The organism is Bifidobacterium sp. VU/mBH4 (B4) (genome assembly GCF_058199535.1).
In genome coordinates, this window is the sequence record NZ_JBVPQJ010000004.1 from 173,015 (window position 1) to 230,685 (window position 57,671).

Genomic DNA, 57,671 nt, shown 5'->3' on the forward strand with positions numbered 1-57,671 from the left:
GGCCCAGCTGCGAGGATGGATCAAGCGGCTGCGCATGGATGGCCACGTGCCCAAGGAAATCACTGATTCCTGGGCCTCCATCGTGGCAACCGACGGGCTCTGGTCCTTTGAAACCTGCACCGTACACGGAGGCTTCTCCGACGGCGATTTGCTTTACGCGGGCTCCGGGCTCAGCGGGGTCTACGGCTGGCAGGACATGCAGGTCAACGATCCTGCCCGTGACCTGGCCTGGATCTTCGCCAAGCTGGACGGGTCCCGCCGCAACGCCGTCATCGCAGCCTACGGCAGGATGATGGGGGCCCGGCTGGACGACCTGATCATGCTCAGGGCCAACCTCTGGCTACAGATGGAGCAGGTGGGCGACTTCATCACCGCCCTGGATCATGCGGACAACGAACGGATCATCCAATTCAAGGCCCAGGTGGAGCGTCTGGCCCAGCAGCTGGGTGATCATCAGCAGGGCCAGCGCGCCCGCCGGCAGCAGCAGACTCCAAGCCCCTCACCCGCTGGCGCACCCTCCACCATCACCGTGGGCACCCTGTTGGGCGACGACAATGCCGAGAATCCGGCCTCAGCGCAGGGCCCCGCCGCGGCAGATGCAACTGCCCCGTCCAAGGAACCTTCCTTTGAACCCTCGGATGAAAGCTCGGCCACCATCGCCATCAGCAGGGCAGAAATGGCTGACCTGGCTCAGACCCAGACCGCCATGGACCATTCCGATGCCAGGAATAAGCCCATCAGACAGGCCCAGAGCACAGACATCGGCACCGACGATCAATCCAAGCCACCAGCTGTTACCCCTACTCCCCGAGAGGAGCAGTCAGGCCTGAGCGATCACTTCCGCGGCATCGGCAACCCAGCCACTAGCGACGAGGATGCGGATGGCGAGGCGAATCCGAAGGACGCAATGGGCGACCCGGCCGCAGACAACCAGTCCTCGAACCCCGCTCAGTCAGGAGAGGCCGCTTCCCAGCCGCATGATGCCTCGTCAGCTCAAGCCCTCGCCAGCGATCAGGCTGAGACCGTCGTCATTCCCAGAAAGCCCCTGCCCGAGCAGACCCCGACGCTCACTGCAGACGGACAGACCTCGGCATCGCCGTCGGAACCCGGGTCTGCGCAAGAGGAGCATCAGGGAGACGCTTAGAGCGTAATCACCCGGGCCAGCGAATAATGAGACTGGAAGATCCGTGAACCGGCCGGTCTAGGCGACGGAGAACAACCTTGGAGGTAGCAATGGATATCGAATTCGGCATCAAAAATGTGGCCCGCACGGTCAACTTCAGCACCAATGCCAAGGCGGATGAGGTGGCTGCCCACATCGCCCAGGCCCTGAACGAGGGCGGACCCATCGATCTGGTGGACGACAAGGGCCGACACATCATCGTTCCCAAGGAGTCCCTGGGCTACGCAGTGGTCGGTTCAGACACCACCCATCCGGTCGGCTTCGGTGTCCTGGGAGGCTCCGCCGACTGAGACTGTGATCGCCTGACGGGGGCGGCTGGATCCTTGTGGTCCGACCGCCCCCGATCCGTATCCGCTAACCCTTCCAGGCCACCGGACGGCTCCCCCGGGCCCTGTCCACGATTTGGGCCACCACCTCGCCACTGGTGCTGTTCTCCCCCATGCGATTGGGCTTACCTTGGCCGTGCCAGTCCGATCCTCCGGTCACCAGCAGCCCCCAACGCTGGGCCAGGGCCAAGAGCCGTCGACGCTGCTCAGGCGGATTGTCCCGATGCCAGACCTCCAGTCCGCCCAGTCCCTCTCTGGCCAGCGTGGCAATCTGTTGGTCGGAGAGCAGGACGGGATTGCGGCTGACCGCACCAGGATGGGCGACGACCAGGACACCGCCTGCGTGGTTGACGGCCGCCAGCACCTGGTGGGTGGTCGGCGAGGGCGTAGGCAGGTAGTAGACGCTCCTGGAGGAGCAGACCCCGGCGAAGGCCTGGCTCCGGTCGGCATAGACACCGGCCTTGACCAGGGCATCGGCGATATGCGGGCGGCCCACCGTGGTCTTCGACCCCTCCTTGACCTGATCCAGCACATCCTGCCAGGTGATCGGATAATCCCGGGAGATCCGCTCGACCATGGTTCTGGTCCTGGTCAGCCTGGCCTCCCTGGTCTTGGCGAAAAGCCCGGCGATGACTGGATCCTTGGGATCGTAGAGGTAGGCCAGCATGTGAACCGAGACGCGGCCGTCCTGCGCAGTGATTTCGGTGCCCGGCAGCAGGGGCATTCCCAGGGACTGGGCCGCCCGACGGGCCTCATCCCAGCCCGCATTGGTGTCATGGTCGGTGATGGCCAGACCCTCCAGTCCCAGCTGCTGCGCCTGCTCGACCATCCCCCGGGGCGTCACGGTGCCGTCGGAGAACACGGTGTGGCAGTGCAGGTCCCAGCCGGAGACCGTGCCAGTATCCTCATGCGTCATGCCTCCATCCTAAACTCGTGAACGCGTTCCCGTCTCAGAGAACCCTCCCGACCATTGAGGTGATGGACCCCATGAGCGAACCGACCTCGTCAGCCCCTTCCAGCTATCTGATCGCCGCCCTGACCTCGTTTGCGGCGCTCTACGCCAGCCTGGTCCTGTCAGCGGAAACCCTTCAGCTGGCGCGTCACCCCCAGGGCCAGCTCAGCTGTGACATCAACTCGGTGGTCTCCTGCTCAGCCGTGGCCCAGTCCCCCCAGGCCGAACTGATCCGCCTTGGGACCCTGCCGATCCCCAATGCCTTCCTGGGGCTGATCGCCGAGGCCGTCTTCCTGACGCTGGCCGTAGTGGGCCTGTGCCGAATCAAGATGCCTGCGCTGCTGGCGGCAGGGACCTGGCTGGCCTCGCTTGCCGCTCTGGCCTACGCGCTCTGGCTGTTCACCCAGTCGCTCTTCGTCATCCACGCCCTCTGCCCCTGGTGCCTGGTCATGACCTTCGCCACCAGTCTGCAATTCATGGCCTTCAGCCACGCCACGGTCATCCAGCAGGGTCTGCCGCGCAAGAGGTCGGGATGGCTGCAGACATACTATCAGCGGCACTTCGATCTGATGATCGACCTGGTCTGGCTGGTCGCCCTGGCCACTATCGTCCTGGCTGTGGAAGGATCCGCCCTCTTCGGCTGATCAGCAGTCTGGCACATGCTCCAGGGTCAGACGGGCGACCATTCCGGCCGGTCCAGTCAGCCACACATCCTGAGAATCCACGTCCACCTGCAGACGGCCCCCGCCCACCTGGATGGTCCAATGGTCGACCCCGGTCAGGGCTCGCAAGAGCACGCCGCTGGCGCACAGACCGGTCCCGCAGGACAGGGTCTCGCCCACGCCACGTTCATAGACCCTCATGGTGGCCCGACCGCTGCCGTTGTCGGCATCCAGGGCATCCAGACGCAGGAATTCCACATTCTGCCCCTCAGCCAGCCCAGGCCTGACCCTCGGCGGGGCCGACAGGTCCAGATCGCCCGGATCGGGCAGATCAGTCCTAGCCAGCAGATCAGTCACGGTCCCGGGCAGCTCGCTAGACTCCAATTCGGCAGCGACTGCAGTCAGAACGACTGCATGAGGATTGCCCATATCCACCATGGTGCCAGGAGCCGAGCCTCCTAGGGCGCCGCCGTCGACCAGCTGCTGCCCCACCGGACCCATCCGCCAGGCCCCGACCTTGACCTTGAACACATGCTCGCCGTCGCACTTCATCGGACTGCGCGAGACGATCCGCTTGACCCCGGCCCGGGTCCCCAGCAGGAAGGAGGCACCTTCCATAGTCGGCGTCAGCCCCTGCTTCTGGGCGAAGAGGGTGACAGCCCGGGTCCCGTTGCCGCACATCTGAGCCAGTGATCCGTCCGCGTTGCGGTAGTCCATGAACCACTGGCAGCCGAAACGGTCGCAGGCATCCACTTGCTCCTGGTTCAGGTCGCTGACATCGGCCGGGTGGGTCAGCCGGATGACCCCGTCGGCCCCGACCCCGAAATGACGGTCGCACAGCCAGCGCACCTGGTCGGCCGTAGGCTCCAGATCCCCCCGGGGATCGGCGTAGACCACGAAATCGTTGCCGGTGGCTTGCATTTTGTAAACAGTCCGGGGAATACTCATGCTTGTAGCGTACGGCCCTTCGGCGACAGGCTAGGGTGGTTCTTCGGCTGCGAAAGGAGCGGATCAGATGACATCAGATGCACCGATCGGGATCTTCGACTCCGGACTCGGCGGTCTGAGCGTCACCGCAGCCATCCGCAACCTCCTTCCTCAAGAAAACCTGCTCTACTTTGGCGACTCCGCCTACGCCCCCTATGGCATCAAGAAGCCGGTCCAGATCACCCAGCGCTGCCAGGTCATTGGCGACCGGTTCATGGACCAGGGCGTCAAGGCCATGGTCATCGCCTGCAACACCGCCACCAGCGTCTGCGTGGATGACATGCGCCGACGCTACCCGGTCCCGGTCATCGGCATGGAGCCGGCCCTGAAGCTGGCTTGCACACGTGGCGGAGGCCGACCCCAACGCGTACTGGTCACGGCCACCCCGCTGACCTTGAAGGAGGCCAAGTTCTCACGCCTGATGGCACGGTTCTCCGGCAGGCACACCATCCTGACCCAGCCCTGCCCAGACCTGGTGACCATTGTGGAGTCTGACAGGCTGAACGACCAGGCCCTGGTCGACGCCACCCTGCACCGCTATTTGGACCCCTATGATCTGCAGACCCTGGATGCCCTGGTCCTGGGCTGCACCCACTTCGTCTTCTTCCGACAATCCATCGCTCGCATCTGCCCGCCGGGCCTGGCACTGGTCGACGGCAACCCTGGAACGGCCCGCCGCCTCAAGGATCTGCTGACCCAAGCCGATGCCCTCAACCCGGGCCCGGGCCCCGGCAGCGTACAGATCGCCAACTCTGATTCCTCACCAGCCATGCTGGATCTGTCCAAGCGGCTGCTGGCCTCCTGCCGCCCCTGAACAGCTTGTCCTACGTTCACGCATAAGCTGTCATCAAGCGCGGATACTTGTCAGGAAACGAGGTGCCCATGGCACGCAAAAGAACAGCCGTCATCGACGTAGGCGGCGGCTACCGGTCCATCTTCGGCGCCGGTGTCTTCGACCGCTGCATGGAGCAGGGCATCACCTTCGATCACTGCTACGGGGTCTCGGCCGGCAGCGCCAATCTGGCCTCATTCCTGTCGGGCCAGCTCAGACGCTGCTACCGCTTCTACACCGTCTACTCCTCCCGCAAGGAGTACGCGAGCGTGAGCAACTTCCTGACCAAGCACACCTTCGTCGACCTGGACTACGTCTATGGCAAACTGTCGGCCCACGACGGGGAATGCCCGCTGGATTACCAGACTCTGAAGGCCAATCCGGCCCTGTTCACCGTAGTCGCCTGCAAGGCCACTGACGGATCCACCGTCTACTTTGACAAGTCCGACCTGGCCCAAGACAACTATGACATCCTCAAGGCCTCATCCACCGTGCCGGTGGCCAACAAGCCCTACATGATCGATGGGGTGCCCTATCTGGACGGCGGCATCGCCGACCCGGTCCCGGTCCGCAAGGCCATGGACGAGGGCTACGAGCGCATCGTCCTGGTCCTGACCCGCCAGAGGGATATTCTGCGCGAACAGAAGAAGGATGTCCTGCCGGCACGGATCCTGGCCAGGTCATATCCGGCGGCCGGCGAGCGCCTGATGGAGCGCTACCGCACCTACAACGACGAGGTGGCCCTGGCCAAGCAGGCCGAGGAGAAGGGCCAAGTGCTTATCCTGGCCCCGGACAGCCTGTGTGGGCTGACCACGCTGAGCAAGTCGCTCAAGGGACTCAACGCCATGTACGACAAGGGCTATCGGGCCGCCGAGGCCATAGCCGACTTCCTGAAAAGCTGAAACCCGACCCCGCAGGATCTGCCATGCGGAAATTGCTTCTTAGGACACGGCCTTACAAAGCCGGCGTCCCGACCCCGCCCTCTGCGCCGGCGCTCCTGCGGCCGTGGCGGGGATCCGCACTCCCCTGGGTGCTCTGAGCGGTCATCAGCGCTGCGGTCATCTGGTTGAAGAGCTCGTTGTAGCCGCCGGGGGTAGCCGACGGCAGAACCAGGGTCTTGGCATTGTCGGACTCGGCCAACGAGCGCATCACATCCAGATATTGGTTGAAGAGCACCACATTGTTGACGGCATCGATATCCATGCCCACGGCCCGCAGGCTGTTGATCTGATCCACAATGCCGTTGGCGATCTCCCGCCGGTAGTTGGCCTGGCCCTCGCCCTGCATTCTGGTCTTCTCGGCATCGGCCCTGGCCTGGGTCTCGATCTCGATCCGACGGGCTTCGGCGCGCTCCCTGGTGGCTTCCTTCTCGCGCTGGGCTGCATTGATGGAGTCCATGGCCTGCTTGACCTGGGCAGAAGGGTCGATAGCCGTGACCAGGGTCTTGATGACCGAGAACCCGAAGCGCTGCATCTCCTGGCCCACGGTCTGCTGCACATCGGAGGCGATATCGTCCTTGCGGGCGAAGGCGTCGTCCAGGCTCAGGGCGGGAATGGCCGACCTGAGGGCGTCCTCCATATAGGAGCGCAGCTGGCCCGCCGGGTCGACCAGCTCGTAGTAGGCCGTCGATACGTTGGCCGCCTCCACCCGGAACTGGGTGGAGACCTCCACAGTGACGAAGACGTTGTCCTTGGTCTTGGTCTCCAGCTTGACGTTCAGCTGGTTGACCCGCAGATTGGTCTTGGCGGCTATCCGGTCCACCAGGGGGATCTTGGCGTGGATGCCCGCCAGCGCCACCCGATGGTACTTGCCGAAGCGCTCGATGACGTCCGCCTGCTGCTGGGGCACCACGAAAATCCCCAGGAGGAAGATAATCAGCGCCAGGACCAGCACGGCGATCACAATGGCGATGCCCAGATGCATGAGTGTTCTCCTTCGAGCTTAAAACCCTTGGGGCCGGACCTGAAAACCCCACCATTCCGGTCTTTCCTCTCATCACCATACATGATGGACTCGTCTGAACAATCGGTTCGGGCGCTCAAGCCGTAATAGACTCGGCTTTACGAGCCTTCAACCCGAAAGGATGAATATGGCAAAACTACGCGGCATTGACGCCGAAATCTTCCCCCTGGTCCTGGGCGGCAACACCTTCGGATGGACCAGCGACGAATCTGTGTCTGACCAGGTCCTGGACGCCTACACGGAAGCCGGGGGCAACCTGATCGATACAGCTGACGTCTACTCGGCCTGGGCCCCAGGCCACTCCGGCGGCGAGTCCGAGATCGTCCTGGGCCGCTGGCTGGCCAAGAACGGCAACCGCAACAAGGTCCTGGTGGCTACCAAGGTCAGCCAGCACCCCCAATACTCCGGTCTTTCAGCCAAGAACATCGAGGCCGCTGCCGACGCCTCCCTGCTCAGGCTAGGCCTGGATGCGATCGACCTCTATTATGCCCACTTCGACGACAGCTCCACCCCCCTGGAGGAGACTGCGGCAGCCTTCGACAAGCTGGTCAAGGAGGGCAAGGTTCGGGCCATCGGCCTGTCCAACTACACCCCGGACCGAATCCGCGAATGGTTCAGCATTGCACGCAAGGAGGGCCTGACCCTGCCGGTGGCCCTGGAGCCCCAGTACAACCTGGTCTACCGCACGGACTATGAGAATGGCCTCATGCAGGTCGCCAAGGACGAGGATCTGGCGGTCTTCCCTTACTTCTCGCTGGCCTCGGGCTTCCTGACGGGCAAGTACCGGACCATGGACGACCTCAAGGGCAAGCAGCGCGAGGGCATGGTCAAGGACTTCTTCACTCAGGAGGGTCTGGATGTGGTCGCTGCCATGGACGGCATCGCCAAGGCCCATGGGGTCGAACTGGCCACCGTGGCCTTGGCCTGGCTCAACCATAGGCCCGGGATTGCAGCCCCTATCGCTTCTGCACGCACCCCCGAGCAGCTGCCGGCCCTTCTGGCCGCTGCCCATCTGAAACTGAGCGACCAGGATATGCAGACCTTGAACCAGGTCAGCGACAAGGTCAAGGGCTGATCAGCAAGCAGCCGGTACTCCATCGCGGTTGCCGGCAGCACGGCCAAGCGTGGCGCAGACGAGCACCGAGCCAGGCAGAGCTTATGGCAAAGGGCTTCCATCCGATACAGGATGGAAGCCCTTTGTATGCAACGATGATCAGGCTTTGACCAGGTCGACCTGTGGCTGGTCCACATCGCCAGCGTTGACGGTCAGGCTGGTGGCCAGGGTCTCGCCTGTGATCAGGTCGCTGAACTGCTGGGCCTTGGGGGCATCCTCCCCGGGCAGGGTCAGGGTCAGCCGGATACGGTCGGCGATGTCCAGACCGGCGGTCTTCCGGGCATCCTGAACCTGGCGGATCAGATCCCTGGCATAGCCCTCGGCCAGGAGGTCGTCGTCCAGCTGGGTGTCGAGTATGACGAAGCCTCCGGTGGGCAGGGCTGCAGAGGCCGAGCAGTCGGCCCGGGAGCCATCCTCCTGCTCGATCCGGTTGTCCAACTCGTATTCACCGGGTTCCAGGGCCACCGGACCATCGGGGGTAGTGACGACCACATGGCCGTCCTGCTCTGACCAGTCGCCCTGCTTGGAGGCCCGGATGACGAACTGGACCTGCTTGCCCAACCGGGGTCCGGCCGCACGGGCATTGACCTTGAGATCGTGGATGATTCGCAGACCATGCTGGCCGGCCTGATCCAGGGTGCAGAACTCCACATCCTTGATGTTCAGCTCGGCCTTGAGCACGGCCACATAGGGGCGGGCCGCATCGGGGTCACGAACCACCACGGTCAGCCGGGACAGGGGCTGACGGACGCGGATCTGCTCGGCCTTGCGCAGGGCCAGGGTGGCCGAAACCACCTCGCGGACCTTCTCCATGGCAACTACCAGGGCAGGATCGTCACGCAGCACCTGTCCCAGTTCGGTTTCCTGACCGGTGGCCTCATCGGCCAGGAAGGGCCAATCGGCCAGATGGACCGACTCACCGCCGGTCAGGCCCCGCCAGATCTGCTCGGCCTCCATGGGCGCCAGGGGGGCCAGAACGCGGGCGAAGGCCTCCAGAACCGTGTAGAGGGTGTCGAAGGCCTGGTGATCCTCGCTCCAGAAGCGGTCGCGATTGTTGCGGATGTACCAGTTGGTCAGCACATCGATGAAGTCGGTCACCGCATCGCAGGCCTCGGAGATGGCGAAGTCGTCCAGGGCCTTCTGCACCGATTGGATCAGCCGACGGGTGCGTGCCAGCAGGAAGCGGTCCATCTCCGGCAGGCTCGCCACCCGGTCCGGCGTCAGCGCCTGGGCCTGGTAGCCGGCGCCCTTATTGGCCGCGTTGGCGTAGAGCGTGTAGAAGTAGTAGGAGCTCCAGACCGGCAGCATGACCTGGCGGACCGTGTCACGGATGCCATCGGCGGTGACGACCAGGTTGCCGCCGCGCAGGATGGAAGAGCTCATCAGGAACCAGCGCATGGCATCGGATCCGTACTTGTCGAAGACCTCGTTCACATCCGGATAGTTGCGCAAGTGCTTGCTCATCTTCTGGCCGTCGGAGCCTAGGACGATGCCGTGGCAGATCACATTCTTGAAGGCCGGGCGGTCGAAGAGGGCCGTGGACATGATGTGCATGGTATAGAACCAGCCACGGGTCTGGCCGATGTACTCCACCACGAAATCGCAGGGATCCCTGTCCTCAAAATACTGCTTGTTCTCGAAGGGGTAGTGGAACTGGGCGAAGGGCATGGAGCCCGACTCGAACCAGCAGTCCAGCACATCGGTGATCCTGTGCATGGTGGACTTGCCGGTGGGGTCGTCGGGGTTGGGCCTGGTCAGCTGGTCGATCCAGGGCCGATGCATGTTGATCTGCCCCTTGTCATCGGTCGGATAGCGACCGAAGTCCCGCTTGAGCTCATCCAGGGATCCATAGACATCCACCCGGGGGTGCTTGGGATCGTCCGAGACCCAGACCGGAATGGGCGAGCCCCAGAACCTGTTGCGGGAGATGGACCAGTCGCGGGCGTTGGCCAGCCACTTGCCGAACTGGCCGTCCTTGACGTTTCCGGGGATCCAGTTGATCTGCTGGTTGAGTTCCAGCAGACGATCCTTGATCTTGGTCACGGAGACGAACCAGCTGGAGACCGGCTTGTAGATCAGCGGGGTGCCGCAACGCCAGCAGTGGGGGTAGGAGTGGACATAGCTCTTCTCCTGGAAGAGGAGGGCCCGATGCTCGGCCGGGATCTGTGCCAGGGGGCCGTCGCCGGCTCGCAGGTTGCGGACGATGGGCATGTTGGCCTCGAAGGCCTGCAGGCCCTGGTAGTCCGGGCACTGCTCGGTGAAGACGGCCCCGGCATCGAGCACGTCCACGCTGCGGATGCCCTTGGCGTTCAGGGTGTTCATATCGTCCTCGCCATAGGGAGCCTGGTGGACCAGGCCGGTGCCCTCCACCGTGTCGACGTAGTCGGCCGTGTAGATGGTATAGGCATTGGGACCAGGAGTGCCACCCTCGGATTCGGCCTGCTCTCCGGCGAAGTAGGGGAAGACCGGCCAGTACCGCCAACCTTCCATCTGGGACCCCTTGAGGGTGCGGACCACCTGGTAGTCCTCCCCCAGCTGCTTGGCGTAATCGCCCAAGCGGGCCGTGGCGATGTAGAAGCGCTTGCCGGCGAAGGGCCCCGACACTGGACTGACCTCCGAGTACTCGATGTCAGCGCCGACCACGATGGCCAGGTTGGTGGGGACGGTCCAGGGGGTGGTGGTCCAGAAGACCGCATAGGCGTCCTCGTCCCTGAGCTTGACGGCCACGGAGACGGTGGTGTCCTGCCGGTCCTGGTAGACATCGGCATCCATGCGCAGCTCATGGTTGGACAGCGGGGTCTGGTCCTTCCAGCAGTAGGGCAGCACCCGGTAGCCCTCGTAGGCCAGGCCCTTCTCGTAGAGGGTCTTGAAGGCCCACATGACCGACTCCATGTAGGAGACGTCCAGGGTCTTGTAGCCGTGGTCGAAGTCCACCCAGCGGGCCTGCCGGTGGACGTAGTCCTTCCACTCGCTGGTGTACTTGAGCACCGAGGCGCGGCAGGCGTCATTGAACTTCTCGATGCCCATCTGTTCGATCTGATCCACGCTGTCGATGCCGAGCTCGCGCTGTGCTTCCAGCTCGGCAGGCAGGCCGTGGGTGTCCCAGCCGAAGACCCTCTTGACCTTGTGGCCCTTCATGGTCTGGTAGCGGGGAATGACATCCTTGACGTAGCCGGTCAGCAGGTGCCCATAGTGGGGCAGGCCGTTGGCGAAGGGCGGGCCGTCGAAGAAGACGAACTCATTGTCGGCATGATCGCCGGACGGACGACGATCCACTGACTTGTTGAAAGTGTCGTCATGGTCCCAGTAGTCCAGAACGGACTCCTCCATATGAGGGAAGGAAGGATTGGGCGTCACCTTGGCCAGAGCCGGGTCCACCACCGCCTTGGGATAGACTTCGCCATCCCGTTTTGTCGCATCTGAGGTATCAGTGGTCTGATTCACCGTTCACGCTCCTCGCTGGTCGTTCATGTCGCCATGTCGAGGACGAGGGACCCATGGGGCCCACCGCGGTACCACCTCGCTTGCCCGGCAATGACCCACGCCGGACCGCTTGAACTGGGCTGTGCGGGCCCACCCGTCGGTTCTACTGAGGATCGCCGCAAGCGAGCCCGTTCTTCCGAGGGCTCCCCGCTGATGACGGATCAAGGCCCATTGCTTGTTAAGAATACACCACCCATCTACCATTTCTTCCCGCTCATTCACCTTGCGGAAACACCTATGAAGATCTGTTGCTCCTCACCTCTTTCACCCAGAAATTTGACAAGTTAAATCCAGTTTGATAATTTATTCACCACAGAGACGATAAAAGGTTTTATCTTCTTTGTTTTAAAGAATGCAAGTGAGGCAAAGATGCTTAGAGGGAGCGCAGATGCTTTGTATTCACTCATTGCTGCTATTGGAAAGGCTAACAATTGAGGAAGTTCATACTCGATCTTGATACCGGAATTGATGACACCCTTGCCATCGCCTACGCTCTTGGAAGCCCAGAGGTAGAACTGATCGGTATTACAGCAACCTACGGCAACGTAACCATGAGCCAAGGAATCCGCAACGACCTGGCTATCACCGATTTATTTGGTCATGCAGAAGTCCCTGTTTACGCTGGTCTACCCCATGCAACCAACAAGAACACCTTCGAGGTCTTGGAGGGATCACGGCTGATCCATGGTAAAAATGGAATCGGCGATGTAACAATACCTGATTCGCCTCGCTGCCAAGAAGCATCATCAGCGATCGACTTTATTATCAATTCAGCTCATAAGTACGGCAAAGATCTGACTTATGTAGCTACGGGACCACTGACCAATATCGCCGCGGCCGTGAAACAGGACCCTTCCATCAAGGAAATCATGGGAGGAATCGTGATCATGGGAGGCGCACTGACGGTTACAGGCAATGTGGCGCCATGGCGTGAAGCCAACATATCTCAAGATCCCGAAGCAGCTAATGCACTGTTCACATCCGGAGCCCAATGCACCATGGTGGGTCTTGACGTTACCTTGCAAACTTTGCTGACGACAAATGAAACCAAGCAATGGCGAGCGCTGGGAACCCCTGCCGCCGCTTTTCTTAGCGACATGACGGATTACTACATCCACGCCTATGAGCTTACGTCTCCGGGCTTGGGAGGTTGCGGTTTACATGATCCCCTGGCCGTGGCAGTAGCCGTTGATCCCACATTGGTCAAGACCTTGGGTGTCAACTTGAAAGTTGAGACTGACGGAGCCACTAGAGGAAGAACTATTGGAGACAAGAATAGACTCAACGATGCCACCAAGACCACCCAAGTGGCCATCAAGGTAGATGTGGAGCGTTTCCTGCATGAATTCATGACCAGAACCTCCCTAGTTGTCTCTGACCAGCAATGAAGCCAGACACCGGTAAACCTATTAATCGATATAGATAATAAAGAGAGAATAAGAGCAATCATGTCAGACAGCACGACTGCAGCCAAAAACGGCTCACCATCACAGAGTTCCTCTCAACAGGCGGAAATAACAAGCGACATGGCTGTCAAAGCCTTAATTCCGCTGCTCATCACTTTCGTCCTGGGTACTTTATGCCTACAAGGATTCAATCTGGTCTTCCAGGAAATTGGAGAAAGCGTTGGAGCACCAGGGCAAGCCTCCTTGATAACAGCGATTCCCAGTATTGTTCTCGGTATCGTATGCTTCATCTACGGCTCTCTGGGAGATTTCGTCTCACTCAAAAAATTGGTAGTTGTAGGCATTACCTTGCTGGTATTCGGTTCAGTTCTTGGATTTGTAGCCAACTACTATTTCACTGCTAATATATGGACGGTCATTGTAGCTCGAGCTATCCAGACGGCTGGCGAGCAGGTGGCCGGCTCCGTTTATTTGGTTGTGGCAACAAAATATCTTAAGGATTCTCTTAAGGTCATATTTTTTGGGATCTTTACCGCTGGATATCAGATCTCGGCAGCCATCGGCGTCTTCGCTGCGGGCTTCTTAACTTCGATTCATTGGCAGTATCTATTCCTGATTCCGGCCGTGACTGTACTCTTCCTACCCCTTCTTCTTAAGAATCTTCCAAATAAAACTGGAAACGGTGAAAAAGTCGATGTGGTCGGCTTCACGATCTTCGGCCTGGCCACAGCTTTCATTACCCTCTTCTTCTCCTACAAGAGCTGGTGGATGCTTGCTGCTTCTGCTACTCTTTTCATCGTTTTCGCAGTATACATCCACAAGGCAAGCAATCCCTTCGTAACTCCGGCTTTCTTCCGCAACAAACGCTGGTTGATGGCAATATCTCTGCTTCTGCTTTTCTATCTGCCCAACTATTCCTTCTCCCCGCTCTTTAACGGAATAAGCACCAAGGTGTTCCACCTGACCACTTCACAGGTATCACTGCACATCGTCTGGGCTTTCGTCGTAGGGGCCACTGTAGGAATCTGCTCAGGGTGGATCGTTGGCAAGATCGGTCGTCGGGCCGCAATCATCACTGCGGGCTGCATGAAAATACTCGGCTTTGTTCTTGCCGTCTTCTGCGTCAACTTAGGACCGATTGCTTTGACCATTGCAGGCTGCATTTATTACGGTGGAGGCGGTTTCCTCTACTCGCCGCTGGTCTCAACAGTTCTTGGCACCCTGTCTAAGGATGAGTCTGGACGCGGCGTAGGCATGAACGACCTGGCTATGAACGTCTCCAGTTCCATTGGTATCGCCATCATAGGCGGTCTGATGAGTTCCCCAACCCTCTCCACAGGTAGCATCAACGGAACTACGGGATTCGCCGCCAATTATTCCAACCTCTTCCTGATTGATGCAGGCATGATTGTCGTTGGTCTTCTTATCTACTTCGCTTTCAACAAGAAGATTTATGGCGAGAGCAAGTAACAAACAATACGTTCTTGACCACAATTTGTTCGACTTGTGAGCCCCATGAACTACCAACCGGTGCCGATAAGCATATCGGCACCGGTTTCATTGAATATTTAGCATCCCTAGAATGGGAAAAAGATATTGTCCAGTTAGTGAGTGGGCCGAAGCAAGACATGAATCACTTTTCAAATTCCATTCAGTCATGTGAGGCCGAGGCTGGAGCCGGCCCTACCGATTCGCGATGAATGAAAATGGTGGGAATACTCACCATAGCGCCCATACCACTTACTCCATTCCTTATCAGTTCGAGTAGCATCTCCACTCCTCTGCGCCCCATTTTCTCGGCCTGCTGGGAGATAATCGAAATTCTGGGCGTCATAAGATTGAAGACATCAATGTCATCAAAAGAAATAAGCGACATGCAGGAACCTATTTTGATCCCACGATCATGGAAAATGCCCAAACAGCTGATAGCATCAGGCGAATACCCGAAAATGAGTGCAGTGGCTCCAAATTCTTCAATCCGGTTCAGTTCCATTTCCAGCGATCCGTTCTTGCCGTCGCTGGACAGAATCAGAGAACCCGACTTTCCGAAGAACTGAGGGCTTAACTTTTTAAATGCTTCCGCACGTTCATTCAAGCTAAAGGACTTCAGGGATGGATGAGCAAGATAAGCGATTTTCCTATGTCCGTCGGCATAAAGGGCATGCATCGCCTCCACCAGACCTGGCCTTGGATCTGAAACCACATATGGAATTGTGTCCATACCGGGCACACGACGATCTACGAAGACCGTGGGAATATTGCGCTTTACCAGAGCCTTCAAACCTGCGGATTCTACTCCTTGTGGAATAATAATTAACCCATCAAATCTCTGTCCTAAAATATTGGTGATGAATGAGTCCTGACGTTCCACGCTTTCGGCAGAAGTACCGATAAGTGTGTTGAAGCCTTCTTCGTAGAGAATATTCTCCATGGAACTGACCAGATCTGCGAAATATCTGTTTCGCAAATCAGGTACCAGCAAACCGACCATCTTAGAATCAGACATACGGATGGCCTGGGCCCTTGAGTCAGGAATATATCCCAAAGCGTCAACCGTGTTCATGACCAATTTTTTGGTTTTCTTGGAAAATCGGCCTTTTCCGTGCAAGATCTGCGAGACGGTCGCGATGGATACGCCTGCCTTTTGTGCCACATCGCGAATAGTCACAAATCCCATAAAGACTCTTTCTGAATTGACCAAGTGTGTAACAGTTTAAGCATAACCCGGAGTCCTTGTTGAATGTCATATGAGCACGACAGCAGCCGAGAATCACTCATCGGTTTTATCAAAAGTACACCGGCACTGTGCATTCTGTATTTAGGGTAAGCGTCCTGATACCTCCAAGGGATCCTAAACACAATCCACGTCTTCTTATGGACACAAATACAGTTACGCCAGTCGTCACTTCTGTAAATCAATATGAATAAAACAGTCTGAATAAGTGGGTTATGCCAAAATCGACTAAAGGCCTCCCAAGATCGACTGCATCGACACAAGGGAGGCCTTGGCTTGGTTTACAACAGTAATCAGTAGGGTAGCAGGAAGACCGACAAGACCAATACACTGATGATGCCCACGATGCTGGGCACGCTGGTCCGCTTGAGCACCTTGGTGGGCTCCACCTTGATGCTGGCCGCCACGATCATAATAACTGCCGCAACCGGGGATATGCCGCGGGCCAGGTTGGCGATCAGCTGCATGGGCATGGCGATAAGGATGCCGTTGACGCCTGCGGCAGCAGCGATTCCGGGCACCAGGGCGATGACCGCGTAGAACATGGCCAGACCGCCACCGGACAGGAAGCCGAACAGGCAGGTGGCCAGGGCGAAGATCAGAGCCACGGTCAGGCCAGCTCCGGTGGAACCCTCCACCGAGTGGGTCAGGGCATCAATCAGCCCCAGCTTCTGAACACCGGTGGTGAAGAGGGAGCCGCCGCAGACCAGGATGACCACCTGGCTGAAGCCACGACCCATACCGGCGAACATCTCGACGACCGATCCCTGGATCTTTTTGAAGGAGCGGTGCCTGACGGCCTCGATGATGACCGCAATGAAGAAGGAGATGAAGGTCAGCACCACGATATCCATGGTCAGACCCTTGATGAACATGGCCGCGATACCGATGACCAGGATCAGAATGAGGGGCAGCAGGGGCAGGAAAGCGTAGTATCCGGGAATCCCTGTTGTGTCACGCACAGCTTTCGCATCGTGCTCGACCGAGTCGGCGACGCCCGTGCTCTCCTCGTGACGATCGCACCACTTCTGCCAGATATAGTGGGCCAAGGCCATAATCAGTAGGGAAGGAATGGCGATCTTGGCGTTGTTGCCAACATATTCAATCAGATCGAACTTAAGTGTCTTGGCGGCGATAACATTATCAGCACCCAGAGGAGTGGGCATGATTGTAGCTGTGCAGGCAATCACACCCGCAGCCGTCAGTGAGGAAAGGCCCATGCCTACCAGCACTGGGTAAAGGATGGACATGAGGATGATAGCCAGACTGGATGCACTGGGAATAACAAGAGACATAACATTACCCAGCAGGAAAACCGCCGGCACGATGAGTGCCTTGTGCTTGATGTGACGCAGAGGCTTGACCATGTAGTTAACGGCGACCTGGTTGGCCCCGATGGTGTTCATGTAGGCCGAGTAGCCGAACAGGACCATGATGACCAGACCTGCAGCCTTGAGCTGGTCCAAAATAGTGTCCTTGAACACCATGAACACATCGAAGAGGCCAAAACCGGTCCCCTTGCCCGGGGCATACAGAGGATGTCCCAGTGCCCAGGCACCCAGGAGGAGGACCAGGCCCCCGATAATCAGGGTCAGGGCCGGATTGTATTTCTTGATGATTAGGTACCCGATCGCCACCAAGACGACCAGAACCAGAATGATTTCCGCAATCACCTTGTAATTCTCTCTTTCTTGATCTTGGTCCTTGTAATCAAATGCACTTGCTCATACCGTCCAGGAACCATGCCCGGAATCCCTCGGAATCTACATCGACAGCCACGGAAGCGTTGGCTGTGCGCTTCCGATAGCCCTTCAGGTCAACGACTGTGCAGCCACGGGTTGGACCTTGCCCTAGCTCCACCTCAACAGAGGTCTCGGCGAACTCGAAGAGCTCGGGGGCCAGGATGCATGCGACCGCGCAGGGATCGTACATCTTCAGACCTGTGGCAAAACTTCCTCCGCGGTACTTCTTGAATAGGTCGTGGGTCATTGTGCCCACCTTCCCCATCGCGGGCAGCTGAGCACTGTCCTCGGGCATGACCAGAGCCTTAAGACCGACATCCAAACCTGCCATAACGATGGGGATTCCCGCCCCGAATACAATGGCTGCAGCCTCCGGATCTGTGGCCACATTGAACTCGGACATAACACCGCGGTTGCCGCGGGCTGTGGAGCCGCCCATCATAGCGATTCGTCCGATTCCCTTGGTGACCTCGGGGTACACTTTGAGCAGGAGGGCGATATTTGTCAACGGTCCGATAGTCACCAGGGTGATTGGTTCGGACGAATCCATGATTTCCCTGTGCATGGCCTCGATTGCGTTTTCCTTCAGCAACAGAGAACGATCAGGCTCTGGGAAGTCAAAGCCCTCCATTCCCGTCTTTCCATGTATATCGCTAGCATCCACGAAAGGTTCCAGCAGAGGCGCAGGTGCCCCCTGGGCTACTGGGACGCGGCGCTCAAAATACGTCAACAGCCGCAGAGCGTTCGGTGTCGTCTTGTCCAAGCCGACATTGCCGGCCACTGTGGTGATCAATCGCACATCCAGCTGAGGCGAAAATAGCGCCAGGGCAATGGCGACGGCATCGTCAATTCCTGGATCAGTATCGATAATGACTGGTGTTGGATTCATGATTCCTGCTCCTTTGATTTGCTTCCAGTTGACAATTGCGACCGATAGGTACCATCCAGAAAGCGGACCATCCCGCTTCCTAGTTCCGGACCAGGCCGCCGAATAAAGCCATATTCCTCGTAGAAGCCTTCCTTGCCGGGAGTGGCCATAAGCCCCACGTAAGCATGCTCGCAAGCGTCTTGGCTGATTCGATCAAGTAAAGCCTGAAGAACAGCACTGCCAACACCCTGATGACGATAATGAGGCAGCACCACAAGATCCTTGATGAAGAAGGCTATACGTCCATCGGCAACGACACGGCCAATACCAGCTGGTTCACCATCCGCCTCGGCCACAACCGAGCAATAACCGCCAGATAGAGCGGCTCTTACGTCAACTGATGAATAAGGGTGAAAACCAGCCGTCGAACGTACACGTTCGTATAATTCCGGTGTCAGCGCATCATACCGAATGACAACCTCCATTGGAATCCCTCCGCTGCGAGTGACCAGTATTGCTATAACGTTTTATCAACCAGCATGAGTTTAACCCGACAGCAAAGTTTTGTCCAATTCAGCGAGCTTGCACGAAATATTAGCTTTGGAGGCGACCGGGATGGCGCGGGTCACCCGGCAGATCATCCAGAGTGTCCTGGGCGCCGAGCGCCTGTCGCCAGAAGTCCAGGGAGCGGCCATAGGGGCTGGCCTGGCCGCCGCGAACCTGCAGGTCGGCCTTGGCCAGGAGCACATCCCCCTCGCTTACGCCATCCAAGAAGCCGAGGAGTCTGGCGAATCTATCAGAGTCATAGAAAATGCCGCCGATAACGTCCATAAGTCGGCTGGCCCGTTCCATGGGAAGGGAATCCCAGTGCCTGAGCTCGATGTAGTTCTTCAGACGGACATCATTGAAGTGCGTGGTCAGGATGTGCGCTATCTCGGCATCGTTGAGCCGGCGGTCAGGATAGATCTCCCCGGCGTTTTCACACCAGGCAATGAAGACCTGCTGCCCCTGTGGCCCGTCTACCTCAGGGGTGTGGGAGACATCGGCCACCATGAGCGGTGTGGAGAGCATGTCCACGGCATAGTCCTCCCAGCCGAAGCCATCCTCGAACAGCCCCGGAATCAGGCCTGTGCGCTGGGTGTCGAGCCAATCCCAGATCCGCTGGCGTCGCAGGGGCATGCGGTTGGGCTTCCCCTCAAAGATTGGAGTGTTGCGGAAGAAGTAGGCCACAATAGGCCCGATGGCCGTGCCCAGACGGATCTTGGCGATGGCATCATCCTCGTCCTGGTAGTCGATGCTGATCTGGGTGGAGGCGGTGCTGCGCATCATCATGGGCCCGCACTGGCCGATGCGACCCAGGTAGGTGTTCATGACCGCATAACGTTCCTTGGGATTGACGCCCACATCCGCATAGGATCCAGCCGGACGGTAACCGTACTCGACCAGACGGAATCCCAGTCGCTCGGCGATGGGGTCGACCTCGGTACGGAAGCGACGGTAGAGTTCCTCGAATTCCTGGCTGTCCCGCACCACACCTAGGGAGCACTCCACCTGGCTCCCGGGCTCCAGGGAGACCACGCAACCCGGCCTACTCAGCCCGACCAGGTGACCATCCTCCCGGTATTCTGCATCGCCGTCATAGCAGGGCTCCAAGGCAGACAGCAGGGCCTCGATGCCCCGCTCCCCCTCATAGGGAACCGGGGCATCGGAACCATCATTGCGCACCGGCAGATGCTCGATCTCAATACCGAACCGCCACTGGGACCGTGGTTTGGATCCGCGTGTGAAGTAGTCAACCAGGCTGGCCACATGCCGAGGATTGGGGACCGTCAACAGGTGCGCATACCCAGCGCCTACGCTTTTCCTCATGCTGTCATGGTAAGAGCGGCCGAGGGCCATGGGCAACCAACACGCGAGGAGTTCCACAACAAGGTATCGGTCAGTCGACCGGCGGCAATCCAGAACAACCGAAACCTAAAGCAACCGCAACCCGGTCGATTTCAGGCTCAGCCCACGGTCACCGTCACGGCCTGCAGGTCTTCCCTGCGCGAGGAGGATCCCACCAGCACCTGGAACTGACCGGGCTCGACCCTGCGGTTGCAGTCGGCATCAACCAGGGTCCACTCAGACACCGGTAGATCAAAAACCACCTTCCGGGTCTGCCCTGGATCCAGCTGAATCCTTTGGAAGGCCTTGAGCTCGCGGTCGGCCCAGCTGACGGAGGTCACCAGGTCGCTGATGTAGGCCTGGACGACCTCGGTGCCTGGGCGCTGGCCGGTGTTGGTGAGGTCCACAGTCACCCTGACCCTGTCTTCAGGGCCGACGGCATCCGATCCGTCGATCTGGGGCTTTCCGTAGGCAAAGGTGGTGTAGCCCTTCCCCTGGCCGAAGGCGAAGGCCGGCTCTTGGGTCAGGTCGGCATAGCGGTCACCATGCTGGCCTCTGATCTGGTTGTAGTAGACCGGGAGCTGGCCGGCATGCCTGGGGAAAGTGATGGGCAGCCTGCCTGTGGGCTCAACCTTGCCGGTGAGAATCCTGGCCAGGGCACGGCCGCCCTGCATGCCCGGGTCGGGCTGCCAGATCAGAGCCCTGGCCGACTGTGCGGACGGGGGCAGGATCAGCGGCTTGGAAGACATGAGCACGATGACCATGGGCTTGCCCGTCTGCGCCAGGGCATCCAGCAGATCGCGCTGAGGACCATAGAGTTCCAGGGTGGCAGTCGAACGGCCCTCGCCCACCAGCTGGACCACGTCGCCGACCACGGCAACCACCAGGTCGCTTTGCCTGGCCAGGTCCACTGCCCTATCGAAGCGGTCCTGATCGATCCTGGCCGGGGCCGCCACCTTGGGTCTGGGCTGGCCATCGGGGAAGAACGGACCCGCCGGGTCGTCGACCAGACGGAGCACATCGACGCCCTGCTCGCAGTCGAGCCGCCAGTTTGCAGGCAGCTCCTGGCGCAGACCGTCGGCCACTGTCGAGATCATCTCCCGAGGCTGGTCCTTGATCCAGTCGCACTGACCCGAACCGCCAGCCCAGTCCCCCAGCTGGTTCTGGGCATCGTCAATCAGCGGACCCACCAGGGCGATGCTATGCGCTGAATCATCGCCAGGGCGGCCATCGGCATCAACCCCGCCGAACAGAGGCAGGATGCCGTCGTTCTTCAAAAGGACCGCCGACTCCTGGGCCACCTGGAGGTTGAGCTCATGGTGCTCCTTAGAGTTGATGATCGCCTTCTGGGCTTGGGGGTCGGGCAGACGCGGATCCTCGAAGAGCCCCATGCGGAATTTCAGGGCCAGGATGTGCTTGACCGCCCGATCAAGGTCCTCCTCGTGCAGAAGCCCGGCATCCAGTGCATCCAAGGCCCCCTGGTAGAAGCCGGGCGTGGTCATGATCAGGTCGTTGCCGGCCTTGACGGCGGCTGCAGCGGCCCTGGCGTAGTCGGGCTGCACCTTCTGCTCCCAGACCATCCGGCCCACATTGTCCCAGTCGGTGATCAGGGTGCCCTGGTAGCCCCACTCCCCTCGAAGCATGTCGTTGAGCAGCCAGTTGTTGATGGTGACCGGGACCCCGTCGATGGACTCGTAGCCCAGCATAAAGGTGGCCACGCCCTCCTTGGCCAGGCGCTCGAAGGGCGGCAGGAACCAGGAGAGCAGCTTACGGTGCGAGAGGTCGGCCTCGGAGGCATCGCGCCCCCCCTGGGTCTCGGAGTAGCCGGCGAAGTGCTTAGCCGTGGCCAGCACAGCATCCTTGGGCAGGGTCCCGGTCATGGCTGATCCGCCCTGGTAGCCGCGCACCATGGCCGACGCCATTTCGCCGATCAGGAAGGGATCCTCGCCGAAGGTCTCATCCACCCGACCCCAGCGGGTGTCCCTGGCGATGCAAAGCACCGGGGAGAAGGTCCAATGGATGCCTGTTGCGGCAACCTCCTGGGCCGTAGCCCGTCCCATCCGCTGAACCAATTCCGGGTCGAAGGAGGCCGCCATGCCCAGCTGCTCGGGAAAGATGGTGGCCCCGCGGAAGAAGGAATGGCCGTGGATGCAGTCGTCGCCGATCAGCAGGGGGATGCCCAGTCGTGTGCGATGAACGGCCTTGTCAGCCTTGATCATGTTCTGCGGAGAGACATGCAGCAGGGATCCAGCATGCTGGTCCATCACCTCCTTGTCCACTCCCGAGCGGGCATCCAGCTGCATCATCTGGCCCACCTTCTCCTCACGGGTCATTCGGCCCAGCAGGTCGGCCACCCGCTCATCCACACTCAGGTCGGGATTGCGGTAGGGTAGGTCCCCTATCAACTTGCTTGATGCCATCTGGGCACCTTCCTTTCTTCATATCCGGTCAGTCCGAAGCCGATCAGACCGGGACCGGTCTATCGAACGATGATCGCCAGATCCCAGGGTCCGATGGTCATGGGCTGGCCCTGGTCGACATGAGCCTGAGGATCAGCCTGCCCGTCGGCCACCAGCAACTGCCCACCATAGGGCGCGTCCAGCCTGACCTCCTTGGATGAATAATTGAGCAGGTAGGCGACCTGCTCCCCCAGGGCGTTGATGCCCTCACGCACGGTGACCAGGCCAGCCAGGTCCCGGGCAGGACCGCTCAAGCCAGCCGCATCCGCCGCATCCGAAAGCAGCAGTCGCATGCCCTGGGCCGAGGGTAGGGTGCCTATCCATTCCGCCCTGCCGTGGCCGTAATCATGGCGGGTCACAGCCGCATACCGCCCCCAGACCGGGTGGTCATAGGAGGCCAGGACCTGGGTGCCGGGTCGCGGGTTCAGCAGTTCGATCAGCCCCTGGCACGCCAGTCCAGCCTGGTCGGCCCCATGCAGATCCAGGGTCAGACCCCTGCCGGGACGGGTGAACTGGTTGTAGTCGATGCCGAACACGTCGGTCAGCAGGTGGGGGGCCTTGTCATGCCAGACCTTGAGATTCTCGTCCGCCACAAAGGAGCGCAGCGTGGCCACCAGATGACCTCCCTGACGGACGTAATCGGCCAGGGCCTTCAGCGTATCCTCATTGCTGCTGTAGAGGGCAGGAACCAGAACCATGGCATATCGGCCCAGTTGGGACTGGTCAGCCTTGTCGCTGATGAAATCGCACTCGATGTTGAGCTCGAAGAGGGCATCGTAGACCCGTCTGACCACATCGTTGTAGGAGATCTGCCCCTGCTGGCGGGGGAAGCCGGTCTCCAGGGAGAACCAGTCCAAGGCGGTCAGGGAGTCGTTGCCCACCATGATGGCGACCCTGTTGCGCTTTCGGAGGTTGATCAGGCGCTCCCCCACACCCTTCTGTGCTACCTGCCTGCCGAACTGGCCGGCCTCCTCATAGGTGGGGTTGGGCTCCATGTCCTGCGAAAGCAGACCCTTCCAGTAGGTCTCGAAGGAGTTGTGGATGGAATGCCAATGCCAGTACATGACCCCGTCAGCCCCCGAGGCCAGATGGCTGTATGTCTGCAGCCGCAGCTGGCCCGGGTAGGGCAGCCATCCGTTCTGCCCCTGGGCCTCAGTTTCCAGGACCAGGTAGTTGGTGCCACCTTTCAGGCTGCGGGTCATGTCCCCGCCGAAGGCGATCTCCTTGCCGGTCAGGTCATCCTCGGTGGGATGGTAGATGTCCACACCGGCCACATCCAGGCACTCGGCCGCCTCGAAGTGATCGACAGCCGGCTGGACGCCGTATGACCAGCCCGGACCCCAATCGAAATCGAAGTTGTGGGTGACGAACTGGTCCTTTCGGGCATATTCGCGCACGATGCCAGCCTGCCAGGCCAGGTAGCGGCTGACCTGGCTTCGGCGGAAGCGGTCGAAAGCCGACCCCAGGGATGCATTGATGGTCCCGGTCAGATCGGGAAAGTCCTCCCAGGAGTCGATCCTGTTGGACCAGTAGTCCAGGCCGAAGGCCGCATTGAGACGGTCCAGATCATCGTCAAAACGCCGTCGGAGATCCTTGACGAAGAGCCGCTGCATGTCGGGCGACACACAGTCGTAGTACTTGGTCTCGTTGTCGACCTGGTAGCCGATCACCTGGGGGTTGTCGGCCACATGGCTTATCAGCCTGCGGATGACGCGCTCGCCATAGTACCGGTAGGAGGGGTTGACAATGTCCATGATCTGGCGGGCGCCATACCGGTTGTGGCCCTTGGGGGTGTCCGCCAGAACATCCGGGTGCATGGCGACCAGCCAGGAGGGGACCGCGTAGGTGGGCGTGCCCACGATGACCTGGATGCCGAAACGTCCAGCCGCTTCCAGCACCCGATCCACATGGCTGAAGTCGAATACGCCAGGCTGGGGCTCCAGGGTGCTCCAGGTGGATTCGGCGATACGAATGGTGGTGATGCCGGCGGATTTCATCATGGACATGTCCTTGTCCACCCGCTCATAGGGCATGTATTCGTCGTAGTAGGCGCATCCGAAGATGAGCCTGTCCGGCAGACGCGTGCGGCCTGACGAAGCTGAGTGGTCCTTGGTTCGGACTGCCTTGTCTGACATGATGAACTCCAATCTTAATCTACAAGACTCATTTCATAGGACGAAGGTGTTGAAGGATCGCGGCTCCAGAGTCGCCTTGAAGCCTTGGCTCCCTTCGTTATCTTCTCCTGGCCCGGAGAAGGAGAAGGGCATGGCGCGATCCAGGGCGTTCTGGACCACCACAACGACCGATCCATCCGGGTTTTCGAAGGCTGTGGCCATGGAGCTGAAATGGCCGCGGGTATCCAGCAGGCGAGCGCCCGGGCGCACATAGTGCGAGTAGTGGCGCATGACGTAGTACTCGGGGTTCCGCCTGACCTGGCCGGTGCTGGTGTCGACGGTGAAGAGGGAGTTCTGCCGCCAGCCCCAGGTGGATATGCCTTGGCCCAGGACCATGTTCCAGTAGGTGTAGCAGGTGGCTCCGGCCCGAAGATACCGGTTGACCAGCGAGAAGACGTATTCGGCGTACTCCCAGGTGTTGCCGCCCATGCCGCATTCGGACTCGGTCTGCTCCAACTCGATCTCTGGCCAGGACTGGTGGGTGCGCTCGATATCATGCTGGCCGGCCCACTGGTAGCCGATGCCGGCGATGTACCTGCGGCAGTCCTCGTCGAAGAGGATGTTGTCCACGTACCGGTTGTAGTTCTCCAGGGTCATGCCTTCGGGACCGAATTTCATATCCTCGGGACCGTTCAGGGTTCCTAGGAAGATGGCCGTGTCCGGCGCCTCCTTGGCGAAGAGGGGGCCCAGATAGTCGCGAATGAAGATGCGCATGTCCTCGCTGGACCAAAGACAGGAGGGGAACTTCTGATCCGCAAAGACCTCGTTCTGCACATGCAGCTGGTCGATGTGGATGCCGCGGCGGTCGTACTCGCGCACATACCGCAGAAGATAACGGGCATAAGCAGACAGGTTGCGCTCGCTCATGTCGATTCGCCCGAAATTGTAGACCTTGGGTCGTTTCATCCAGGTTGGCGGACTCCAGGGGCTGGCGAACAGTCCCATGTCCGGTTGATACTTCTGGGCCTGGCGGATATACGGAATCAGGGTCTGCTCGTCGTGGTCGACGCTGAAATGCTTCAGATCATAGTCACCGTCGGTTTCGTCGTAGCTGTACCAACTTGCAGCGAAGTCATTGGCACCCACCGGAGTCCTGTTGAAGGTCAGATTCAGCTCGTCCGGGCTGAAGAGCTCACGGATGATCCCCTCACGTTTCTCCTCCCCCAGCTCTTGCAAGGGCAGCCACCCCAGCTCATTGAAGCAGCCGCCAAACCCTCGCAGCGTCTGCTTTTTGGCACCGGTACATTCCAGATCAGCTGACGTCTCCATGGCGGAGGCAGCCAAGTGCTGCTCCTGCATGGCCTGCTGCCGAGTGGTTGCAACCCAAATTGGTCCTGCATTCCTATTCATGGATCTTCTGCTCCTTTGCATATTTTCCCTGTATGACCGTAGAGGCCAGGATCACTTGACGTTTCTGATCATCAGGATAAAGACGCATCCCAACAGGGCAAAAACGATGGCCGTGGGGAAAGCCGCCGCATAACCCCAGTTCAGAGTGATGAAAGACATGACCAGAGGACCGGCCATTTGCCCCAGTGTGGTGGCCAGGTTGAGGATGCCAAGATCCTTGCCGGCCTCCTCCTTGCTGGGCAGGACATCGACGTTGAGCGCCTGGTCGACGGACGAATAGACCCCGTAACCGAACCCGGCGATGCCGGCGTACAGATACATGCCCATGACCGTGGGGCTGATCCAGGGCATGGCGATGCCGATGGCAAACATAACTGAGGCGACGACCACTGGCACCTTACGCCGCCCGATCAGGTCGGAGACAGGTCCGGAGACCAGCGAACCCAGCAGGGAAACCACCATGGTGATGACTGACATGACCGAGATGGTGGCGGCAGCCTGGGTTACGGTTTGGCCCACATACTTTTCAATGATGTAGAGCTGATAGGCAGAGATCATCTGATAACTCAACAACATGCAGAGCCTTCCGGCGAAAGCCTTATAGAAGTCGTGTGCCCCATGGAAGCGCGGAGGCTGGAAAGACTTGAGCACATCCATAAGGGTGCCCTCATCCTTGGGCAGGTATGCAGCCGAACCTTCCCTAGGCATGATAAGAATGGCTACGACACCACCCAGGAACATGAGTACGCCGGCTAGAACGAAGCCAGTGAACATATGGGTCACTAAGGCCGCGCCGATCAAAGAGCCGATGGGCGAACCGATAGTAGAGCCTGCTCCATAGAAGGCGGACAGGGTCCCGCGCACACCGGATGGCACACGATCGGACAGAATGGCCACCATAGGGGCGATCATGCAGTTCAGTCCGAACATGCAGAGGCAATACACAATAGTCAGCAGAACGGGGTTGGTGGTCATGCCCGTCAGGAACAGGGTTACACCACCAAGGACTGCACCACCTAGAATCCATGGAGTTCGACGCCCGTACCGGGAGCGGCTGCGATCTGAGAAGTTGCCGAAGAGCAGATTGGAGACCAGTGAAGCCACGGCCGTACAAGCATTGACTATGCCCATCAACGCCTCGGGAGCGATGCCGGGGACCAGCTTGAGATGTTCGGGAAGCAACACGACGCTGACGATTCCCAAGCCCGACATCCACAGAATGCCGAAAGCCAGGAAGCTCACACCAAACCGAAACAGGGTCTTCTTAGGAACCGGTCTACCAGTCTCAGGCGATAATAGTGGATCACTCTGTGCTGCAGCAAGGGCAGCCTTATGCGCCTGCAGAAGTTCAGAATCGTCCGGTGCAGGGGTTGTTGAGTCGCTCATGGTGTCGACCTCTTTCAACTAGTCTTCTCTGACACGTCCAATGTGTGGCGGACAACCATATCTACCAACCATTAGATAATCACATATCTAACAGGTATTCGATATATTTGTCAAATCAATCATCCAGCGCGGATTCGCGAACGACAAGGACTTCCTCGTCCAATACCCTACCGAGTCGAGACCCTGTCGAGCCTACGGGCGTCACCGTTATGAATCCGGCCACCATGTACCATGAGTATCAAACGACCGGCAGCACCCAGGCCTTCAAGGACAACGAAAAGGAGCCGCAAGACCAGACAATGGCGAGCAGAACCAGAAAGTCACCCGAGGTGAGACGGGCGGAAATCACACATGCCGCCGCCCATCTCATCAGCCAACATGGATACAACGGCATATCGCTCAAAGATGTCGCTGACATGGTGGGGATGTCACAGCCGGGCGTCCTCCATTATGTGGGCAGCAAGGAAGGGTTGCTATCCCTCCTGGTCACGGACATTTATGACGTCAATGGCACCCCGGAGGAATTCGTGCAGACAGGCCTGCCCGGGTCCGACCCCAATCATCCCCATCTTCCGGCCTATTTCGACTATCTGGTCGCCCACAACGCGGGGCGGCCCGAACTCACCCAGCTATATACGGTCCTGGAAACCGAGGCCATCTCCACCAACCATCCCTTGCATGATTACTTCATCCGCAGGCCGACAGAGGTCTGGAAGCACTATTCCAAATTCCCCTGGCTGCTTCCTGATGGCATAGGATGGGCGACAGAGATGCCAAGCAAGGTGAGGATGAGCCTGGAAGTGATGGACGGCATACAGATACGACTGCTGCGTGAGCCGAAAATCGACTACGTCCGGGAATGGAGCCGGTTCAAGGCGCTGATCTTCCCCTCCCCGCTCTGGGATGGATATTGCTGATCAAAACCACGCCCGCAGGAGTCAAGCCGACAAAGTGATACCGGGCACCGGCCAGCCCGACTAGTCCATCCTGAAAGGCCGGGCATCATAAGGCGCCTGATACCGACGATCCCTCCAGAAGTATTCATAATCGTGATCATTGATCGGACGGACGACCTTGCAGGGGTGGCCGTAGGCGACCACGTCGGAGGGGATGTCCTTGGTGACTAGGGACCCTGCCCCGATGACCGTGTTGTCTCCGATGGTCACTCCCGGCATGACGATGGCGCCTGCTCCGATCCACACATTCCTGCCAATGCTGACCGGGACCGAGAACTGGGGCGTGCCATAGACGCGTATATCAGGGCGAACGGTGTGCCCTGTAGTGACGATGGTGACGTTGGGCCCGAACATGGTGTGGTCGCCTATGTCAATGCGTCCATCGTCGACCAGAACCAGGTTGAAGTTGGCATAGCATTTGCTTCCCCAGTAGGTATTGCAGGCCCAGTTGGCCCGCACTGGTCCCTCAATCCAGCTGCCTTGGCCGAATGAACCGAACATCTGTTTGCAGAGATCCTGTTTTTGCCCCACCTGGCTGGGACGGCAGGCGTTGAACTCGAAGACCAGATCCTGCTGGGCATCCTGGACCTGCTTCATTTCGGGTGTATCGGCAATGTAGATCTGATCGGTGTCCAGCAGAGCCTTGATCTCCTCGCGGCTGGTCATGGGAAGCCCCTCTTTCCTTGATCTTCGTGGTTCAGCAATTCCGAGGCCGGCGGGTGAGCCCCGGAACCGGCCTCGGCCTGGCGGCTACAGGCTCTCCAGAACCTTCTCATCGTCCTGTACGGGTTCTGCCTGGCCAGCATCCAGGCCGGTCGATCCAGATGCCTGGGATTCCACGTTGGTCTTGTGGTCCTGGCTGAGCTTCTGCTGGTCGCCCGGCTTCTTGGCGGCGGCGATCATCAGCTTGATCCTGTTGAGCTGGTTGGCCTCCGAAGCGCCGGGATCGTAGTCGATGGAGACGATGTTGGCCTCGGGATAGGTCCTGCGAATCTTGCCGAACATGCCACGTCCTGTCACATGGTTGGGCAGGCAGGCGAAGGGCTGCGCACAGACGATGTTGGGGGCGCCGGACTGGATCAGCTCGATGATCTCGCCAGTCAGGAGCCAACCCTCTCCGGCCTGAACGCCCAAGGAGGTGACCGATGCGGCCTTCTCCCTCAGGTCGGTGATATGAGCGGGAATGTCGAACTTCCCATGGGAGGCCTTGAAGCCGGCGATCATGGGGGCACGGTAGGCATCCGCCGCCTTGAGGACGATCTTCTTGACGCCTACTGGTCCGCCTGTGCCCAGCATCTCCTCGTTCCATTCGGCGTTGGAGATGCCGTTGACCATGAAGTCGCAGACACCGGGGAGCACGGCCTCGCAGCCCTGGCTCTCAATCAGGTCGACCACGTGGTTGTTGGCATCGGGATGGTACTTGACCAGGATCTCCCCGACTACGCCAACTCGCGGCTTGCGGGGAATATTGCGCAGGGGCAGCTGGTCAAAGGCCCGGATCATCCGCTTCATCAGCGTGCGGTAAGGCAGATATCCATGACCGTAGACCTTCTTGGCGGTCTTGGAGTACCCGTGGTGTTCGATGGTCTCCTTGCAGATCGTGTCCCAAAGCTTGTAGAGCCTGTTGGCCGAGCCGGGCTCCTGCTCATAGGGGCGGACCCTGAGCAGGCACTCGATTATGGCATCGCCCAGATAGAAGGCCTTGACGGCGCGGTGCAGCAGGGCCGGGGTCACCTGAAGGCCGGGATTGGCCTTGAACCCCTGCACGCTCAACGTGATGATCGGCACGTAACCGTAGCCCGCATCAGCCAGGGCCTTGCGCAGAAGGCCATAATAGTTGGTGGCTCTGCACATGCCGCCGGTCTGGGTGACGATGACCGCGCACTTGTGCGGGTCGAACTTTCCGGAGAGGAAGGCGTTGACCAGCTGCCCCACCACGATGATGGCAGGGAAGCAGGCATCATTGTTGACGTACTTGACACCGGTGTTGATGTCTTCGGCCGTGGCATGCTTCAGGAGCTCGAAGTGGTAGTCGGCGCTGGAGAAGACCGCCTCCAAGAGGGAGAAGTGCACAGGTGACATCTGCGGCGCCACCACGGTGAATTTGTGCCCCATCTCCTTGGTGAAGCGATGCTCAGTGGCGTACTTGGACAGGGTCGGTTTGGCTGCGGCTCCGCTAGGATTGACTTCCAGGTCCTGTTCGGCCGGAGGCTCTGCCAACTTGCTTTCGGCTTCCTGCTCCTTCTGCCGCGAGGCCATGGTCTCCCGGATGGGCCTGATGCCCATGGGATGAAGGCCTATCAGACCCTGATCGCTCTTATCGTGCAAAGCCACGAACCGTGCCAGAGCCACAATGTCTGCCTTGCGCTGGGATAGGCTGATCTTCTGCGCGTTGGTGGACCGGAATCCATCGGATTTCGGCTGCTCGGACGCATTCGCATCCGCTGCTTCGATATGTCCGGCTGGCTCTTGAGAATCTTGCGAACCTTCCGAATCGGATGAATCCCCCGCCTGAACCAGGTCAGGCAATGGGTGGGCATCCTTGACCGCAACCTTCGCAGGCGCCTGCTCCCTGGCGGGAGCTTCCTCCTGGTCTTCGCTGTCCTCCTGGGCCAGATCCCGCTGATGGCGTTCGTCCATGGCGGCCTTCAGCGAGCGCAGGCGAATCTTGGCTGCACCCAAGTTGGAGACCTCGTCGATCTTCAGTTGCGTGTAGACATCGCCCTTGTCGGCCAGAATCTCCTGAACCTGGTCGGTGGTGATGGCATCCACGCCGCATCCGAAGCTGACCAGCTGAACCAGCTGCAGGTCGGGATACTCGGAGACGAACCTGGCTGCCGAATAGAGCCTGGAATGGTAGGCCCACTGGTCGGTCACCCTCAAGGGCATCTTCTGATGGTCGGCACCGAAGCTCGGCACGGTCTTGCGGAACTTGGCAGCCGTGGGGTTGTTGGAGGCCAGGGCCCGCTCCCCCGCCGCCGGAATAATGTAATCGCTCAGCTTGGGCAGGTCATGCACGTCCAGCTCGCAGATGGAGTCCTCGGAGAGCACAGCCATGCCCAGGGAGCAGATGGTCTCGGGAATGCCGTGGTTGACTTCGGGATCCACATGGTAGGGGCGTCCCGACAGGACCACGCCCTTGACCCCGTACTCCTGCATGTAGGCCAAGGCACGAAGCCCCTCCTGGCGGACGTCCTCCTTGAACCGGGCATCCTCCCGGTAGGCCTCCTGGACGGCCGTCCGGGCCTCCTCCTCGCTCACCTTGGCCCAGTCGAAGACCTTGACGATCCGGTCGACCATCTTCTCCCTGTTGGACAGATTGAAGTAAGGCCGCATGAAGCGGACACCGTTCTCCTTGAGCTCGGCCATGTTGGCCTCGATCACCACCGGATAGTTGGCCACGATGGGGCAGTTGTAATGGTTGTCCGTGTCGGGAACCAGCTCCTGCTCATAGGTGACGCAGGGGTAGAAGATGGTCTTGATGCCCTTGTCGACCAAGGAGTGAATATGCCCGTGGACCAGCTTGGCCGGGTAGCAGATGTTCTCGGAGGCGATGGACTCCATGCCGCTCTCGAAGAGCTCGTGGTTGGAACGCCCGGAGATCATGACCCGGAAGCCCAGGGAGGTCAGCAGGGTGAACCAGAAGGGGTAGTCCTCATACATGTTGAGCACACGGGGAATGCCGATATCGCCCCTGGTGGCCTTGTCGGGGGTCAGACGACGGTAGGCGAAGGCCCGCTTGTACTTGAAGTCGTAGAGGTTGGGTCTGTCGGAGCGCTTCCTGTTCTTATCGCCGCCACGTTCGCAGCGGTTCCCGGTAACATAGCGACCGCCGTCCTCGAATTCGGTGATGGTCAGCTTGCAGTGGTTCTGGCAGAGCTTGCAGACATCGTGGGTGGTGGTCATGGAGAGATTGTCCAGATCATCCCCCGCCAGGATGGAGCTGACCACATGGCCAGCCTCCACCTTCAGGTCGGGCAGGGTCGTCTTGAACCCCTGTTCGTTCTTGGAGGCAATCTTGTTGGCGGCGGGCGGTGACACCTTTGACTTGGTGAAAGTCGGAGCCCTGTTGGGGGTGGTGGGCGTGCTGCCCACGGACTTCACCCCGTCGGCCATATGAGAGCCGGCAGCGGTCAGATCCTCGACCTCTTCATTCTGCGGGCAGTGCATGCGGGCCGTCAGTGCAGCACCATAGGCTCCCATGAGCCCGGCGATGTTGGGCCTGGTCACCTTGCGACCGGTCAGGAGCTCAAAGGCCCGCAGGACGGCATCGTTGAGGAAGGTGCCTCCCTGGACCACGACCACAGGCCCCAGGGCATTGGCATCGCGCAGCTTGATGACCTTGTAGAGGGCGTTCCTGACCACCGAGTAGCAGAGCCCGGCGGCGATATCCTCCGGGGAGGCGCCCTCCTTCTGAGCCTGCTTGACCGAGGAGTTCATGAAGACCGTGCAGCGGGAACCCAGATCGGTCGGGGCCTCGGAGGCCAGCGCCTGCTTGGTGAACTCCTGGATGCTGATGCCCATGGACTGGGCGAAGGTCTGCAGGAAGGATCCGCAGCCTGCCGAGCAGGCCTCATTGACGCAGATCGAATCGATGACCCCGTCGTTGACGGCGATGTACTTCATATCCTGCCCGCCGATGTCGATGACCGAGGTGACGCCGGGGCTGATCTCCTCGGCGGCCCGGTAGTGGGCCATGGTCTCAACCACGCCCTCGTCAACATGCAGGCCGGCCTTGACCAGGCCCTCACCATAGCCCGTAGCGCAGGCGCGGGCGATGTAGGCCCCCTCCGGCAGGGACTTCCTGACCTCCTTGACGATGTTGGCGGCGGCAATCAGCGGGCTGTCCTTATGCACCCCGTAGGTGGACCAGACGATGGTCTTGTCGTCGTTGATCAGCACGGCCTTGATGGTGGTGCTGCCCGCATCGATGCCCAGGAAGTGCGGCCCCTTGGCTCCTGACAGGTCTCCGGTGGGGATGACCTGGGCACCATGCCGGTCGTTGAACTCCTTGCGCTCGTCTTCGTTCAGGAAGAGCGGGCGGATGGTTCTGGCCGTCGAGGGCATGTTCTCCAGGCCCTTCAGGGCGGAGAGAACGCCATCCAAGGAAGTCAGATCAAAGTGCATGTCCTGATTTTGGCTGGCATCCTTGGCGGTCTCAGTCGCCGGAACCTTGTTCTCACCGTCTACCAAGGTGGTGGTGCGGCCATCCTGCATGGCATCCTGCAGGGCCATCCTGTCCAGGCTCGAAGCCTTCTCGGACCGCGCCTTGTCGACCTCTGCCTGGTCCAGTCCCCAAGCTGGGCCGAAGGGGTCATTCACATCGGCCTCAGGCGAGTAGTCGGTCTTGACCTGCGCTGTGCTGTCCTGGTCATCCTGGTCGCGGCGACCAGCCATGATGGCGGCGCCGTAGGCCACATAAAGGTGTGCATTCTCAGGGATAATGTAACGGCTGACCCTGTCCTGGAGAATCCGCTTAAAGGCTTCTCTGAGCTCGCTCATAAAGAAGAGGGGCCCGCCCAAAAAGATCACGTTGCCGCGGATGGGACGTCCGCAGGCCAGACCGGAAATGGTCTGTGTGGCCACGGCGTTGAAGATGGAAGCGGCCAGATCCTCCTTGGCAGCTCCGTCGTTGATCAGTGGCTGGAGGTCGGACTTGGCGAAGACCCCGCAGCGTGAAGCAATAGGATAAATGGTCTTGTACTTGGAGGCCATATCGTTCAGGCCGGAAGCATCGGTGTTGAGCAGGGTGGCCATCTGATCGATGAAGGCTCCGGTCCCGCCTGCGCAGGACCCATTCATCCGCTGCTCCGGTGTGGGCTTCAAATAGGTGATCTTGGCATCCTCGCCGCCCAGCTCGATGATCACATCCCCCTCGGGATAGGTGGCATTGATGGCCTCGGTCTCGGCGATGACCTCCTGGGCGAACTCCGCCTGCAGCTGACTAGCCAGTTCCAGCCCGCCCGAGCCGGTGATCACCAGGCTGATGGGATTGCCGGCCAGACCAACCCGTGACAGGGAAAGCTTGATGTCGGTGACCAGCTCAGCCACACACTGCCGCACATTGGCATGGTGGCGGCGATAGTCGCTGAACAGCGCCTGATCCAGCCTGTCACTCGTGCCAAGAACCACGGCCTTGACTGTGGTGGAACCGATGTCCAAACCCACACGCAGGAGATCCCGCGGTCCTGTGCCCTTATATCGACCCGTTATGTCGACGCCATCAGACATGAAACAACCTCAATCCGTGAGACCGCCGCATGATGGGTCCAAAAGCAGACACCACATCATATCCGGCTTACTCTATTTATGCTACCGCCAGAGCGTGAATAACTTTTGCGATATCAGGGAATCGAGGCTGTCGCCTTCGACACATCTTCCAGCAAAACCGCCTCTGTTGCAGGTACATCAATGCACTGGTTGCAACCCTTGTCCTCCACACTTTCGCCTCAATTCCAGCCCGCTCGCACATGGAAGAAAAGCCGCTGTGCCCTTGGCGAAATTGGCTCAAGAGCAATCGACAGAGTGCCTTCAGAGAACCTGCAGAGTATATGGAATTGTCCCCGTATTGAGAGACCCTGATAGAACGTTTCCTTCACTGACCAGCCCGCATACCATCCTGTACAGGCCGTTGCCAGATAGGTTGGTCAGACTGGCGGAACCGATGGTCAGGAGGTATCAGGTGCGAGCATACATGGGTTCGAACATGCGCGGGTCGATGGGTGCGCCGACCGGCCCAGCACCGTCAGGGCTGGCTCCCAAACCATTGGATCAGCTGCCTCGCCTGGCACGCGATACCACCGAGGAAGACCCTTGGCCGGTCAGCGTGCTCAGCCAGAAGTACCACGACGCTGTGGCCCGCTGGCCCGGAGCCTGGGTGGAGGGTCAGATCGTGGAGATCAACACCCGCCGTACCGGTTCGGCATATCTGACCCTGCGTGACAACTTCGAGGACATCTCCATCAACGTCATGGGCTTCCGGGCCTTTGCCACCCAGGCCAGGGAATTCCGCCAGGGCGACCGGGTGGTAGTGCACGGGCGGCCCGACCTGTGGATCAAGCAGACCCGTCTGAGCTTTATGGCCGACCGGATCAAGCGCGTAGGCACCGGCGACCTGAAGGAGCAGATCGACCAGCTCAGGCGCAAGCTCAAGGGCGAGGGCCTTTTCGATGCAGAAAACAAGGTTCCACTGCCCGAGTTCCCCCGGCGTATCGGCCTGATCTGTGCGCCCAAGGCCAGGGCCGAGGGGGATGTGATCACCAACGCTCGTCTGCGCTGGCCCACCATCGAATTCTCCGTGGTGCACGCCCACGTCCAGGGACCTCAGTGCCCGCCCGAGGTGGTCGAGGCCATCCAGAAGCTGGATGCTGATCCGGCTGTGGATGTGATCATCGTGGCCAGGGGCGGCGGCAGCTTCGAGGATCTGCTGGGCTTCTCGGACGAGTCCGTGGTCCGCGCCACGGCAGCCTGTGTCACTCCCATCGTCTCGGCCATCGGCCACGAGGACGACTGGACACTGATTGACCTTGCCGCAGACCTGCGCGCCTCCACCCCCACTGACGCAGCCAAGCGCGTGGTGCCCGACCTGGTCGAGCAGGAGGGCATCGTCCAAGAGGCCAGGATGCGCATAAACGCGCGCATCCAAAATATGGTCGAGGGCGAGACACGGCTGATTGAGGGATACGCCAACCGCCCCAGCCTGACCAAGCCGCAGACCATGCTGGACAAGCCCCAGCGACTTGTCGACGAGTCCCTGGTCCGCCTGGACATCGCCCTTCGGCGGATCGTGGACGATGCCTCCCTGACCGTGGAGAAGCTCCAGTCCTCGCTGACCGCCCTCTCTCCCCAGTCCACGCTGGACCGCGGATACGCAGTCGTGCAGACCCTGGACGGGAAAGTGGTTGTCAGTCCTCAGCAGGTTCAAGCCGATCAGGATCTGACCTTGACCGTCAAAGAGGGCAGGATCGAGACCAGGGTCGTCAGCGGGCAGTGACCCGTCCGAAATTTGATAACGCACCAGATAAGAAGAGGAGCAGGCATGAGCGACACCGACGAGGAGCAGACCCAGCAGAAGGAGAAGGAGCAGGGCAAGGAACAGCCGGTACTGGCCTCGGCCCTGAGCCAGAAGGAACGCGAGACCATCGCCAAACTGCCCTATGAGCAGGCTCGGGACCAGCTGATCCAGGCGGTTCAGGCGCTGGAGGCCGGCGGCCTGGACCTGGATGCCTCCATGCGTCAGTGGGAGATCGGCGAGGCTCTGGCCAAGCGGGCCCAGGAGCTGCTGGGCCAAGTGCGGGCCAAACTCGATGCTGCTCAGCAGGAGCAGGCCAGCGCCGGGGCCCAGGCTGGCACCCAGTCCAACTTGGATGCCTGAAGTCCCCTACTCCACCATCACCGTGGCCAGCAAGGCCGCATGATCCGAACCCGCTATAGGTACGGCCTGCAGCCGATTGGCCCTGATGTCACGGTCCACTACCACATGATCGATGGCCACCAACCTGGGCAACGGAGCTCGGTTGGCCGGCCAGGTCATGCTCATGCCATGCCCGGCCTGACGTGCCCCATCACTGAACCGCTCTCCCAGCATGTCCCGGAAGACCGCATGATCATAGGTAGCGTTGAAGTCGCCCAAGAGCACGTATCGCGTGTGCTCGTGCTTCCGCAGTTTTCCCAGGTCGGACACGCTGCGTCGCCAGGCATTCCAACTGCCCGGTTGCGGCGAGGTGGTATGAACTGAGACGAATCTGACACTGGTCCTGCCCCTGCCGAAGTCGATGCTGGCCGCCGGCATCATGGAAGAGCGGGAACCTACGTCGTCCTTTGAGGGTGACTGCATTAGCGCAGCCGTCCAAAGCCCGTTGGCGTATTCCTTCGAAGATGTGGAAAGCTGCTCGTGGGGCAGATAGCGGTCGATGCCGGCCTTGTGCAGACGGTCCACAAAGTCCTTGCTGACCTCCTGCAAAGCCAGCACCTCGACCCGGTTGTCGCTGACAGTCTTGACCACCTGATCAGCATCGGCCTGACCCTTGTAGACGTTCAGGGTCATGACCCGGGCCACATTGTCATACCGGTCAGGATGCTCAAGGGCCATGAGCTGATCGGCTTGCCCATTGAGTTCGGATCCTTGCTGGTAGAAGGGATACTGCCAGTAAACATTCAGGGCCAAGGCGGCGATAAGCACCAAAGCTGTAAACCATCGCGAAGCCATCAGAGCCAGGACCAGAGCCAGCAGACTCAAGAAGATGAACCAGGGCGTCAGAGCGGCCAGATCAGGCAGGTAGGGTATCGACGACAGCCATGCAGGGCAGGCACGCGCCGCTAGGGCCAGCAAGCCGACCAACGCCAGCAGTCTGGCCGTCCACCCAAAGACATGCTTCACCAGGAAGGACTGTTTGAATTTCGCCATGATCTCCTCCCAAGGGATACACAGTCAGCTTGACCGTTGAGCAATTGTAAACCATGACCATATGGCCGACAGGGATAGGAGGCTAACTTCTGCAAGAAGCGCATGACGCTACCCGCACACCGGCGACCTGCCCAAGTCCCGCTTCGTGGTACAGTAGTTTCCGTTGCCCCGGTAGCTCAGGGGATAGAGCACTTCTCTCCTAAAGAAGGTGTCGTGCGTTCGAATCGCATCCGGGGCACCCTGAAAGTTCAGGCATAAAGAAATACCTGGCTTTGCTCCCTGCATCCATTTTCCAGCCCAATGACTTTTGTATTCTGACGCGTCGCCTCAAGTATTCCCCGCTAACCTGCATCCACTACATCCACACATGTACATTGGCATGGGCTGCCCGTCCTGGACGAGGTGTCGGTACTGTTAGTCAGACTTATACGCGGTTCGGCTGACACAGGTGCCGGGCAGACCATTGAAATCAGAGCAGCCAATCAGGCACGGGCTGACTTACACCATGTGCTGATTGCTGTGTTCGTTTGACCGTCCCCAGCCGAAGGTAAGAGGACATTACAAGTCAGGGCCGTCCACCTGTGTTCCCTGTGTCTGCTCAGGGATGGAGAACGGCATTTCATCCCCGTTATCTCTCTGCTCGGCCAGCAGTGCCTGCTGCCTGTTCCACCTGGCCAAATGATGAATGATCATTTGATCATTGTTGAGATAATAAGCAGCCAGCTCCCGGTTGAACCAGGCCCTGTCCTTATCAATGGTAGGCACGGTCAGCGGATATTGGTCGCCGTGCGCGATCAGCAACCCATTGCCGGCGAGCAACGCGGTCCTCTTATTGCCGTCACCGAATGGCTGCATCTTGGCTAAGCCAGCGAAAAGGCGCACCGCATCCTCCAGGATGTCTTCTCCAGTTGCTCCCTCAACAGTGCCTCTTATCAGGTATGCAAGGGTGGCGGAATCAGGCACGGGCGGCTCATACTTCCCCAAAGGGGTATTGACCATGACAGGGGTGCGTTCGTCGCGCAGCTTGCCGGGTTCCATGGCGGCAGTCCTTGTCAGCTGTGCGTTGATGGACTTCACATACTCAAGATCGATCGGCTTGCGTGCATAGTCGTAGTGCAGGGTGTACTCTGCGGCCTGTCGCAGGTCAAGCAGAAGGTTGTAGTCAGCCTTGGAATTGACGACCCGAGGGTTGCCCGTGCGCAGGAACTCCTCGGTAGCCATGAAGGTCGACTGCAACCCATCAAAGGTGCGGCCCATGGAGTACAGAAGCCCTGCAAGTTGTTTGGTGTTCAGTGATCCATGCCCGCTCATGTGCATTTCCTTCCGTTCATGTGCTGCTTATTCTCTCATGTCAGCCATGCTTTGCGTCGGCTGTTTTCACCTGGCTTCCGACCAACAGGCAGGCCGTGAGCTGCTTACAGCTGATTTAGCATTGACCTCTTCGGCGACATCGATCGAAAAGAGCTATACACAATAAGTTGTGTCACCACACACGCCAGTTACGGTTATCGAAGAACACCCTCGTATTGCTCATCGGTACATAAAGGCAGGAATGGAGCCACAGTCTTCAATCTGATTCTCACTGCCATCAGTGTAAATTGAATACTGCAGGCCTACACCACGATACGTATGCAAGAGTCGGCCAGGGAAAGACCATCTCTCCCTGGCCGACCATTCATTACAGAACTACTCTGCAGAGCCTGGCTTGCTACTTTTTCACCGTGTAGCCCTGCTGCTTGGCGTAGTTCTGCAGATCCTTCTGCCAGGCGGCGATCCCCTGATCCAGCGTGGCCGACTTGGAGGTGAAAGCGGTCATCTTGTCACCGTAGATTCCACGTGCGTAGACCTCAAAGGGCAGGAACTTGTAACCAGGCAGAACGTTCTTGGCGGCCTGCGACAGGACCTCGTTGAACTTCTGGCCGCCGAAGTAGGCGTTGTCCTTGCCGTCGGCATCCTTCAAGCTGGTCATCGAAAGGAACTCGTTGGACTTCAGCGTGTTGTTGTCAGCCGGGAAGGCGCCGCCATCGACACGGGTCTTAATGCCCTCGGCGTTATGGCAAGCGTATTCCAAGAACTTATATGCAGCCTTGCTCTTGGAATCGTCCTTGGTCTTGATCATAGCCAGCGAAGACCCGCCGTTCTCAGAATTCTCTGTTCCGCCCTTTTCCCAGGTCGGCATCTGCGCCACACGCCACTTGCCGGAGGCATCAGGAGCACCGGACAGCAGGTTGTAGGGCATCCAAGCGCCGGTGAGCAAAGAAGCTATTGATCCGTCATTGAGACCCTTGTTCCAGTCGTCCGACCATCCGGGAATCTTCGTGTTGATCAAGTCCTCGTTGATCATCTTCTGCCAGTAGTCGTCCCACTTCTTGACCTTGGGGTCACCGGTCAGATTGATGGTGACGGTCTTGCCGTCCTTGCTGGTCGCAAAGGGCTTGGCGCCGGCCTGCCAGGTCATGGAATCGAAGAATCCTGCATCGCCTGAGTCCGAGGTGATGTAGGAACCAACAGCCTTGATCTTCTTGGCTGCCTCGTAATACTCATCCCATGTCGTTGGAACCTCGGTCACTCCGGCCTTGTCGAACACTTCCTTGTTGTAGAACAGAGCCATTGGGCCGGAATCCATAGGCAGCGCGTAGACGCCCCCATTCAAATTCACTGAATCCCAAGTGCCTGGCGTGTAGAAGCTCTTGTACCCGGAGGCGCCCATGTCAGACAGATCCTGCAGCTTGTCCTGAGTAGCATATTCGGGCAGAGCATAATACTCGACCTGTGCAAGGTCAGGGGCGCCCTTGTTGGCGGACAGGGCATTGTTCAAGGCCGTGTACTCTTTTTTGTTGGTGCCGACATTGGTGACCTTCACCTTGATGTCAGGGTTCTTGGCTTCGAATCCTTTGACTGTTCGAGGAAGGGTCGAGTCCCATGACCAGACCAAGATTTCGGTCTTCCCCCCTTTGCCCGACGCAGAGGAGCCGTTGCCGGATCCGCCGCAGCCGGCGAGTCCGAACGCCATGGCTACAGCACCTGTCAGGGCTATGACCTTCGTCATCTTTTCGAACCTCATTGTCCCTATCTCCTTTTCTGTTGTCCTTGGCAACAACGCATGACTACTGATATCTTTCGCTGTCCTATGGCTCAAGGCCTATAGCACGGTTTTGGTTTCTTTGGTTATTCTTTGACGGCTCCTGCGGCGAGGCCGGATTGCCAGTATTTCTGCAGGAGGAGGAAGGCGATGACCAGGGGGATGATGGTGATCAGGCTGCCGGTGATGACCAGGTTCTGGATGGCCTGCCCGCCCGCGGTGCTGGCCTGGTCCTTCCACTGGTTCAGGCCGATGGTCAGCGGGTACCAGTCCGCGTCCTTGAGCATGATCAGGGGCAGGAAGTAGTTGTTCCAGGTCGCCACGATCGTGAACAGGGCGCAGGTCACGATCCCCGGCGCCAACAGGGGCAGGCTGATGGTGCGGAAGGTGCGCCACTCCGAGGCGCCGTCCACGCGCGCCGCCTCCAGCAGCTCCCCGGGCACGGCCTGGTCCGAGAAGATCCACATCAGGTACAGGCCGAAGGGGCTGATCAGGCTGGGGATGATCATGGCCCAGGGCGTGTTGGTCAGCCCCAGCTTCGCGAACAGCAGGAACTGCGGCACCGCCAGCGCGATGCCCGGCACGCTGATCGCGCCCAGCACCACCGCGAACACCGCCTTGCGGCCCGGGAACCGGAACTTGGCCAGCGCGTACCCGCCCATCACCGCCAGCAGCGTGGCGCCGCCCGCGCCCACCATCACGTACATGAGCGTGTTCGCCAGCCAGCGGGCGAAGATCCCGTCCTGGTAGGAGAACACCTCCCGGATGTTGTCCCACAAGGCGAACGAACGGCCCGGCCCCAGGCCGAACGTGCTCGTGAAATCCGCCTGCGTCTTCGTCGCGTTCACCAGCAGGTAGGCGAACGGGAACAGGCAGTACAGGGCGAACACGCCGCACGCCAGCGTCAGCCACACCGACCGGCGCGGATTCGACGGGTTCGAGAACCCGCTCGACGCCGCACGACGCCGCTCCGCCCGCTCGTCCGCCGCCACGCGGCGCGCCCGCGCACGCTCCGCCGACCGCACCCGGCGGCCCTCAGCATCCAGCACGCTCATCGCATCTGCTCCCTCATGCTCCGCAGCTGCACCGCATACGCCACCAGCATCGTCAGCGCCGCCATCACGATGGCCAGCGCAGCCGCATAATTGGACTGATTGCCCGAAAAACTCAGATTATACGCATACATGTTCGGCGTGTAATACGTCGTTATCGCATTGCCCGGCACCATGTTCTGCATCACGCTCGGCTCGTTGAACAGCTGGAAGGAGCCGATGATGCTGAAAATCACCGTGATCGCCAGCGAGCCCCGCAGCTCCGGCAGCTTCACCCGGCGCACCACCTGCCACTCGCTCGCCCCGTCGATCGCCGCCGCCTCGTACAAGGAGCGCGGCACCGTCGACAGCGACGAATAGAAGATCAGCATGTTATACCCCGTGAACTCCCACGTATTGATGTTCCCGATCGCCGCCAGCAGCACCGACGGCTGCAGCACGTCCACATGCGTGCCCAGCCACGCGTTCAACGAGCCCACTAGCCCGTACTTCGCCCCGTACATGAACCCCCACACCAAAGCCGACACCACCGCAGGCACCGCATAGGGCAGAAACGTCGAAATACGGAAGAACCGCATCCCATGCAGACGCAGCGAATCCAACGCCAGGGCCATCAACGCCGACAGGCACAGCATGATCGGCACCTGCACCACCGTGAACACCACCACCCGGCGCACCGACGACCAGAACTGCCCATCAGCCAGCAGACGACGATAATTCGCCAACCCCACAAACACCGTCCCCCCGACCATCCGATGCTGAAACAAGGAAATCCACACCGCATACAACACCGGCACCACAAACACCACCACAAACACCACCGCAAACGGCCCCATAAACAACCAACCACGCCAACGAGAACCCATGTGGCCCCGGGGCGCACTACTCGATTGGGTAGCAGCGTCACTAGTAACAGCAGCCATATCTGACCTTCTCCCTCGAAGCTCTGCAACAACACAAACAATCAAGCTCCGACCATATCGAACTGCAATGGACGTTCACCGGATGTTTTCGTTACCATAATAGCATGAATCAGAGAATCCAGTATTCTCTTAATCTCTGATATACTGGTGTTTATAAAAATGGTGTCGCAAACATATTGTCTGCCACCAAGGAGCAACCGACGCTAAGGACGGCAAGCTCCCATGAGCTGGATCAGGTAGGCATGGGACGGAAGAAACAGGTATCAATACAGGACGTTGCACAGTTTGCCGAGGTATCGCCGCAAACGGTGTCGCGAGTCGTCAATGACAGCACGGCTGTGCGCCCCCACACCAGGCAAAAAGTGCTGAACGCCATGGAAGCCTTGGGCTATCGACCGAATTATGCCGCCAGGGCATTGAAACACGGCCGGTTCAACAATATTGGCATCGTCCTGTTCAACATCACCACATTTGGCAATGCGCGCATCCTGGACGGAGCTGTGGAAGCCGCATCAGAATTCGGATATGCGGCGACCGTGCACGTAGTGAACCACTCATCGGAGATTACCTTGGCGGACATCGTAGAGCAGATGAAGCAGCTGCCTGTGGACGGCGTCATCGTGGTGCTCGAACAAAGAGTCGGCGATTTTGATCGTTTCAGACCCAGCAAGGAGCTTCCCGTCGTGCTCATCACCGAGAAGCCTTCCCCTCATTGCCCCACTATCGATGCCGATCAATATGGATGCTCGACTTCGGCCGTCGAATATCTGCTCAACAAAGGCCACCGCACTGTTTACCACATCTCAGGCCCCTCGACTTCACGGGCCGCGGAAAGCCGGGCCAAGGGATGGAGAGACGTCCTTCAGGCTCATGGCATCCCAGTGCCGCCTACTTATATAGGCGATTGGGAAGCAGACAGCGGATATGAGGCAGGGCGAGCCTTGGCGCATGAAGCTGATTGCACAGCCATCTATGCAGCCAACGACCAGATGGCTTATGGGGCCATTGAAGGCCTCAAGGATTCCGGCAAAAGAGTACCTGAGGATGTCAGCGTGATCGGTGTCGACGATTCTCTGATCGGGACAGTCCCCAGATTGAGCCTGACCACCATGCGCATGGACTTCGAAACCATCGGGCGCGAGGCCTTCGCCAAAGTCAAGCTTCAGTGCGAGGGAGAATACGTTCCTACAAACACCAAGACGCTTATTCCGGCGAAGTTGATCCAGCGCGGCTCAGTCAGCGACATCAGCCAGCGTCAGGAATAATCGAGGTAAGGTCGGCGACCCCGTCCCCTAAACCATCCCGATTCAGCATCATTGCCTTGGCCCAAGTAGATGTCAGATCACTGGTGCCTAGCCGGGCAGCAAACAGCCATGGAACGCCGGTTCAGCCAACGTGATCTGGCTGCCTTCGACCGCATGCTGGCCTATTTCATCACTCTGAACTCCGATGATTCCTCCCTGGCCGGAAAGAAGTCTCGCTCATGAGCGCAACCCAGGCAAGCCCCCGCAGGGTCATCGGTGCAGTGGTAGCCACTAGCATCATGTCCTTCTGCGGCGTGATCGTGAAAACGGCTATGAACATCACCTTCCCGGCCCTCATGAGCCATTTCAGTATCAGGATCTCCAGCGTGCAATGGATGACCACCCTCTACCTGCTGGTCGTCGTCTCCATCACCCCGCTCTCAGAAACCGCAGTGGAATTAATGTCCAATACCCGAATCATGTCGTGCAGACCAGGGAAAGCCGAGCCCCTCGGGCATCGATCCCAAACAAGCAGGCCAAGTAAGGTTAAGCCTCCGATTCTGATATCAATACTAAGGCGGGGCAGGAGCCATCATGCCCCTGCCCCGCCTTGGAGACCCGAATCGTCAGGATTCCTGCTGCCCATTCTGGTCCGTCAGGTCACCACGACCAGTGACGACCGCGTCAGCCTGCGAGCGCCGACGCAGATAGCGTCTAATGAATAGAACCTCGGCGGCAATCGCGAGTATGGCCGTGAGGACATCCACGCCGATCACCATCTTCTTCCATGCTGGCATGGCATTCGCCTTGGCTCCACCGTCGTCATAGGCGCCGCTGTTCACCACCGTGTAGAGGATGTGCTTGCTGGCCTGACGCAGATACTTCACCGACGACGGGGACTTGGGATTGTCGACCACATTGGGGCCATTCCCATACGTCGAGAGCATGGCATCAACTCCATTGGGCAGGGCGTTGTCTGCATTCATGAAGCCACGGCCGTCAGCCCCGAAGGAGTCCGTAAGAGCCATGCCCTTGAAACCCCATTCGTTGCGCATGATCGTGTTGATCCACCCCTGTTCTCCGGACCACTTGGTGCCTACGTAGTCCCAGCCGACCATGGTCGCGTCGGCCTTGCCTTGTTTGACGGACATCTCAAAGGGCCGCAGGTAAATCTCCCTGGCTGCCTGCTCATTGGACCAGATGCTGACCATCATCGCATTCGAATCGTAGAGGGCGAAATGCTTGATATAGGCGTATACACCCTTGGATTTGGCTCCTGCCACTGCATTGGCACCAATGACTCCGGCAAGTTCGCCATCCTCTGAGAAGTACTCAAAGTTTCGGCCGCCAATGGATGTCCTGTGAGTGTTCATCGCCGGAGCGTACCAGCCAACGATGCCCATCTCACGTGCCATCTTCCCCATGATCTCGCCGTACTGCCGTGCCAGGTCCGCACTCCAGGTGTTGGCCAGAACAACGGCTACCGGGAATCCAAGCGAACCCTTCTTGGTGAAGTTGTTGTTGATGGCTGCAGGACCATCCGCATCCGTCGTCGCCACCTTGCCAATGGAATCAACAGCAGCCGTCTGGAAGCCAGCCATCGAGGTGAGCTCAGACATGTCCTTGACCGACATCTGATCAAGCAGCTTGTCCCAGCGGGGGTCATCAGCCGACGCGCCGCGCAATTGAGCCAGCTTCAGATGGTTCTTGGCACCCGTGGTGGGCATGGCATCCTGCTTGCGGGTGTATGTAGCCCTGTCGAAGTCAGCGTTCGTATGGTACTGGTCGACATACTTCTTGGGCAGCTCCTTCAGCGCAGGGGCAGTAGTCGCCTGCTCATAGTTGGCGAAATGATCCTTGCGGGATAGATAGTTGACATCGCCGGCAACTTCGTCGATATGATTGGTCGCCACTGTCTTGTCGCTGGGCCTGGGATTTCCTTTTCCATAGACCACGTCCTTATCGACTGCATACTCCTTATGATCGATCACGTGATGTGAGTCGGACTTGATGGAAATCTCGTAAGCACCGCGCTCAAGCACATAGGCCTTGTGACCCAGATAGTCATAGGAGGCCAGCCGTTCCTTGGGAATGGACACCTTGATGGTCTGGGACTGCTTGGGATCCAGCAGACGGGTCTTTTTCAATGCGATCAGGTTGGCTGTGGCTTTCTCCAGGCCGCCGTTGATATAAGGCGGATTGGAGTACACCTCGACAGTATCCTTGCCCGAAGCGGATCCGGTATTGGTGACGGTGACGGCGAACCCGAGCGAATCGCCCTCGTCTTTGATATCGGACATTTTCTGGCTGAAACTGGTGTAGCTCAGGCCGTAGCCGAATGGGAACTGAACCGTGGAGTCGTAGTCGATGGCACCTTCGGAGGCGGCCGTCTCGTAATACTTGTACCCGACGTAGATACCCTCCACGTAGTTGATGTATGACGGCTTGAGCTTGAAGGTGACGCCCTTAGCCACCGGCAGGCTGACGGCCTTGCTTTTGAGATTCTCATAGTCCGTGGCTGCGGCATTGTTCCACCACGGCGCCTTGCGCATGTCATAAAGGAAGGTGTCGGTCGTACGTCCAGACGGATTGATGCGACCGGACAGGATTTCCCCCAAGGAATCGAATCCGACATTGCCGGGCGCAGGAACCCAGAGGGCGGCACGAATCTGAGGATGATCTCTGAGGAATCCCAACTGCATGGGGTTTGATCCGTTATAGAGGAAAATGACCTTGTCGAAGTTTTTGCAGACCAGGTCGATCATGTCCCGCTCTGTGCGCGACGCCTGCAGATACGATTCCCCTGGTTGGAAGTCTGCATATTTGTCGGAATTGTTGCGGTATTTGTCGGCAGGCAGCTGGCTCATGTCCTGGGGCATGTCGTTGTAGCCCTCGCCGCCGACCCTGGCCAGCGTGATCACTGCAGTATCCGAGAAAGCCTTGGCCTTGGCCATGACATCATCGGTGTAGCGGTCGGCAGTGACCTCTGGAAGGGACCAGCCTTTGTTGAAGGTGCTGTTGGATGAATCCCGTTTGCCCAGTTTGGAATAAAGCGAGCTCAACTCATCATTGGTCTGAAAACCGGCCTTATGCAGACCCTCCTTGAGGGATTGGATGTCATAGCTGGCGTTGATGGCGCCCGACCCTGTGCCTCCGTAAACGGGATTCTCCGAGGCCCAGCCAAAGAGGTTGAGCTTCTTCGTATCGGTGAGCGGCAGAAGGCCATCATCGTTCTTCAGCAGTACGAATCCTTCTCCCGCGATGGATCTGGCCACCTTGCCAGCCTGGGCGGTAGTCGCATCCGAAATCTTCGCCTTCCCTGCAGCATCCGAGTTCATGGACAGATTCAACAGCGTGGACATGGGCCCTGTCAGTATCATGCTGACCACAGCAACCAGAGCCACCAAGGGCACGGCTATGGCATTGGACCGGACCAGTTTGCGGACCGGAACGGACCAAAGATGAGCGAGCGCCGCAACAATAATGGCGGCAATGACGATGAGCGCGAAGACCACCAGATACCATTTGATGGCATCTATGACTCCCACCACGTCAGACCATGCTATCTGGAGCATGCTTAACCTCCTCGTTGAAATGAAGCTCCCATGCAGCCGGACCAAGGCAATGTCACAGCCCCAAAGCCATCAACACAGATAGCCAGGAGACTTCGAAAAGTTATGTCTGTAAAAGCCAACACTATCGGAAGCGCATACAGCCATCAATGCCCAGGCACAACCTGTCATTATGCATGCATGATCTGCGAAGGGCCTGGCTGGTATTGATGGAGCTGGTTATACTGAATTTCTGACTCATGCCGCCATCTGCCTCTCTATGCGGCGGCTGAAAACTCAGTGCTAGTGCAACGGCAACCAGGGCCACAGCTACGATGGGGAAGAGATAGACCTGCTAGTCAGACAGGTCTATGAAGGCATGGTGGTAGATAAGCATCAACCAGAGGGAGTAGCCGGAGGATCCGTTCCCACCCAGAATCAGGGCGGGCATGGTCGGCGTGAAGAAGGCGAAGGTGATGACGGCATTCAGATTGAAATGTTTGGTCAGCGCCAGGCCTGCGATGACCTGTGCCAGCCAGAACCAACCCGACGGCCAGACCCTTGAGCAGGCGCTGTGACTTCGGGTCTGCAGACGGTGGAGATTGAACGCGTCATGCTAATAACAGGCAAACATAGCCAGCATTCGACCACTGATGATACAAGTCGGCAAATATTTGTATACTTCAAATAAAGAGTTAAATCTGTTTCAGCTAATAATCGCTCTTCTAGGTTATGAAACTTAAATCTAACTAACAGCGTCGTGAACCCTCCTCACCTCCCTAAGGAGAACTGATGAAGAAGACAAAGGCTTTTGGACAGACGGACTTTGATCCGGCAGAGGCATCTCAGGGGGATTCCCAGGGACGCATGGAACAGTTGGCGACATTGCCAGCCCGATTCCATAGCGAAGCAAGGACGGCCGCGGCTATTTGGAAAAAACAAATAATTGCCCTGATAGCAGTATTGATGAGCGTGGCACTGTTTTCCGGCTGCCAGGGGGCGAATCAGTCAGAGCCGTCAGTGGAACAGGCCTCCGATTATTTTTCATCTTTGACAAAGTACGACGTTTCTGGTGATGGCAGCGTCAAAACCATCTCTGCAAACAAATCAGGAACCCTGTATGTACTTGCACGGCGGGCGGACCTTAAGCAGGCAAAACCCGAGCAATGCAAGGTAAATGGGCAATCCATGCAGCGATCTTCTTCAAACTTGAATTATCCTGCAGGCGACGGGCAGAATTTCTTCCCATTTGCACAAATCGACATTAAAAAGGGCAACTCGCACAAGCTCTCATGCAACCAGCCAGATGGTGTCGAAATGATTGCATTGCTCGATCCTCACGTTCGAAGCCTGCCAAAGCAAGCCGCATAATTCCGGTTATTGCTTTTCCGCGCTGTTACGACACGTCGATTCCGGCTTTAATCGTTGGACTCCTATCAGTAAAGTGCCTCTATATTCATGAATCGTCTAACCATTCGGTCTTTACTGATTCATAGGCCGATCAGTTTGCCTTGACTAGGCCTTCCTGGATTACGGCTTGCGGCAAAAAGAGATAGGGGCAGAAGGACCCGCCAAGCGAAAGAATCCACACCTACAACATCCAGACTTGATTCGAACCTTATTGCATTCTCGGGCAAGTACAGCAAACAATGGCTGAAATCCTACTGCGAAGGAATACACTAGCGCCTTAGCACCTGCTTGACCCCGGCGGCATCAAAAGCCACCGCCCCGCCGACCTATCCGGTTCCCAGGCGTGTGAGCCGTCCGGCCCAACATCCGATCTTTCCTAGTGTCACTATTGATGTTTCCCTCCAGGCACTATAAAGGGGATGACCGATCAATTTGGCCAACCCGAACAGCTCCAGCGGGATAGGAGACCTACCTAAGCAACCAGTCCGGCTGACACATTCTTAATAAATCACCCAATGCCACAGGCTTGGCCTTGTTGGCAGACAGAATGCCCAACACTATTCATCCAGTCTTCGACCCCAGGATTATACCCCCCTCCGTTCGTTGTTGAGGGTGCTGGTTGCTGGGCCGGTGCGGGGGCTGACCAACTGCCGCCCCGCCCGTAGGACGGCCGTTGGAAGGGCGTGTAGCCGCTTCGGCCACTGTTATTGGAGGATGCCGCTTGTTGGGCGGCCAGCTGGTCAGCCTGGCTCTTGGCTTGCACGGAGGCGTTCACTCGGTCGATAGCCGCCTGCAAAGCGTTCACCGCATCCCGGTAGGCTTTCGCCGTATCCGCTTTTATCTGGCCTACCTGATCAATAACCTTCTGCAGGCTGTCACGGACGGCAGAGTCGGCTACTTTCCCATCAGAATCGCCAAACAGCTTTGCTGCCTCGTCCTTCTTCGCGTTCAGGGCCGCCTTCGCATCCTCCACGGTCTTCGCATCCCGGGACGCCATTACTGCCTTAGCCGACTTGGCTACGGCCGCATACTCACTACCAAGCTTCTTGGCCTTGCTGGCTTTGGCGCTCAGATCATCAGAGGACATGGAGGCCTTGCACTGGAAGGCTGGCCGCTTAAGCCCACCTGCGGCCTTCACACTGCGCGCCATTGCCTGCACGGTGCTTGCATCCTTAACCTGGTCTGCCTTTATGCTGGATGCATCACGGTAGCTGTCCATCTTGGACGAGCTGGTCCTGTTTTGCAGAGTTTTGACGGTCTTGTTGCATGATTCGAGCGCCGCATCATGCCGACGCTTCTCAGCCAGATTCTAGCCCACAATACAGGCCACTACAACCATCACTGCAATCACGGTGACAATCACCGGAACCAGCCACTTCGGATGTCGCCTGCCTGAAGCGGCATCCCCATCCCCCGGCACTACCACAGGTGGAGCCTGTTCAAACCCGGCATCTTCGCCTGTTTCCTCGACTTCTGATTTCTGGTCTTTATCGCTCATAACCCTTTTTCCGATCCTCTTTGCCGAGTATCGCAGGCAACGTGCCAGGTTAAAAGATAACTATAAATTTATTATCCCTCACCCAATATCAAAATAGGCCTCGAGCCATTACTCACAAAGTTATGTGTGCCAATGAAACGAGCCTGCCCTCATACAAGGTTTCTAATATTATCCGCGCTGCAAATCCGAGTATCGGTGATGCCATATCTCTGGGAACTACAACGGTATGCATTTATCGCAATTCCAAAATTAATGATCGAATCCAACTGTATTTCATACCTAGGTGTTCAGATCGCAGTACTGCGAGATATCATAGCTGGCAATTGACCTTCTTATTCCTACATGAACATGACAACCTTCACCGACGAACTACCGCACACAATCATGGGCGACAGTGTCCTTACTTTACTGTTTAAGCTAAGCTATATCGAGAAAGCCATAAAGTCTGAACGACAAGACACCGATTATATTAGAAAGGATGACTATTCTCTTTTTGGCATTTTCCTTATCCAAAGCACTGTCTGATGTAGAAGAGTATCAATGCGCGCCTGCCCATAGCCACAGAGCCTGAGACGAAACAGATATTGAGAAAAGAGAAAGTGATTCATGGCGGATCAGGGAGACGGGGGAACCAGCGAGTTTGAAACCGTCTCCGACCCGGTCCAGGCACAGGCTGCTACTCCTCCGGCGATCATGCCGTATGATGGGGATGCCCCGTCAGACAGGTTGCGCCCGAAGTGGCTGGTTTTAGCGATTGTCGCCGCGGTAGCTACGGTGGTCGTGGCCGGCCTTGTCGGCTGGCCGATGCTGGAGAATCATCGGTATAATTCGGCGACGGTCTGGAAAAAATGTTCATGTTGCTTTTGATCCTGGCTAACAGGAATGCAGCCGTCTCATCATGTTTCTTAGCCATCATTCGTCATTTCTTCCTATAAAAAACTGATCGATGAACCACTATGACACTGTTCTTGAAGCTGCGGCAAACTTCGTATACAAATAGCCATAAATGTAGACTTTTTGAAATTCTTCCAAGTATTTGTCTTAACAGCTGCCCCTTCTCGTCTTGATCAGCGCAAAAACAAATGACGCCAATTTGGCATGGAGGCTTCTATTAGGCTCAGTCAAATAAACCGCATCTAGACTGTCGGTAAGCTAAAAGCAATCCAACAATCAGAGGATGCGGTTCACACAACCATAAAACCAAAAATAGCCGTGTATAGGCATCCCCTTTAACTTCTCACGACGGAAACGACGTTGTTTGAAAAGAAGCAGATTAATACAGGTTTCTCAAGCGAAAGTGCTTGAACTCGATACAACTACTTGGCATAAACGGAAATGCGTTCACCGACATGTTTACCCGACTCGGCCTCATCCACCACAGCAATTGCATAATCGGCATAGCTGATGAAACTCTCCCCCTTGGCATTTGTAGTCAATTCTTCACCTGCCAACCCGTATGAACCGGTGCGTTTTCCATCGGCTTGGAAATCAGCGGCAGGGCTGATGTAGGTCCACTTAACATCGGAACGGTTGCGTAGGCCTTCGAGCGCCTTGCTATGGGCGGCGGAAACAGGCTTGTAGTCATCCAAAAAATCAGGAGTATCTTTAAGCGCCAAGGTGTGCTCCTTATTAACGAACAGGCTTCCGGCACCCCCTACCACAATCAATCTGATATCGGTTCCTGACAATATGTCAGCAAGATGTTTGGCTGCATCCGGAATGACATGCAGAGTCTCCGATGTCCATGTGCCGACGGCATCCACAATTACGTCGAAGTCAGCCAAATCTGCTGTGGTCAAATCGAATAAATCTTTAACTATGGCGTTTGGAGCTGCCGACCTGTTTTCGCCTCGCACCACAGCCGTTACCTCGTCCCCGCGCGACAAGGCTTCTTTGACGACAAGCTGGCCTTCTTTACCATTTGCCGCAACTACTGCAATCTTCATAATGGTTCCCTCCATATTCGTTACAGAATCGTTCTGCTTTCTGCTGTCATGATGTACCTTATTGCCATACTGAGCAAAAAAGAAGTAGGCATAAATATGTTCTATAGTTACTTTTTGGGAACCTTTATGGATTTCCCTGCATTTTGCTGATTGGAGTGTAATGGAGCGCGAGTTACCGACGTGTCCCGTAGAGACGACTTTGCTGATGATCTCTGATAAGTGGAAAGCACTGATCCTGCGTGATTTGCTGAACGGGACCATGCGATTTGGCGAACTGCGCCGTTCCGTTGGCAATGTTTCGCAGAAGGTGCTTACCTCTAACCTGCGCCAAATGGAGCGTGATGGCCTAGTGCACCGCAAAGTGTATGCGGAGGTACCTCCTCGAGTGGAATATTCCTTGACAGAAACGGGTAAGAGCCTGAAACCAGTTATCAAAGCTATGCGCGATTGGGGCCTTAGTTATCAAGCAAGCCATGGCAATGAAGAACACTCTGCATCTTGAGTCGCAATAGTTCAATCCAGCAATCGAAAGAAGCCACTCGCAAACGGCTGGCCGGCAAGCTCTGCTGACCACCAATACGCACAGCACCAGCGGTAACGCCAAAGTAGCTCATAGTTTGCAGACAGCACGTTGACAGCAGCTTTGCATTAGCTACTCCCGGAGCTCACTATCGATAGCATCAGCTGAGCAACCATGCTCCAACCCAATTAGCCTTAAACCCAGGAGGACAACGGGCCATATAGGGCAACATCGGAATCCTTCTTCAGCTATCCTTTGGGCTTCTCTCCGTGACTATTGCGACAGCCCGAGGCTACATCAAGTAAGCGGCCGGACCAATAGGATGGCTCCATACTCACTAATAGCTTCAAGTCATGTATTCATCTCCACATATAGAAGCAAAAAGACAGTCATACACCGTATGACTGGCGATATTTTTCCATGTTTCATTTTCACTTTGCCTTCACATATATGGTAAATTTGTATAAGTAGCCAAGGTTGTCTTCGGCGCATGTCTCGCCGAATGTTGGGGATTCGTGACAACGCGGCTGCGATTCCTGGGGAAGGGGATCTACTTATGCCTCGTCAGCACTCGAATATAATGGCTCGACCGGCCTTGTTGGTCAGCCTCCTGCTGGCCGTCATACTACCCGCAAGTCTCCTAGTCTGCACCTATGCCACGGCAGACAACACCGCAAACGAGTCCAGCGCGACCCACACGGCAGCACCGACCACACAAGCAAATAGCGGGGAGGAGGCGGATCGTGAAGCTCAACAACAATCCAGTAACTCTCTCGATATCACCACCCAGCCAACAGATACAGCAACAACTCCTACTTCGCCATCCCCCCTCGCTACATCTTCCCCGCTGAATCCCACACAGCCGACCCCCTCCATCGCTTCCACGCTAGACAAAGACGACGCCAAGCTACAGGCACGCGCTTCCACACCGCACACCGTCACCTTCAGCAGTCCCCAAGGCACCAACACGACACAAACAGTAGTGGACGGGGAGCGTGTAAAACGTCCAGCAGATCCGACTCGAAACGGCTATCTCTTTGACGGCTGGTTCATTGGCTCAACACCCGTCGCCTACGATTTCAGCCAGCCCGTCACCGGAGATCTGAAACTCACCGCCCATTGGACCAGGGCAGATGTCTGGAGCATGAGCCCTGTGGAGGGGCCGGTAGCAGGCGGCACAAAAGTCACCCTGACCCCGCCGGGATCCCGAGGAGTTCGTTTCAGCCAGGTCAGCTCAGGAAGAGGGCACACCCTTGCAATCGCCTCGAACGGCAACCTTTACTCTTGGGGAAGCAATGATCATGGCCAACTCGGCGACGGGACCACCACTGAACGTCATGAGCCGGTCCCGGTAAAGAAACCCAAAGGCGTATCCCAGGATTTTACCTGGGTCCAGGCCTCAGCCGGATACTTGTTCTCCGTGGCTCTGGGATCAGACGGCAAGCTCTACAGCTGGGGTGACAACACTTATGGCCAGTTGGGGAACAACACTACAACCGAGCATCACACCCCCGAACCTGTTAATATGCCACAAAATGCCCCATCTGGGTTCACATGGAAGCAGGAAGCGGTTGGTAGCCTACATGCTCTTGGCCTAGGATCTGACGGCAACCTCTACAGCTGGGGCAGCAACGATCATAACCAACTGGGGGACGGCACTGCCACTGAACGGCATGCCCCAGTCCTGGTGAAGATGCCAAAAGGAGCGTCCTCCGGATTCATATGGAAGCAGATGAGCGGATGGGGATGGCACTCTCTGGCCTTGGGATCAGATAACTGGATCTACGGCTGGGGCGCAAATACCCGTGGTGAAGTGGGCACAGGATCAATCACCGACAATAAAATCACGCCCGTCCCAATCGCCTGGCCACAAGGGGCTCCCTCTGGATTCACCTGGGGACAGTTCCAAATGGGGGACTACTACTCGCAAGCTATCGGATCCGACGGCAACATATATACATGGGGTTACGGCGGACGAGGCAACGTTGGCAATGGGCTCACCGCTGACGTGTACGGGCCAACTCGGGCGCATACACCTAATGGAGTACTACCTAACTTTTCTTGGAAACAAGTAAGCCTCCTATCTGTTGCATCACTGGCGATTGGCTCAGACGGGAATCTCTATTCCTGGGGTGCTAATGACAATGGCCAGCTGGGCGATAACACCACTACGCAGCGAAACACCCCTGTCAAAGTTGCAGCGCCGCCCAATACGCCAACCGGACTGACCTGGGTTCAGGCAAGCGCCGGTTGGGACAATAACTCCTTCGGCTTGGCCTCAGACGGAAACCTGTACTCTTGGGGCAAAAACGCCAACGGCCAGCTGGGCGACAACACCACCAGCGAACGACACGTCCCCGGCCGAGTGAACATGCCCGGTACTACCACAGTCACTGCGGTCAGCTTCGGTGGAACGGCGGGCAGAAATATAACCAGGAACGCTGACGGCACATGGAGCGTCACCACGCCTGCGCATGCGCGAGGAAAAGTGGACACAGCCGTCTCATGGACTTTGAACGGCCAGCAGCCGGACGCCCACCTGCCCTACAGATACCTGGACTCCTACACCGTCACTTTCACCAGTGCGGACAGCTCCTGCCCGGTATCCTCCGCCATGCCCCAAAACCAGACCGTCACCGAAGGCAAACAGGCCAAACGTCCCTCCCCTGATCCGAAGACAAACGGCTGCCGATTCGACGGATGGTTCATTAAGGATGCCAGCAACGACTCCAAGATCGCCTACGACTTCAGTCAGCCCGTCACCGGCAACGTCATCCTGGCAGCCCACTGGACCAAGATGTACACCCACTGGGCCCTGAACCCTGAAAAAGGCAATGTGCTCGGCGGCCAGCACGTGACCATCACCCCGCCCACAATCAACCGAGGCATCCGCTTCAACCAGGTCAGCGCCGGAGGCTACCAGACCGCGAGCGCCGACAGTTTCTCCATAGGAGTCGCCAGCGACGGAAACGCCTATGCATGGGGAAGCAACAAGTACGGGCAGCTGGCTCAGAAACCGGCCGATGCCAGCATGCAGAAGTCCCCTGTCAGAGTCCCCCTGCCCGACGGAGCGGATTCCAGCTTTACCTATACCCAGGTTGTAGCCGGCGACTCGCACGTTCTGGCCATCGGATCCAATGGCATCCTCTACAGCTGGGGACGCAACGATCACGGGCAACTGGGTGACGGCACCACCACGGATCGGTACCAGCCTGAGCCCGTCAAGGACACCAGCGGCCAGCCATTCAAAGCCGTACAGGTCAGCGCCGGCGTCGCCGACTCGGCCGCCATCGACTCTGAAAGCCACGTCTACACCTGGGGCAGCGAAAGCACAGGCAAGGGGCAGGCACCTATATACAGCACAACCAGGAAGAACCCGGCACCAGCCGCCGACCCGGACAATCCGGGACAGAGCTTGCGTGCGGTCCAGGTCAGCCTCAACTGGAGCTTCGTCATGGCCCTGGATGCCGACGGCAACGTGTACACATGGGGGTACAACACTAATGGCCAGCTCGGCAACAACACCAGTAACAGCACCAATTACGCATCCAATCCGGCCCGACTGCCCAACCAGTCCTTCCAGGCCACCCAGATCAGCGCAGGAAGCTGGAATGCTCTGGCCATCGATACGGATGGGAACACCTGGACCTGGGGATACAACGGATACGGCCAGCTGGGTGACGGCAGTACCAGCGACAAATATCAGCCTCAAACTGTGCAAAACCCCACTAATACCAGCCAAAGTCTTAAAGCCACTCAGATCAGCGCGGGTGTGAATCACTCCCTTGCGGTCGGCCAGGACGGCAATCTCTGGGCATGGGGATTAAACAGCAACGGACAGCTGGGCATCGGCAGCACCGTCAATCAGACAAAGCCCGCGCTCATCAAGGACCCCGCCAACAAGGCCCAAGCATTCAAGGCCGTTCGAAGCAGCGCGGGGCAACTCCATTCACTGGCCATCAGGCAGGATGGGAATCTCTGGGCCTGGGGTGACAACCAGTACGGGCAGCTGGGCAACAATCAAACGGCAGCCAAAAGCACGACCCCTTTGGCGGTTGCTTTCGATCCGACGCCTCTGGTTCTCACTGGCGTCAAGTTCGGCGGCATCCCCGGGACCAGCCTGTACAGGAACGACGACGGCACCTGGAGCATCACCAACCCACCCCATGACGCAGGACACGTCGATGTGGCCGTCGACTGGACCATCGACCAAGTCGCGCAGACGACCGCACACCTGGGCTACACCTACGAGGGCATCCTGCCCATGGCCGGCAGCACCGGCCTCCTTGTCCTACTCGCCACAGGACTGCTCGCCGCTGCAGGCGCCACAGCAGCAGCCTCCCACCAGCGGGAAACCAGCAGCCGCCGCCACTGAGCTCTTTGCCCGAGTAAGCGGGGTGGCCCCGCAAACCCCCAAGATTGCGGAGCCACCCCATTTCTTCAATCTCCTTCAATCTCCTGCTTTGCTCCCCAACTGGAGCTTCCTCTTATGGATGGCCAACATTCTTCTGTCATAGGCCAGCTACTGTATACACCAGCTATTGCCGTCGCTACGCCTGCGGAATCACTAAGCCAA

General features: G+C 58.4%; 42 protein-coding genes and 1 tRNA gene (1 of these 43 cut by a window edge). 19 read left to right on the plus strand and 24 right to left on the minus strand.

Annotated elements, in window-relative coordinates; translation table 11 throughout:
* Positions 1 to 1,144, plus strand: the 3' portion of a protein-coding gene (locus AC0AII_RS06540; protein ID WP_490446547.1) for a phosphotransferase. The gene continues 491 nt to the left of window position 1, outside the view; 1,144 of the gene's 1,635 nt are visible here — the last part of the coding sequence; its start codon lies beyond the left edge, outside the window; it ends in the stop codon at positions 1,142 to 1,144.
* Between the two features lie 89 nt (positions 1,145 to 1,233).
* Complete coding sequence (locus AC0AII_RS06545) at positions 1,234 to 1,473, plus strand: DUF3107 domain-containing protein (protein WP_144085453.1); 240 nt, start codon at positions 1,234 to 1,236, stop codon at positions 1,471 to 1,473.
* A gap of 64 nt (positions 1,474 to 1,537) precedes the next feature.
* Here the strand turns inward: AC0AII_RS06545 and AC0AII_RS06550 are convergent, their stop codons facing one another.
* Positions 1,538 to 2,425 (minus strand): PHP domain-containing protein, encoded by an 888-nt coding sequence (locus AC0AII_RS06550; protein ID WP_490446548.1) that lies wholly within the window; start codon positions 2,423 to 2,425, stop codon positions 1,538 to 1,540.
* Between the two features lie 71 nt (positions 2,426 to 2,496).
* Between AC0AII_RS06550 and AC0AII_RS06555 the strand changes: the two genes are divergently transcribed.
* Positions 2,497 to 3,105, plus strand: a complete 609-nt coding sequence (locus AC0AII_RS06555; RefSeq protein WP_490446549.1) for a vitamin K epoxide reductase family protein — start codon at positions 2,497 to 2,499, stop codon at positions 3,103 to 3,105.
* Here AC0AII_RS06555 and dapF read toward each other — a convergent pair whose 3' ends face one another.
* Positions 3,106 to 4,071 carry a diaminopimelate epimerase gene (gene dapF / locus AC0AII_RS06560; RefSeq protein ID WP_490446550.1) on the minus strand — a complete coding sequence of 322 codons (966 nt, stop codon included), beginning with the start codon at positions 4,069 to 4,071 and terminating at the stop codon, positions 3,106 to 3,108. It abuts the gene before it with no gap.
* Between the two features lie 67 nt (positions 4,072 to 4,138).
* Between dapF and murI the strand changes: the two genes are divergently transcribed.
* Together murI and AC0AII_RS06570 are read left to right on the plus strand one after the other, a co-directional pair.
* Positions 4,139 to 4,924 (plus strand): glutamate racemase, encoded by a 786-nt coding sequence (murI, locus tag AC0AII_RS06565; RefSeq protein ID WP_490446551.1) that lies wholly within the window; start codon positions 4,139 to 4,141, stop codon positions 4,922 to 4,924.
* Between the two features lie 68 nt (positions 4,925 to 4,992).
* Positions 4,993 to 5,844: a patatin-like phospholipase family protein gene (locus tag AC0AII_RS06570; RefSeq protein WP_490446552.1), complete on the plus strand. Its 852-nt coding sequence runs from the start codon at positions 4,993 to 4,995 to the stop codon at positions 5,842 to 5,844.
* A 52-nt stretch (positions 5,845 to 5,896) separates the two neighbouring features.
* Here AC0AII_RS06570 and AC0AII_RS06575 read toward each other — a convergent pair whose 3' ends face one another.
* Entirely contained in the window at positions 5,897 to 6,865 is a 969-nt protein-coding gene (locus AC0AII_RS06575) for an SPFH domain-containing protein (RefSeq protein WP_490446553.1), read from the minus strand.
* Between the two features lie 166 nt (positions 6,866 to 7,031).
* Here AC0AII_RS06575 and AC0AII_RS06580 point away from each other — a divergent pair, with 166 nt between their 5' ends.
* Complete coding sequence (locus tag AC0AII_RS06580) at positions 7,032 to 7,979, plus strand: aldo/keto reductase (RefSeq protein ID WP_490446554.1); 948 nt, start codon at positions 7,032 to 7,034, stop codon at positions 7,977 to 7,979.
* Between the two features lie 138 nt (positions 7,980 to 8,117).
* On the opposite strand, the gene ileS is transcribed toward AC0AII_RS06580, so the two are convergent.
* Complete coding sequence (gene ileS, locus AC0AII_RS06585; RefSeq protein ID WP_490446555.1) at positions 8,118 to 11,462, minus strand: mupirocin-resistant isoleucine--tRNA ligase; 3,345 nt, start codon at positions 11,460 to 11,462, stop codon at positions 8,118 to 8,120.
* A 470-nt stretch (positions 11,463 to 11,932) separates the two neighbouring features.
* On the opposite strand from ileS, the gene AC0AII_RS06590 reads away from it, so the two are divergent.
* Entirely contained in the window at positions 11,933 to 12,889 is a 957-nt protein-coding gene (locus tag AC0AII_RS06590) for a nucleoside hydrolase (RefSeq protein ID WP_313842144.1), read from the plus strand.
* Positions 12,890 to 12,949: 60 nt separating this feature from the next.
* A complete protein-coding gene (locus AC0AII_RS06595) occupies positions 12,950 to 14,377 on the plus strand; it encodes an MFS transporter (protein WP_490446556.1) in 1,428 nt (475 codons plus the stop codon).
* A 181-nt stretch (positions 14,378 to 14,558) separates the two neighbouring features.
* Here the strand turns inward: AC0AII_RS06595 and AC0AII_RS06600 are convergent, their stop codons facing one another.
* The 9 genes from AC0AII_RS06600 to AC0AII_RS06640 all read right to left on the minus strand — a co-directional run bounded on the left by AC0AII_RS06600 (position 14,559) and on the right by AC0AII_RS06640 (position 27,507).
* Positions 14,559 to 15,584: a LacI family DNA-binding transcriptional regulator gene (locus AC0AII_RS06600; protein WP_490446557.1), complete on the minus strand. Its 1,026-nt coding sequence runs from the start codon at positions 15,582 to 15,584 to the stop codon at positions 14,559 to 14,561.
* 350 nt (positions 15,585 to 15,934) lie between these two features.
* Complete coding sequence (dcuC, locus tag AC0AII_RS06605) at positions 15,935 to 17,314, minus strand: C4-dicarboxylate transporter DcuC (protein WP_463318733.1); 1,380 nt, start codon at positions 17,312 to 17,314, stop codon at positions 15,935 to 15,937.
* A gap of 37 nt (positions 17,315 to 17,351) precedes the next feature.
* Entirely contained in the window at positions 17,352 to 18,272 is a 921-nt protein-coding gene (rihC, locus tag AC0AII_RS06610; RefSeq protein WP_463318732.1) for a ribonucleoside hydrolase RihC, read from the minus strand.
* Positions 18,269 to 18,736: a GNAT family N-acetyltransferase gene (locus AC0AII_RS06615; protein ID WP_490446558.1), complete on the minus strand. Its 468-nt coding sequence runs from the start codon at positions 18,734 to 18,736 to the stop codon at positions 18,269 to 18,271. The genes rihC and AC0AII_RS06615 overlap by 4 nt, the downstream gene beginning before the upstream one ends.
* 109 nt (positions 18,737 to 18,845) lie before the next feature.
* Entirely contained in the window at positions 18,846 to 20,120 is a 1,275-nt protein-coding gene (locus AC0AII_RS06620; RefSeq protein ID WP_490446559.1) for a glutamate-cysteine ligase family protein, read from the minus strand.
* A gap of 137 nt (positions 20,121 to 20,257) precedes the next feature.
* Positions 20,258 to 22,558 carry a glycoside hydrolase family 3 N-terminal domain-containing protein gene (locus AC0AII_RS06625; RefSeq protein WP_490446560.1) on the minus strand — a complete coding sequence of 767 codons (2,301 nt, stop codon included), beginning with the start codon at positions 22,556 to 22,558 and terminating at the stop codon, positions 20,258 to 20,260.
* A gap of 59 nt (positions 22,559 to 22,617) precedes the next feature.
* Positions 22,618 to 24,732, minus strand: coding sequence for a beta-galactosidase (locus AC0AII_RS06630; protein WP_490446561.1), 2,115 nt, complete (start codon positions 24,730 to 24,732; stop codon positions 22,618 to 22,620).
* 33 nt (positions 24,733 to 24,765) lie between these two features.
* Positions 24,766 to 26,121, minus strand: a complete 1,356-nt coding sequence (locus AC0AII_RS06635) for a glycoside hydrolase family 30 protein (protein ID WP_490446562.1) — start codon at positions 26,119 to 26,121, stop codon at positions 24,766 to 24,768.
* A 51-nt stretch (positions 26,122 to 26,172) separates the two neighbouring features.
* Entirely contained in the window at positions 26,173 to 27,507 is a 1,335-nt protein-coding gene (locus AC0AII_RS06640; protein WP_490446563.1) for an MFS transporter, read from the minus strand.
* A gap of 299 nt (positions 27,508 to 27,806) precedes the next feature.
* Between AC0AII_RS06640 and AC0AII_RS06645 the strand changes: the two genes are divergently transcribed.
* The gene (locus tag AC0AII_RS06645) at positions 27,807 to 28,424 is read left to right on the plus strand and encodes a TetR/AcrR family transcriptional regulator (protein ID WP_490446592.1); all 618 of its coding nucleotides are present in this window, start codon (positions 27,807 to 27,809) and stop codon (positions 28,422 to 28,424) included.
* Between the two features lie 60 nt (positions 28,425 to 28,484).
* Here the strand turns inward: AC0AII_RS06645 and AC0AII_RS06650 are convergent, their stop codons facing one another.
* Together AC0AII_RS06650 and AC0AII_RS06655 are read right to left on the minus strand one after the other, a co-directional pair.
* Positions 28,485 to 29,129 carry a sugar O-acetyltransferase gene (locus AC0AII_RS06650; RefSeq protein ID WP_490446564.1) on the minus strand — a complete coding sequence of 215 codons (645 nt, stop codon included), beginning with the start codon at positions 29,127 to 29,129 and terminating at the stop codon, positions 28,485 to 28,487.
* Positions 29,130 to 29,213: 84 nt separating this feature from the next.
* Positions 29,214 to 34,694 carry an acyl-CoA dehydratase activase-related protein gene (locus AC0AII_RS06655; RefSeq protein ID WP_490446565.1) on the minus strand — a complete coding sequence of 1,827 codons (5,481 nt, stop codon included), beginning with the start codon at positions 34,692 to 34,694 and terminating at the stop codon, positions 29,214 to 29,216.
* A gap of 487 nt (positions 34,695 to 35,181) precedes the next feature.
* Here AC0AII_RS06655 and xseA point away from each other — a divergent pair, with 487 nt between their 5' ends.
* Both xseA and AC0AII_RS06665 read left to right on the plus strand, forming a co-directional pair.
* Positions 35,182 to 36,456: an exodeoxyribonuclease VII large subunit gene (gene xseA, locus AC0AII_RS06660; protein WP_490446593.1), complete on the plus strand. Its 1,275-nt coding sequence runs from the start codon at positions 35,182 to 35,184 to the stop codon at positions 36,454 to 36,456.
* 45 nt (positions 36,457 to 36,501) lie between these two features.
* Complete coding sequence (locus tag AC0AII_RS06665) at positions 36,502 to 36,837, plus strand: exodeoxyribonuclease VII small subunit (RefSeq protein WP_232349618.1); 336 nt, start codon at positions 36,502 to 36,504, stop codon at positions 36,835 to 36,837.
* A 6-nt stretch (positions 36,838 to 36,843) separates the two neighbouring features.
* On the opposite strand, the gene AC0AII_RS06670 is transcribed toward AC0AII_RS06665, so the two are convergent.
* Positions 36,844 to 37,869, minus strand: a complete 1,026-nt coding sequence (locus tag AC0AII_RS06670; protein WP_490446566.1) for an endonuclease/exonuclease/phosphatase family protein — start codon at positions 37,867 to 37,869, stop codon at positions 36,844 to 36,846.
* A gap of 165 nt (positions 37,870 to 38,034) precedes the next feature.
* Here AC0AII_RS06670 and AC0AII_RS06675 point away from each other — a divergent pair.
* Positions 38,035 to 38,107: transfer RNA gene (locus AC0AII_RS06675), tRNA-Arg, on the plus strand.
* 320 nt (positions 38,108 to 38,427) lie between these two features.
* Here AC0AII_RS06675 and AC0AII_RS06680 read toward each other — a convergent pair.
* From AC0AII_RS06680 to AC0AII_RS06695, 4 genes are all read right to left on the minus strand, one after another.
* Positions 38,428 to 39,180 (minus strand): Fic family protein, encoded by a 753-nt coding sequence (locus AC0AII_RS06680; RefSeq protein ID WP_490446567.1) that lies wholly within the window; start codon positions 39,178 to 39,180, stop codon positions 38,428 to 38,430.
* Positions 39,181 to 39,577: 397 nt separating this feature from the next.
* Entirely contained in the window at positions 39,578 to 40,933 is a 1,356-nt protein-coding gene (locus AC0AII_RS06685) for an ABC transporter substrate-binding protein (RefSeq protein WP_490446568.1), read from the minus strand.
* A 104-nt stretch (positions 40,934 to 41,037) separates the two neighbouring features.
* Positions 41,038 to 42,006, minus strand: a complete 969-nt coding sequence (locus tag AC0AII_RS06690; protein ID WP_490446569.1) for a carbohydrate ABC transporter permease — start codon at positions 42,004 to 42,006, stop codon at positions 41,038 to 41,040.
* Positions 42,003 to 42,926 (minus strand): carbohydrate ABC transporter permease, encoded by a 924-nt coding sequence (locus tag AC0AII_RS06695; RefSeq protein WP_198189570.1) that lies wholly within the window; start codon positions 42,924 to 42,926, stop codon positions 42,003 to 42,005. The genes AC0AII_RS06690 and AC0AII_RS06695 overlap by 4 nt, the downstream gene beginning before the upstream one ends.
* A gap of 242 nt (positions 42,927 to 43,168) precedes the next feature.
* On the opposite strand from AC0AII_RS06695, the gene AC0AII_RS06700 reads away from it, so the two are divergent.
* The gene (locus AC0AII_RS06700; RefSeq protein WP_463318882.1) at positions 43,169 to 44,191 is read left to right on the plus strand and encodes a LacI family DNA-binding transcriptional regulator; all 1,023 of its coding nucleotides are present in this window, start codon (positions 43,169 to 43,171) and stop codon (positions 44,189 to 44,191) included.
* A 69-nt stretch (positions 44,192 to 44,260) separates the two neighbouring features.
* Entirely contained in the window at positions 44,261 to 44,413 is a 153-nt protein-coding gene (locus AC0AII_RS06705) for a hypothetical protein (RefSeq protein ID WP_490446570.1), read from the plus strand.
* A gap of 383 nt (positions 44,414 to 44,796) precedes the next feature.
* Here AC0AII_RS06705 and AC0AII_RS06710 read toward each other — a convergent pair whose 3' ends face one another.
* Complete coding sequence (locus AC0AII_RS06710) at positions 44,797 to 47,745, minus strand: glycoside hydrolase family 3 protein (RefSeq protein ID WP_490446571.1); 2,949 nt, start codon at positions 47,743 to 47,745, stop codon at positions 44,797 to 44,799.
* A 425-nt stretch (positions 47,746 to 48,170) separates the two neighbouring features.
* On the opposite strand from AC0AII_RS06710, the gene AC0AII_RS06715 reads away from it, so the two are divergent.
* Both AC0AII_RS06715 and AC0AII_RS06720 read left to right on the plus strand, forming a co-directional pair.
* Positions 48,171 to 48,299, plus strand: a complete 129-nt coding sequence (locus AC0AII_RS06715; protein WP_257468465.1) for a hypothetical protein — start codon at positions 48,171 to 48,173, stop codon at positions 48,297 to 48,299.
* Positions 48,300 to 48,513: 214 nt separating this feature from the next.
* Positions 48,514 to 49,092: a hypothetical protein gene (locus tag AC0AII_RS06720; RefSeq protein ID WP_101432063.1), complete on the plus strand. Its 579-nt coding sequence runs from the start codon at positions 48,514 to 48,516 to the stop codon at positions 49,090 to 49,092.
* A gap of 547 nt (positions 49,093 to 49,639) precedes the next feature.
* On the opposite strand, the gene AC0AII_RS06725 is transcribed toward AC0AII_RS06720, so the two are convergent.
* Both AC0AII_RS06725 and AC0AII_RS06730 read right to left on the minus strand, forming a co-directional pair.
* Positions 49,640 to 50,281, minus strand: coding sequence for a hypothetical protein (locus AC0AII_RS06725; RefSeq protein ID WP_490446572.1), 642 nt, complete (start codon positions 50,279 to 50,281; stop codon positions 49,640 to 49,642).
* A gap of 159 nt (positions 50,282 to 50,440) precedes the next feature.
* Entirely contained in the window at positions 50,441 to 50,629 is a 189-nt protein-coding gene (locus AC0AII_RS06730; protein WP_490446573.1) for a hypothetical protein, read from the minus strand.
* A 606-nt stretch (positions 50,630 to 51,235) separates the two neighbouring features.
* Between AC0AII_RS06730 and AC0AII_RS06735 the strand changes: the two genes are divergently transcribed.
* A complete protein-coding gene (locus AC0AII_RS06735; protein WP_490446574.1) occupies positions 51,236 to 51,496 on the plus strand; it encodes a hypothetical protein in 261 nt (86 codons plus the stop codon).
* Positions 51,497 to 51,945: 449 nt separating this feature from the next.
* Here the strand turns inward: AC0AII_RS06735 and AC0AII_RS06740 are convergent, their stop codons facing one another.
* Positions 51,946 to 52,575, minus strand: a complete 630-nt coding sequence (locus AC0AII_RS06740; protein ID WP_490446575.1) for an NAD(P)-dependent oxidoreductase — start codon at positions 52,573 to 52,575, stop codon at positions 51,946 to 51,948.
* Between the two features lie 160 nt (positions 52,576 to 52,735).
* Between AC0AII_RS06740 and AC0AII_RS06745 the strand changes: the two genes are divergently transcribed.
* A complete protein-coding gene (locus tag AC0AII_RS06745; protein WP_463318708.1) occupies positions 52,736 to 53,077 on the plus strand; it encodes a winged helix-turn-helix transcriptional regulator in 342 nt (113 codons plus the stop codon).
* A 574-nt stretch (positions 53,078 to 53,651) separates the two neighbouring features.
* Positions 53,652 to 57,470, plus strand: a complete 3,819-nt coding sequence (locus AC0AII_RS06750) for an RCC1 domain-containing protein (protein ID WP_490446576.1) — start codon at positions 53,652 to 53,654, stop codon at positions 57,468 to 57,470.
* The last annotated feature ends 201 nt before the right edge of the window (positions 57,471 to 57,671 follow it).

Bases quoted from the DNA above. Each gene is read 5' to 3' on its own strand.
- AC0AII_RS06545 (WP_144085453.1), top strand. From the start codon at position 1,234: ATGGATATCGAATTCGGCATCAAAAATGTGGCCCGCACGGTCAACTTC.
- AC0AII_RS06550 (WP_490446548.1), bottom strand. From the start codon at position 2,425: ATGACGCATGAGGATACTGGCACGGTCTCCGGCTGGGACCTGCACTGC.
- AC0AII_RS06555 (WP_490446549.1), top strand. From the start codon at position 2,497: ATGAGCGAACCGACCTCGTCAGCCCCTTCCAGCTATCTGATCGCCGCC.
- dapF (WP_490446550.1), bottom strand. From the start codon at position 4,071: ATGAGTATTCCCCGGACTGTTTACAAAATGCAAGCCACCGGCAACGAT.
- murI (WP_490446551.1), top strand. From the start codon at position 4,139: ATGACATCAGATGCACCGATCGGGATCTTCGACTCCGGACTCGGCGGT.
- AC0AII_RS06570 (WP_490446552.1), top strand. From the start codon at position 4,993: ATGGCACGCAAAAGAACAGCCGTCATCGACGTAGGCGGCGGCTACCGG.
- AC0AII_RS06575 (WP_490446553.1), bottom strand. From the start codon at position 6,865: ATGCATCTGGGCATCGCCATTGTGATCGCCGTGCTGGTCCTGGCGCTG.
- AC0AII_RS06580 (WP_490446554.1), top strand. From the start codon at position 7,032: ATGGCAAAACTACGCGGCATTGACGCCGAAATCTTCCCCCTGGTCCTG.
- AC0AII_RS06595 (WP_490446556.1), top strand. From the start codon at position 12,950: ATGTCAGACAGCACGACTGCAGCCAAAAACGGCTCACCATCACAGAGT.
- AC0AII_RS06600 (WP_490446557.1), bottom strand. From the start codon at position 15,584: ATGGGATTTGTGACTATTCGCGATGTGGCACAAAAGGCAGGCGTATCC.
- rihC (WP_463318732.1), bottom strand. From the start codon at position 18,272: ATGAATCCAACACCAGTCATTATCGATACTGATCCAGGAATTGACGAT.
- AC0AII_RS06615 (WP_490446558.1), bottom strand. From the start codon at position 18,736: ATGGAGGTTGTCATTCGGTATGATGCGCTGACACCGGAATTATACGAA.
- AC0AII_RS06620 (WP_490446559.1), bottom strand. From the start codon at position 20,120: ATGAGGAAAAGCGTAGGCGCTGGGTATGCGCACCTGTTGACGGTCCCC.
- AC0AII_RS06625 (WP_490446560.1), bottom strand. From the start codon at position 22,558: ATGGCATCAAGCAAGTTGATAGGGGACCTACCCTACCGCAATCCCGAC.
- AC0AII_RS06630 (WP_490446561.1), bottom strand. From the start codon at position 24,732: ATGTCAGACAAGGCAGTCCGAACCAAGGACCACTCAGCTTCGTCAGGC.
- AC0AII_RS06635 (WP_490446562.1), bottom strand. From the start codon at position 26,121: ATGAATAGGAATGCAGGACCAATTTGGGTTGCAACCACTCGGCAGCAG.
- AC0AII_RS06640 (WP_490446563.1), bottom strand. From the start codon at position 27,507: ATGAGCGACTCAACAACCCCTGCACCGGACGATTCTGAACTTCTGCAG.
- AC0AII_RS06645 (WP_490446592.1), top strand. From the start codon at position 27,807: ATGGCGAGCAGAACCAGAAAGTCACCCGAGGTGAGACGGGCGGAAATC.
- AC0AII_RS06650 (WP_490446564.1), bottom strand. From the start codon at position 29,129: ATGACCAGCCGCGAGGAGATCAAGGCTCTGCTGGACACCGATCAGATC.
- AC0AII_RS06655 (WP_490446565.1), bottom strand. From the start codon at position 34,694: ATGTCTGATGGCGTCGACATAACGGGTCGATATAAGGGCACAGGACCG.
- xseA (WP_490446593.1), top strand. From the start codon at position 35,182: ATGGGTGCGCCGACCGGCCCAGCACCGTCAGGGCTGGCTCCCAAACCA.
- AC0AII_RS06665 (WP_232349618.1), top strand. From the start codon at position 36,502: ATGAGCGACACCGACGAGGAGCAGACCCAGCAGAAGGAGAAGGAGCAG.
- AC0AII_RS06670 (WP_490446566.1), bottom strand. From the start codon at position 37,869: ATGGCGAAATTCAAACAGTCCTTCCTGGTGAAGCATGTCTTTGGGTGG.
- AC0AII_RS06680 (WP_490446567.1), bottom strand. From the start codon at position 39,180: ATGAGCGGGCATGGATCACTGAACACCAAACAACTTGCAGGGCTTCTG.
- AC0AII_RS06685 (WP_490446568.1), bottom strand. From the start codon at position 40,933: ATGAGGTTCGAAAAGATGACGAAGGTCATAGCCCTGACAGGTGCTGTA.
- AC0AII_RS06690 (WP_490446569.1), bottom strand. From the start codon at position 42,006: ATGAGCGTGCTGGATGCTGAGGGCCGCCGGGTGCGGTCGGCGGAGCGT.
- AC0AII_RS06695 (WP_198189570.1), bottom strand. From the start codon at position 42,926: ATGGCTGCTGTTACTAGTGACGCTGCTACCCAATCGAGTAGTGCGCCC.
- AC0AII_RS06700 (WP_463318882.1), top strand. From the start codon at position 43,169: ATGGGACGGAAGAAACAGGTATCAATACAGGACGTTGCACAGTTTGCC.
- AC0AII_RS06705 (WP_490446570.1), top strand. From the start codon at position 44,261: ATGTCAGATCACTGGTGCCTAGCCGGGCAGCAAACAGCCATGGAACGC.
- AC0AII_RS06710 (WP_490446571.1), bottom strand. From the start codon at position 47,745: ATGCTCCAGATAGCATGGTCTGACGTGGTGGGAGTCATAGATGCCATC.
- AC0AII_RS06715 (WP_257468465.1), top strand. From the start codon at position 48,171: ATGGTCGGCGTGAAGAAGGCGAAGGTGATGACGGCATTCAGATTGAAA.
- AC0AII_RS06720 (WP_101432063.1), top strand. From the start codon at position 48,514: ATGAAGAAGACAAAGGCTTTTGGACAGACGGACTTTGATCCGGCAGAG.
- AC0AII_RS06725 (WP_490446572.1), bottom strand. From the start codon at position 50,281: ATGGCGCGCAGTGTGAAGGCCGCAGGTGGGCTTAAGCGGCCAGCCTTC.
- AC0AII_RS06730 (WP_490446573.1), bottom strand. From the start codon at position 50,629: ATGAGCGATAAAGACCAGAAATCAGAAGTCGAGGAAACAGGCGAAGAT.
- AC0AII_RS06735 (WP_490446574.1), top strand. From the start codon at position 51,236: ATGGCGGATCAGGGAGACGGGGGAACCAGCGAGTTTGAAACCGTCTCC.
- AC0AII_RS06740 (WP_490446575.1), bottom strand. From the start codon at position 52,575: ATGAAGATTGCAGTAGTTGCGGCAAATGGTAAAGAAGGCCAGCTTGTC.
- AC0AII_RS06745 (WP_463318708.1), top strand. From the start codon at position 52,736: ATGGAGCGCGAGTTACCGACGTGTCCCGTAGAGACGACTTTGCTGATG.
- AC0AII_RS06750 (WP_490446576.1), top strand. From the start codon at position 53,652: ATGCCTCGTCAGCACTCGAATATAATGGCTCGACCGGCCTTGTTGGTC.